The organism is Actinokineospora sp., from assembly GCF_052390155.1.
In the GTDB taxonomy this organism is placed as follows: Bacteria; Actinomycetota; Actinomycetes; order Mycobacteriales; family Pseudonocardiaceae; genus Actinokineospora.
Window position 1 is genome coordinate 112975 of record NZ_JBQTHF010000060.1, and the last position, 55543, is coordinate 168517.

At 70.9% G+C, this 55543-nt stretch carries 59 protein-coding genes (2 of these 59 running past the window's edge); 20 read left to right on the forward strand and 39 right to left on the reverse strand.

Translation table 11 applies throughout. The features are described 5' to 3' along the window. The 6 genes from ACT4N7_RS21365 to ACT4N7_RS21390 form a co-directional block, all read left to right on the forward strand. Positions 1-737: the 3' portion of a MerR family transcriptional regulator gene (locus ACT4N7_RS21365; RefSeq protein WP_444830574.1), read on the forward strand. 106 nt of this gene lie to the left of the window's left edge; only the last 737 of its 843 coding nucleotides appear in the window; the start codon falls outside the window, past its left edge; the stop codon is at positions 735-737. Beyond that, entirely contained in the window at positions 734-1546 is an 813-nt protein-coding gene (locus ACT4N7_RS21370) for a hypothetical protein (protein WP_444830575.1), read from the forward strand. The genes ACT4N7_RS21365 and ACT4N7_RS21370 overlap by 4 nt, the downstream gene beginning before the upstream one ends. Next, entirely contained in the window at positions 1543-2076 is a 534-nt protein-coding gene (locus ACT4N7_RS21375; RefSeq protein WP_444830576.1) for a hypothetical protein, read from the forward strand. The genes ACT4N7_RS21370 and ACT4N7_RS21375 overlap by 4 nt, the downstream gene beginning before the upstream one ends. Beyond that, positions 2073-3269, forward strand: a complete 1197-nt coding sequence (locus tag ACT4N7_RS21380) for a YcaO-like family protein (RefSeq protein ID WP_444830577.1) — start codon at positions 2073-2075, stop codon at positions 3267-3269. The genes ACT4N7_RS21375 and ACT4N7_RS21380 overlap by 4 nt, the downstream gene beginning before the upstream one ends. 4 nt (positions 3270-3273) lie before the next feature. Further along, on the forward strand, positions 3274-4011 hold the full coding sequence (locus tag ACT4N7_RS21385; protein WP_444830578.1) for a nitroreductase family protein: 738 nt from the start codon (positions 3274-3276) through the stop codon (positions 4009-4011). Positions 4012-4138: 127 nt separating this feature from the next. After that, entirely contained in the window at positions 4139-4594 is a 456-nt protein-coding gene (locus tag ACT4N7_RS21390; protein ID WP_444830579.1) for a phospholipase, read from the forward strand. An 86-nt stretch (positions 4595-4680) separates the two neighbouring features. Here the strand turns inward: ACT4N7_RS21390 and ACT4N7_RS21395 are convergent, their stop codons facing one another. Continuing rightward, complete coding sequence (locus ACT4N7_RS21395; protein WP_444830580.1) at positions 4681-7080, reverse strand: DNA translocase FtsK; 2400 nt, start codon at positions 7078-7080, stop codon at positions 4681-4683. Positions 7081-7181: 101 nt separating this feature from the next. On the opposite strand from ACT4N7_RS21395, the gene ACT4N7_RS21400 reads away from it, so the two are divergent. The 4 genes from ACT4N7_RS21400 (at position 7182) to ACT4N7_RS21415 (ending at position 11714) form a co-directional block, all read left to right on the forward strand. Continuing rightward, the gene (locus ACT4N7_RS21400) at positions 7182-8012 is read left to right on the forward strand and encodes a lysophospholipid acyltransferase family protein (RefSeq protein ID WP_444830581.1); all 831 of its coding nucleotides are present in this window, start codon (positions 7182-7184) and stop codon (positions 8010-8012) included. Continuing rightward, positions 7936-8250, forward strand: a complete 315-nt coding sequence (locus ACT4N7_RS21405) for an alpha-amylase family glycosyl hydrolase (protein ID WP_444830582.1) — start codon at positions 7936-7938, stop codon at positions 8248-8250. Before ACT4N7_RS21400 ends, ACT4N7_RS21405 begins: the two co-directional genes overlap by 77 nt. A gap of 112 nt (positions 8251-8362) precedes the next feature. Next, the gene (locus ACT4N7_RS21410) at positions 8363-9343 is read left to right on the forward strand and encodes an EamA family transporter (RefSeq protein WP_444830583.1); all 981 of its coding nucleotides are present in this window, start codon (positions 8363-8365) and stop codon (positions 9341-9343) included. Between the two features lie 151 nt (positions 9344-9494). Beyond that, on the forward strand, positions 9495-11714 hold the full coding sequence (locus ACT4N7_RS21415) for a SulP family inorganic anion transporter (RefSeq protein WP_444830584.1): 2220 nt from the start codon (positions 9495-9497) through the stop codon (positions 11712-11714). On the opposite strand, the gene ACT4N7_RS21420 is transcribed toward ACT4N7_RS21415, so the two are convergent. Continuing rightward, positions 11669-13360: a ribonuclease J gene (locus ACT4N7_RS21420; RefSeq protein WP_444830642.1), complete on the reverse strand. Its 1692-nt coding sequence runs from the start codon at positions 13358-13360 to the stop codon at positions 11669-11671. The two genes, ACT4N7_RS21415 and ACT4N7_RS21420, sit on opposite strands and share 46 nt — an antisense overlap. A gap of 5 nt (positions 13361-13365) precedes the next feature. Beyond that, positions 13366-14388, reverse strand: coding sequence for a 4-hydroxy-tetrahydrodipicolinate synthase (gene dapA / locus ACT4N7_RS21425; protein ID WP_444830585.1), 1023 nt, complete (start codon positions 14386-14388; stop codon positions 13366-13368). A gap of 98 nt (positions 14389-14486) precedes the next feature. Between dapA and ACT4N7_RS21430 the strand changes: the two genes are divergently transcribed. Beyond that, positions 14487-15002 (forward strand): hypothetical protein, encoded by a 516-nt coding sequence (locus ACT4N7_RS21430; RefSeq protein WP_444830586.1) that lies wholly within the window; start codon positions 14487-14489, stop codon positions 15000-15002. Here the strand turns inward: ACT4N7_RS21430 and ACT4N7_RS21435 are convergent. The 5 genes from ACT4N7_RS21435 to ACT4N7_RS21455 form a co-directional block, all read right to left on the reverse strand. After that, positions 14986-15612, reverse strand: a complete 627-nt coding sequence (locus ACT4N7_RS21435) for a TIGR03085 family metal-binding protein (RefSeq protein WP_444830587.1) — start codon at positions 15610-15612, stop codon at positions 14986-14988. The two genes, ACT4N7_RS21430 and ACT4N7_RS21435, sit on opposite strands and share 17 nt — an antisense overlap. Positions 15613-15637: 25 nt before the next feature. Further along, complete coding sequence (locus ACT4N7_RS21440) at positions 15638-17104, reverse strand: serine/threonine-protein kinase (RefSeq protein WP_444830588.1); 1467 nt, start codon at positions 17102-17104, stop codon at positions 15638-15640. 66 nt (positions 17105-17170) lie between these two features. After that, complete coding sequence (locus ACT4N7_RS21445) at positions 17171-17566, reverse strand: ACT domain-containing protein (protein ID WP_444830589.1); 396 nt, start codon at positions 17564-17566, stop codon at positions 17171-17173. A 5-nt stretch (positions 17567-17571) separates the two neighbouring features. After that, on the reverse strand, positions 17572-18324 hold the full coding sequence (gene thyX / locus ACT4N7_RS21450; RefSeq protein ID WP_444830590.1) for an FAD-dependent thymidylate synthase: 753 nt from the start codon (positions 18322-18324) through the stop codon (positions 17572-17574). 36 nt (positions 18325-18360) lie between these two features. After that, complete coding sequence (locus ACT4N7_RS21455; RefSeq protein ID WP_444830591.1) at positions 18361-19317, reverse strand: DUF5937 family protein; 957 nt, start codon at positions 19315-19317, stop codon at positions 18361-18363. 70 nt (positions 19318-19387) lie between these two features. Between ACT4N7_RS21455 and ACT4N7_RS21460 the strand changes: the two genes are divergently transcribed. Then, positions 19388-20434, forward strand: a complete 1047-nt coding sequence (locus ACT4N7_RS21460) for a saccharopine dehydrogenase family protein (protein WP_444830592.1) — start codon at positions 19388-19390, stop codon at positions 20432-20434. Positions 20435-20442: 8 nt separating this feature from the next. Here the strand turns inward: ACT4N7_RS21460 and ACT4N7_RS21465 are convergent, their stop codons facing one another. From ACT4N7_RS21465 to ACT4N7_RS21480, 4 genes are all read right to left on the reverse strand, one after another. Continuing rightward, on the reverse strand, positions 20443-21330 hold the full coding sequence (locus tag ACT4N7_RS21465) for a DUF4097 family beta strand repeat-containing protein (protein ID WP_444830593.1): 888 nt from the start codon (positions 21328-21330) through the stop codon (positions 20443-20445). Further along, positions 21327-21869: a toxin-antitoxin system HicB family antitoxin gene (locus ACT4N7_RS21470; RefSeq protein ID WP_444830594.1), complete on the reverse strand. Its 543-nt coding sequence runs from the start codon at positions 21867-21869 to the stop codon at positions 21327-21329. The genes ACT4N7_RS21465 and ACT4N7_RS21470 overlap by 4 nt, the downstream gene beginning before the upstream one ends. A 104-nt stretch (positions 21870-21973) precedes the next feature. Then, on the reverse strand, positions 21974-23197 hold the full coding sequence (locus ACT4N7_RS21475) for a winged helix-turn-helix domain-containing protein (RefSeq protein ID WP_444830595.1): 1224 nt from the start codon (positions 23195-23197) through the stop codon (positions 21974-21976). Beyond that, a complete protein-coding gene (locus ACT4N7_RS21480; RefSeq protein ID WP_444830596.1) occupies positions 23194-24144 on the reverse strand; it encodes an EamA family transporter in 951 nt (316 codons plus the stop codon). The genes ACT4N7_RS21475 and ACT4N7_RS21480 overlap by 4 nt, the downstream gene beginning before the upstream one ends. 73 nt (positions 24145-24217) lie before the next feature. On the opposite strand from ACT4N7_RS21480, the gene ACT4N7_RS21485 reads away from it, so the two are divergent. Then, the gene (locus ACT4N7_RS21485; protein WP_444830597.1) at positions 24218-25765 is read left to right on the forward strand and encodes a class I adenylate-forming enzyme family protein; all 1548 of its coding nucleotides are present in this window, start codon (positions 24218-24220) and stop codon (positions 25763-25765) included. 43 nt (positions 25766-25808) lie between these two features. Continuing rightward, positions 25809-26360, forward strand: a complete 552-nt coding sequence (locus ACT4N7_RS21490; RefSeq protein WP_444830598.1) for a GNAT family N-acetyltransferase — start codon at positions 25809-25811, stop codon at positions 26358-26360. 34 nt (positions 26361-26394) lie between these two features. Here the strand turns inward: ACT4N7_RS21490 and ACT4N7_RS21495 are convergent, their stop codons facing one another. The 3 genes from ACT4N7_RS21495 to ACT4N7_RS21505 all read right to left on the reverse strand — a co-directional run bounded on the left by ACT4N7_RS21495 (position 26395) and on the right by ACT4N7_RS21505 (position 27734). Next, positions 26395-26877 (reverse strand): Imm1 family immunity protein, encoded by a 483-nt coding sequence (locus tag ACT4N7_RS21495; RefSeq protein WP_444830599.1) that lies wholly within the window; start codon positions 26875-26877, stop codon positions 26395-26397. Continuing rightward, positions 26874-27233: a DddA-like double-stranded DNA deaminase toxin gene (locus tag ACT4N7_RS21500; protein WP_444830600.1), complete on the reverse strand. Its 360-nt coding sequence runs from the start codon at positions 27231-27233 to the stop codon at positions 26874-26876. The genes ACT4N7_RS21495 and ACT4N7_RS21500 overlap by 4 nt, the downstream gene beginning before the upstream one ends. A 171-nt stretch (positions 27234-27404) precedes the next feature. Then, positions 27405-27734, reverse strand: coding sequence for a hypothetical protein (locus ACT4N7_RS21505; protein ID WP_444830601.1), 330 nt, complete (start codon positions 27732-27734; stop codon positions 27405-27407). A 260-nt stretch (positions 27735-27994) separates the two neighbouring features. Between ACT4N7_RS21505 and ACT4N7_RS21510 the strand changes: the two genes are divergently transcribed. After that, the gene (locus ACT4N7_RS21510; protein WP_444830602.1) at positions 27995-28504 is read left to right on the forward strand and encodes a hypothetical protein; all 510 of its coding nucleotides are present in this window, start codon (positions 27995-27997) and stop codon (positions 28502-28504) included. On the opposite strand, the gene ACT4N7_RS21515 is transcribed toward ACT4N7_RS21510, so the two are convergent. From ACT4N7_RS21515 to ACT4N7_RS21530, 4 genes are all read right to left on the reverse strand, one after another. Next, positions 28472-28759, reverse strand: a complete 288-nt coding sequence (locus tag ACT4N7_RS21515) for a DUF397 domain-containing protein (protein ID WP_444830603.1) — start codon at positions 28757-28759, stop codon at positions 28472-28474. The two genes, ACT4N7_RS21510 and ACT4N7_RS21515, sit on opposite strands and share 33 nt — an antisense overlap. After that, a complete protein-coding gene (locus ACT4N7_RS21520) occupies positions 28734-29618 on the reverse strand; it encodes a helix-turn-helix domain-containing protein (RefSeq protein ID WP_444830604.1) in 885 nt (294 codons plus the stop codon). Before ACT4N7_RS21520 ends, ACT4N7_RS21515 begins: the two co-directional genes overlap by 26 nt. Before the next feature lie 101 nt (positions 29619-29719). Further along, positions 29720-29929 (reverse strand): DUF2277 domain-containing protein, encoded by a 210-nt coding sequence (locus ACT4N7_RS21525; protein WP_444830605.1) that lies wholly within the window; start codon positions 29927-29929, stop codon positions 29720-29722. A 72-nt stretch (positions 29930-30001) separates the two neighbouring features. Then, on the reverse strand, positions 30002-31363 hold the full coding sequence (locus ACT4N7_RS21530) for a helix-turn-helix domain-containing protein (RefSeq protein ID WP_444830606.1): 1362 nt from the start codon (positions 31361-31363) through the stop codon (positions 30002-30004). A gap of 193 nt (positions 31364-31556) precedes the next feature. Here ACT4N7_RS21530 and ACT4N7_RS21535 point away from each other — a divergent pair, with 193 nt between their 5' ends. Together ACT4N7_RS21535 and ACT4N7_RS21540 are read left to right on the forward strand one after the other, a co-directional pair. Next, complete coding sequence (locus ACT4N7_RS21535) at positions 31557-32324, forward strand: hypothetical protein (RefSeq protein ID WP_444830607.1); 768 nt, start codon at positions 31557-31559, stop codon at positions 32322-32324. Then, positions 32321-33523 (forward strand): acyl-CoA dehydrogenase family protein, encoded by a 1203-nt coding sequence (locus ACT4N7_RS21540; RefSeq protein WP_444830608.1) that lies wholly within the window; start codon positions 32321-32323, stop codon positions 33521-33523. The genes ACT4N7_RS21535 and ACT4N7_RS21540 overlap by 4 nt, the downstream gene beginning before the upstream one ends. Before the next feature lie 3 nt (positions 33524-33526). On the opposite strand, the gene ACT4N7_RS21545 is transcribed toward ACT4N7_RS21540, so the two are convergent. The 15 genes from ACT4N7_RS21545 to ACT4N7_RS21615 form a co-directional block, all read right to left on the reverse strand. Next, positions 33527-34039 carry an NUDIX domain-containing protein gene (locus tag ACT4N7_RS21545; RefSeq protein ID WP_444830609.1) on the reverse strand — a complete coding sequence of 171 codons (513 nt, stop codon included), beginning with the start codon at positions 34037-34039 and terminating at the stop codon, positions 33527-33529. Positions 34040-34165: 126 nt separating this feature from the next. Then, positions 34166-34963: a MauE/DoxX family redox-associated membrane protein gene (locus tag ACT4N7_RS21550; protein ID WP_444830610.1), complete on the reverse strand. Its 798-nt coding sequence runs from the start codon at positions 34961-34963 to the stop codon at positions 34166-34168. A 12-nt stretch (positions 34964-34975) separates the two neighbouring features. Next, a complete protein-coding gene (locus ACT4N7_RS21555) occupies positions 34976-35581 on the reverse strand; it encodes a cell wall protein (RefSeq protein ID WP_444830611.1) in 606 nt (201 codons plus the stop codon). Between the two features lie 2 nt (positions 35582-35583). After that, the gene (locus tag ACT4N7_RS21560; RefSeq protein WP_444830612.1) at positions 35584-36003 is read right to left on the reverse strand and encodes a hypothetical protein; all 420 of its coding nucleotides are present in this window, start codon (positions 36001-36003) and stop codon (positions 35584-35586) included. Between the two features lie 149 nt (positions 36004-36152). Then, positions 36153-36593 carry a hypothetical protein gene (locus ACT4N7_RS21565; RefSeq protein WP_444830613.1) on the reverse strand — a complete coding sequence of 147 codons (441 nt, stop codon included), beginning with the start codon at positions 36591-36593 and terminating at the stop codon, positions 36153-36155. A 7-nt stretch (positions 36594-36600) separates the two neighbouring features. Next, a complete protein-coding gene (gene dapB, locus ACT4N7_RS21570; protein WP_444830614.1) occupies positions 36601-37392 on the reverse strand; it encodes a 4-hydroxy-tetrahydrodipicolinate reductase in 792 nt (263 codons plus the stop codon). Beyond that, positions 37389-38714, reverse strand: a complete 1326-nt coding sequence (locus tag ACT4N7_RS21575) for a M16 family metallopeptidase (RefSeq protein ID WP_444830643.1) — start codon at positions 38712-38714, stop codon at positions 37389-37391. The genes dapB and ACT4N7_RS21575 overlap by 4 nt, the downstream gene beginning before the upstream one ends. Positions 38715-38785: 71 nt before the next feature. Continuing rightward, positions 38786-41014: a polyribonucleotide nucleotidyltransferase gene (locus ACT4N7_RS21580; RefSeq protein ID WP_444830615.1), complete on the reverse strand. Its 2229-nt coding sequence runs from the start codon at positions 41012-41014 to the stop codon at positions 38786-38788. A 252-nt stretch (positions 41015-41266) separates the two neighbouring features. Further along, on the reverse strand, positions 41267-41536 hold the full coding sequence (gene rpsO / locus ACT4N7_RS21585; RefSeq protein ID WP_444830616.1) for a 30S ribosomal protein S15: 270 nt from the start codon (positions 41534-41536) through the stop codon (positions 41267-41269). A 124-nt stretch (positions 41537-41660) separates the two neighbouring features. Further along, positions 41661-42185: an RNA 2',3'-cyclic phosphodiesterase gene (thpR, locus tag ACT4N7_RS21590; protein WP_444830617.1), complete on the reverse strand. Its 525-nt coding sequence runs from the start codon at positions 42183-42185 to the stop codon at positions 41661-41663. Beyond that, a complete protein-coding gene (locus ACT4N7_RS21595; protein WP_444830618.1) occupies positions 42182-42652 on the reverse strand; it encodes an XRE family transcriptional regulator in 471 nt (156 codons plus the stop codon). The genes thpR and ACT4N7_RS21595 overlap by 4 nt, the downstream gene beginning before the upstream one ends. A 97-nt stretch (positions 42653-42749) precedes the next feature. Further along, positions 42750-43694, reverse strand: coding sequence for a bifunctional riboflavin kinase/FAD synthetase (locus tag ACT4N7_RS21600; RefSeq protein WP_444830619.1), 945 nt, complete (start codon positions 43692-43694; stop codon positions 42750-42752). A 42-nt stretch (positions 43695-43736) separates the two neighbouring features. Then, positions 43737-44648, reverse strand: coding sequence for a tRNA pseudouridine(55) synthase TruB (truB, locus tag ACT4N7_RS21605; protein WP_444830620.1), 912 nt, complete (start codon positions 44646-44648; stop codon positions 43737-43739). A gap of 11 nt (positions 44649-44659) precedes the next feature. Beyond that, positions 44660-46006: an MFS transporter gene (locus ACT4N7_RS21610; RefSeq protein ID WP_444830621.1), complete on the reverse strand. Its 1347-nt coding sequence runs from the start codon at positions 46004-46006 to the stop codon at positions 44660-44662. Positions 46007-46059: 53 nt separating this feature from the next. After that, positions 46060-47370 (reverse strand): MATE family efflux transporter, encoded by a 1311-nt coding sequence (locus ACT4N7_RS21615; protein WP_444830622.1) that lies wholly within the window; start codon positions 47368-47370, stop codon positions 46060-46062. A 64-nt stretch (positions 47371-47434) separates the two neighbouring features. On the opposite strand from ACT4N7_RS21615, the gene ACT4N7_RS21620 reads away from it, so the two are divergent. Next, positions 47435-47947: a CGNR zinc finger domain-containing protein gene (locus tag ACT4N7_RS21620; RefSeq protein WP_444830623.1), complete on the forward strand. Its 513-nt coding sequence runs from the start codon at positions 47435-47437 to the stop codon at positions 47945-47947. A gap of 232 nt (positions 47948-48179) precedes the next feature. Here ACT4N7_RS21620 and ACT4N7_RS21625 read toward each other — a convergent pair whose 3' ends face one another. Next, a complete protein-coding gene (locus tag ACT4N7_RS21625) occupies positions 48180-48923 on the reverse strand; it encodes an AraC family transcriptional regulator (RefSeq protein WP_444830624.1) in 744 nt (247 codons plus the stop codon). 190 nt (positions 48924-49113) lie between these two features. Between ACT4N7_RS21625 and ACT4N7_RS21630 the strand changes: the two genes are divergently transcribed. Then, complete coding sequence (locus ACT4N7_RS21630; RefSeq protein ID WP_444830625.1) at positions 49114-49539, forward strand: Imm1 family immunity protein; 426 nt, start codon at positions 49114-49116, stop codon at positions 49537-49539. 95 nt (positions 49540-49634) lie between these two features. Here ACT4N7_RS21630 and ACT4N7_RS21635 read toward each other — a convergent pair whose 3' ends face one another. The 4 genes from ACT4N7_RS21635 to ACT4N7_RS21650 are packed head-to-tail and all read right to left on the reverse strand — an operon-like array spanning position 49635 to position 54065. Beyond that, positions 49635-50744 (reverse strand): ABC transporter ATP-binding protein, encoded by a 1110-nt coding sequence (locus ACT4N7_RS21635; RefSeq protein WP_444830626.1) that lies wholly within the window; start codon positions 50742-50744, stop codon positions 49635-49637. A 20-nt stretch (positions 50745-50764) separates the two neighbouring features. Beyond that, complete coding sequence (locus tag ACT4N7_RS21640) at positions 50765-51700, reverse strand: carbohydrate ABC transporter permease (RefSeq protein WP_444830627.1); 936 nt, start codon at positions 51698-51700, stop codon at positions 50765-50767. A gap of 8 nt (positions 51701-51708) precedes the next feature. Continuing rightward, a complete protein-coding gene (locus ACT4N7_RS21645) occupies positions 51709-52653 on the reverse strand; it encodes a carbohydrate ABC transporter permease (protein ID WP_444830628.1) in 945 nt (314 codons plus the stop codon). Continuing rightward, on the reverse strand, positions 52653-54065 hold the full coding sequence (locus ACT4N7_RS21650; protein WP_444830629.1) for an ABC transporter substrate-binding protein: 1413 nt from the start codon (positions 54063-54065) through the stop codon (positions 52653-52655). Before ACT4N7_RS21650 ends, ACT4N7_RS21645 begins: the two co-directional genes overlap by 1 nt. A gap of 383 nt (positions 54066-54448) precedes the next feature. Here ACT4N7_RS21650 and ACT4N7_RS21655 point away from each other — a divergent pair, with 383 nt between their 5' ends. Then, positions 54449-55543 carry the 5' portion of a BtrH N-terminal domain-containing protein gene (locus ACT4N7_RS21655; protein WP_444830630.1) on the forward strand. 222 nt of this gene lie beyond the right edge of the window, so the window shows 1095 of its 1317 coding nt (coding positions 1-1095); the start codon lies at positions 54449-54451; its stop codon lies beyond the right edge, outside the window.

Genomic DNA, 55543 nt, shown 5'->3' on the forward strand with positions numbered 1-55543 from the left:
GCCGGGAGGGCCGCACGGCCCGCTACGACGCGTCCCATGTGGAGCGTCTCGGCCTGGTGCACCGGTTGCAGCAGCGCGGTTTCTCGCTGCCCGCGATCACCGAGCTGATCGCCGCGCGAGACCTGGGGGCCCGCGTCGGCGACGTGCTCGGACTGACCGGGTCCGGCGGGCCGGACGACTGGGTCCCGGTCGGGTCGCGGGAGCTGCGGGCGCTGGTCTCCGCGCGAGACCTGCGCCCGCGGCTGCTGCGCCGGGCGAGCCGGATGGGGCTGGTGCGCTGGGAGCGCGGCCGCCCGTACACCCGCAGGTGGGCACTCGACAGCGGCACCCGACTCGCCGGGCTGACCGTCCCGCCCGCCGAGGTGCTCGACGCGTTCGACCGGCTGCGCGCCGCGACCGACCGGATCGCGGCCGACTTCGTCGCCGTCTTCGAGCGGCGCCTGTGGCCCACCCTGTCCACCCACGCCACCAGCGGCGAGCAGCTCGACCGGGTGCGCGCGCTGCTGGTCGAGCTGACCGAGACCGCGCAGGGGGTGGTCGCGGGCGCCCTCCGCGAGTCCATTCGGGACGCCGCGGAGTCCTTTGCCCGCAAGCACGATCTGCTCCCCACCGATGGCGCCGAACCGGCGTGGGCGAGCCGCGCGGTCCCGGTCCTGGCCGAGCGGTTCGACACCGCGCCCGCCACCGAGGCCACCGACGACATCATCGACCACTACCTGGCGGAAGACTCGCCATGACCGCGCCAGGACACGCCTTGGTCGCCGACCCCGCGTGGCGAGCCCAGGCGCGTGCCGAGGGGCTGGTGGTGTTCGCGGGCGCCGACCTGGTCTTCCTGGTGCCGGACGTGTCCCGCGCCGACGCGGAGGAAGTGGCCGCGCTGTTCGACGGCCGGGAGGTGGACCCGGGGACGCTGGAACCGTCGGCGCGGGCCCTGCTGCCCCAACTCCAGTCGCTCGGCGCGCTGCGGCCTGCCGCGCTCCCCCGGCCGGGGGTACCGCGCGCGCTGCGGATCGGCACGCTGGTGGTGGGTGAGACCTCGGTCGCGCTGGCGGCCGAACTGGCCGCCGCGTTCGCGCCGACGTCAGCCCAAGTCGGGGTGCCGGAGGTGTTGTTGGTGGTGCGTACCACGGGCAGGCTGTCCGAGTTGATCGCGCTGAGCGCGGCGTTGGTCCACAGTGGACGCATCCACCTGCTGCTCGACCTCGCCTACCACCACACCGCGACCCTCGGGCCGCTCGTGGTGCCCGGTGCGACCGCGTGCCTGGAATGCCTGGCCCGCCGGGCGGGTCAGCGCTGGGGCGACCCGGAGCCGCCCGGCGCGCCGGGGGCGGCGGTGGATCCGCGGTTGCCGATCGCGCTGGCGGCGCACGCGGTGCGCGAGTTGGGCACCGGGTCGCTGGCCCTGCTCCAGCGCACCGTCGCGCACGACCTGCGCTCGCTCACCGCCACCGCCGAGGACGTCCTGCCGTCGGCGGACTGCGCGACCTGCGCCCGACCGGCACCGGGCCGGATCACCCTGCCATGGGAAACCGAGGCCATGCCGTGAAAACGACCGCCTACCGACTGCCCGATCCGTTCAGCCCGGGCGCGGCCGACGCCACCGCCGCCACACCGACGTGCTGCTGTTGCTGTTGCTGCTGCCTGGCCACCGCGGTCACCACCCCGATCGTCCTGCACGGCGGCCTCCGGCGGGACCTGGCCGCGGCCGGACCCGGTACCCCACAACAGGAACGCAACCGCGTCAGCGCGCCCGCGCTGACGGTGGTCGTGTGGTTCCTGCTCATGTCCGCGATCGTGGTGACGGTCTTCGCGGGCGGCTTCGCCGCCGATCTGTGGCCGGTCGCGATCGGTGGGTTCGCGCTCGCGGCGCTGGGCGGGGTCTATGCGATCGGCCGCTGGGCGGGCGCGGCGAACCCGGCCGCGAACGCGGGCAGGCTCGCGCTGGGCATTGTCGCGTTCGGACTGGAGTTCTTCGCGGGCATCTACCTGGTCCTGCTCTACGGCAGCTACGTGGTGATCGGCCCGGTGGCGGCCCTCATCGGCGCTGTCATCGCGGTCCGGGCGTACCGCCGATGAGGCCGCCGCCGTCCGCGGTGCTGCTCGACCGGGCGGTCGGGTGGCGCCAGGGCGTGGTGTCCCGGTTGCAGCGGACGCCGCACACACTGTCCGATGTGGACATTCCGGGCTGGGCGGCGATCACCGATCCGGCAGACACCGGCAGCACCTCCGGCGGCGCCGGGTTCGACGCGGAGCAGGCGCGGCTGGCCGCGCTCGCGGAGGCCCTGGAGCGGCACGCGGCCACGCGGTGCCCGATGGAGGCCGCCACCGAGGGACCCCGCTGGTCCGTCGACGAGTTCACCCTGCACTCGGCACAGCAGCGGGCGCGGCCGGGATTCCCGTTCACCGGCTACCCGAAACCCTTGTACACCAACGCTTGGACCCTCCCGCACAACCAACCGGTCCAGGTGCCCGCCGGGCTGGTGTCGCTCGACGGCCGGTTCGGGCTGCCCGCCACCTCGTCGGGTCTGGCCGCGGGGCCCTCGCCCGTGTCGGCGCTGCTGCGGGCCGTGCAGGAGATCGTGGAGCGGGACGCGTTCGCGACGGTGTGGCTGCACGGCCTCGCCCCCGCGCGGGTGCCGCTGCCCGACCGGCTCCTCGACCCCGTGCGCGCGCTCGGCGGCGACATCACCGCGTTCGACCTCACCCCGGCCTACAGCCCGCACCCGGTCGCGGCGGTCGCGGGAACCCTTCCCGTGCAAGGGGAATTGCGGCCCACCCTGGGCCTCGCCTGCCGCGCGACGTGGCGGGAGGCGGTGGCCAAGGCGTGGGTCGAGTGGTGCCAGGGCACGGTGTTCGTCGGCGTGTGGCTGACGAGCGGGGACACCACGCGGTTCCGCCCGGACCAGGTGACCGACTTCGACCGCCACGCCGTGCACTACGCCCGCGCGCTGGACTCGTGGGCCGACCTTCCACTGTGGACCGGAAGCACCGCGCGCCCACCCGCCGACGCGGGCGACCCCGGGCTCGGCGCGTTCGCCACCGCCCTCGACGGAGCCGGAATCCGCTTGGCGTACAAGGATCTGACCACCCCCGAGTTGAGCGCGGTCGGCCTGCACGCGGTGCGCGCCCTGTCCCCCGACCTCACTCCGCTGCACGCCGACCACCGCTGGCCGCACCTCGGCGGGCGCGCGGCCGAACTGTCGTGGCGCTACCCGGACCTGCCCGCCCGCACACCGTTCCCCTCCCCTTTCCCGCATCCCCTCGGCTGAGCCGATGGCCGATTCGTTCGAGCGGTTCTGGACCGCGAGCACGCTCACCTCGTTGACACAGCGCGCCTTCGCCGACCGGCTCGGCGAGCACCGCGCCCCGCCGCGCACCGCCGACCCGTTCGTGCTGCCCGGCGCCCCACACGCCCTGCACCGGCCGGACGACCGGTTGCAGCGGCTGTTCGCCCGCAGACGCAGCGACCGCGACTTCGCCGCCGGGCCGCTGTCCGCTCGCGACCTCGGCGCCGTCCTCGGCGCGCTCGCGGGCACGCGGTCCGGCGGGCGCGCGTATCCTTCCGCGGGCGGGCTGAACGCGGTGCGCGGCTACCCGCTGCTGCTCGACGTCGACCACGCGCTGAGCGGGCGGATCACCCGCTACGACGCGGACCGCCATGCCCTGCAGGACATCGCCGAGTGTCCGAAGTGGACCGACCTCGCCCCGCTGGTCGGCGCGACACCGGACAGCGCGGCACCGCACCTGCTGGTGGTACTGGCGCTGGCCGACGCCGAGCAGTTCGCCAAGTACGGCGAGCGGGCGGGCCGGTTCGGTCTGATCGAGGCCGGTGCGGCGGCGCAGACGCTGGCGCTGCGGGTCGCCGAGCGCGGGCTCGCGGGATTCCTGCTCGGCGGCGCGGCGGACCGGGAATTACTGGGGCTGCTGGGGTTGACAACCGACCGGGTAAGGGTCGCGGCAGTACTCGCGGGTGGCCGCAAACCCAAGCGCCGCCGCGTTTTCGCGCGGTGATCACCGATCGTTCGTCCGAAGTAGTCCGAACGGTGGTGTCCAACCGGGGCCCTGGGGTGCGTAAATGACGGACCGATCTCATGCTTGGTGGGGTCGCCCGAGTCCCAACGTCCCAAGGGAGTGATTCGTGGCCACGTCAACCCTGCGTCGTGCCGCGCGCGGTGCCGTCGCGACGTTCGCCGTCGCCGGTGCCCTGATCGCGGGAGCGGGCTCCGCCTCGGCGGACCTGAGTCCCAGCCAGCTTCGGTCGACCACCGACAGCTACCTGTTCAGCCAGAGCCTGAACACCTTCCAGTCGACCCGCGCGCAGCGCCCGTACGCGAACCAGCTCGACTGGTCCTCCGACGGCTGCTCCAACTCCCCGGACAACCCGTTCGGCTTCAACCTGGTGAAAGCCTGCTACCGGCACGACTTCGGCTACCGCAACTACAAGCGGCAGGGCAGGTTCAACGAGACGACCCGGCTGTCGATCGACAACCGGTTCAAGTCCGACATGTACACCATCTGCTCCGGCAACTGGGTGTGCAACCGCTTCGCGGACGTCTACTACGCGGCCGTCCGCACCTTCGGCGGCGGCTCCTGAACCGGTCCTGAGCCGCTGACGCCGAGGGGCGTACCCGATCTTCGGGTACGCCTCTCGCGGCTGTCCGATGTGGACAATGCGGACAGTCAGTCCTCGTCCTCGCCGTCGTCGGCGCCGACACCGCCGCGCATGGTCCAGATGACGTTCTCCAGCTCGTCGGGCTTGATCAGCACCTCGCGGGCCTTGGAGCCCTCGGACGGCCCGACGACGCCGCGGGTCTCCAGCAGGTCCATGAGCCGCCCCGCCTTGGCGAAACCGACCCGCAGCTTGCGCTGCAGCATCGAGGTCGAGCCGAACTGCGAGGTCACGATCAGCTCGGTGGCCTGCACCAACAGCTCCAGGTCGTCGCCGATGTCGGCGTCGACCTCCTTCTTCTCGGTCGCCTTGGCCGCGGTGACCCCGTCGGTGTAGTCGGGCTGCGCCTGCTCCTTGGTGAACGCGACGACCGCGGCGATCTCCTCGTCGCTGACGTAGGCGCCCTGCACCCGCACCGGCTTCGACGCGCCCATCGGCAGGTAGAGCCCGTCGCCCATGCCGATGAGCTTCTCGGCGCCCGGCTGGTCCAGGATGACCCGCGAGTCGACCAGCGACGACGTGGCGAACGCCAGCCGGGACGGCACGTTGGTCTTGATCAGCCCGGTGACCACGTCCACCGACGGGCGCTGGGTCGCCAGCACCAGGTGGATGCCCGCGGCGCGCGCCTTCTGCGTGATCCGCACGATCGCGTCCTCGACGTCGCGCGGCGCGGTCATCATCAGGTCGGCCAGTTCGTCCACGATCGCCAGGATGTAGGGGTACGGGCGGTATTCGCGCTCGCTGCCCGGCGGCGCGGTGATCTCGCCCGAGCGCACCTTCTTGTTGAAGTCGTCGATGTGCCGGACCCGGTTGGCCTGCATGTCCTGGTAGCGCTGCTCCATCTCCTCGACCAGCCAGGTCAGCGCCGCCGCGGCCTTCTTCGGCTGGGTGATGATCGGCGTGATCAGGTGCGGGATGCCCTCGTACGGCGTCAGCTCCACCATCTTCGGGTCGATCAGGATCATCCGCACCTCGTCCGGCGTCGCGCGGGCGAGCAGCGACACCAGCATCGAGTTGACGAAGCTGGACTTGCCGGACCCGGTGGAGCCCGCGCAGAGCAGGTGCGGCATCTTCGCCAGGTTCGCGGTGATCATGTGGCCCTCGATGTCCTTGCCGAGGCCGACCACCATGGGATGGGTGTCGCGCAGCGCGGTCGAGGACCGCAGCACGTCGCCGAGGCGAACCATCTCGCGGTCGCTGTTGGGCACCTCGATGCCGACCGCGGACTTGCCGGGAATCGGCGCGAGCAGGCGCACGTTGTCGGTGGCCACCGCGTAGGAGATGTTCTTGGTCAGCGCGGTGATCTTCTCGACCTTGACGCCGGGGCCGAGTTCGACCTCGTAGCGGGTCACGGTCGGGCCGCGGGTGAAGCCGGTGACCTGCGCGTCGATCGCGAACTGGTCGAGCACCCCGGTGATCGCCTCGATCATGAGGTCGTTGGCCTTGCTGCGCGCCTTCGGCACGTCGCCGTCGACCAGGATCGACGGGTCGGGCAGCTTGTAGTCGCCGTCGACCACCCGGGTGACCGAGATGGCGTCCTTGGGCTTCTTGGCCTCGGCGGGCGGGTGTTCCTTGACGTTCTCGGGCCGGGTGCGCGGCGGCTTGGCGGGCGCGGGCTCGTCCAGTGGCAGCTCGGGCTGTTCGGCGTCGGCGAGCGTGCCCTGCCTGCGCCGGGGCGACCTGCGCGGCTTCACCGGCTCCTCGGCGGGGACCTCGTCCGCGGGGACCTCGGCGTCGTCGGAGTCCATGCCCAGCTCACGCAGCCGGGTCGGGATCTCGCGGATGCGGGTGCCGGTGAACACGAGGACACCGAAGCCCAGCACCAGGACCAGCACCGGCAGCGCCACCCAGGCCGTGACACCCTTGGCGAGCAGGCCGCCGGAGACGTAGCCGAGCGCGCCGCCCGCGTACATCCGGCCGTCGTTGTCGGTGGGCAGGTCGCTGAACACGTGCAGGATGCCGAGCAGCGCGAGCAGCATCAGCAGCGCGCCGACCACCAGCCGCGGCCGCTTCTCCGGCTGCGAGTCCGACCGCATCAGCGCGACCCCGACGACCAGCAGCAGCAGCGGCAGCGCGACGGTGAGCGCGCCCATGACGGTGCGGACGCCGTACTCCAGCCACCCGCCGACCGGTCCGGCCGCGCGCCACCAGACCGCGGCGCCGAGCACCACCCCCAACGCGACCAGCGCGAAGCCGAGCCCGTCGCGGCGGTGGGCCGGGTCGAGTTCCTTGGTGCGCCCGATCGTGCGGGCCACCGACCCGGCGCCCTTGGCGATCAGTCCCCAGCCCGAGGCCAGCACGCCCTTGCCCTTGGCGGCGGGCTTGCCCTTGGCGGGCGGCCGCTTCACCGGGGTGCGCGCGGCGGGTTTGCGGCCCTTGCCTGAGCTGTTGGAGGTTGTCCGGCTCGCCATAGTCCACACGGTAGTCGGCCCTGCCCTCCCGCCCGTCGGGCCACGCGGGGGTCGCCGACCTGGTCGGCCCCGCGGGCCTGGGGCATGCCATGCTCTCGCCCATGGTTGCGCTGCGCGGCGACGCTGACGAGCCGACACGCCGAAAGGGGACCGCCGCGGACACCCCACTGGTGTGGCGAGTGATGTGTGCCATCGATCGCGCCCTGGTCGGCGGGGTCGGCCGGATCGAGGTCACCGGGTCGTTCCCGGCGGACCTGCGCGGGCGCCCGGTGCTGGTCGCGGCCAACCACGTCGGCATGTTCGACCCGTTCGTGCTGATGTCGGCCTGCCACCGGGTCGGCTTCCTGCCCCGGTTCATGCTCACCGCGGGCCTGCTCGACGCGCCGGTCATCGGCTACTTCCTGCGCAGGAGCGGCCACCTGCGCGTCGACCGCGGCAAGGCGAACGTCGTCGAGGCGTTCGACCGGGCCATCGCCGCCTTGGGGACCGCGCGCGTACCGCTGCTGGTGTACCCGGAGGGCCGGGTCAGCCGGGAGCCCGGACTGTGGCCCGAACGCGGCAAGACCGGCGTGGCCCGGATGGCGCTCGGCGGGTCGGTGCCGGTGGTGACGATCAGCCAGTGGGGGGCGCACGAGGCGGTGTACTGGGGCACGGAGACGGTGTCGGGCTGGCGGGATGTCCTGCCGCTGGTGACGTCGTTCTTCCGCGCGGTGCGGAACCGGCCGGTGTTCCGGGTGCACTTCGGCCCGCGGGTGGACCTGTCGGACCTGTCACCGTCGACACCGGGCGACGCGATGCGGGCGCACTCGCGGATCATGCAGGCCATCACCGACAACCTGGTCGCCTTGCGCGTCGATGAACCCGACACCCCCAAGTTCCACGACCCGACCCGGCCGTGCGACACCAAGAGCCCCTGGCGCCCCCGCCCCTGACTGGGAACGCCGGCTCTTGACCGCTTCAGAACGTCGTGGTGACTACCAGGGTGCGGAGTTGGGCGTGACCAACGCTCCCTTCGAGACGATCGCCGACTTCCGCGACATCGAATCGCCCAACCACTACGCGGTGGCGGGCGACGCCGCGCCGGCGGGGCTGCGGGCGATGGGCCGGGACAACGCGCGCACGCCCATGCAGTGGGACGCCTCGCCAACTACCCGCTGGAGCGCTCACTGACCCTGCGCCCTGGGAGACCCCGCGCCTGCCGCCGCTAACCATCGGTCCGGCAAACGTCCTACCATCCAACCGATTCCTGAACTTGTCGGACCGATGGGACATACTGAGCACCGTGACTACCGAACTCGTCAAGCCGGTTACGCCGCCGCGGTCCCACCGCGGTCGCGGCACCGCGTACATCGTGCTGGCCTCCGCGGCCTTCGGAAGTTCGGGACCCCTCGCCAAACCGGCCATGCAGGCCGGGCTCACCCCGGAACAGGTCGCGACCGGCCGCGTCGGGCTCGCGGCGGCCGTCCTGCTCGTCGGGGTTGTCCTGATCAAGCCCGCCGTGCTGCGCGTGCGGCGCGACCAGTGGCGGCTGCTCGTCGCCTACGGCCTGGTCGGCGTCGCGGCGGTGCAGGTGTTGTTCTTCGTCGCGGTGTCTCGGCTGCCGGTGGGCATCGCGATGCTGCTGGAGTACACCTCGCCTATCCTGGTGGCGCTGTGGGTGCGCTTCGTCCGGCACGTGCGGCTGCCCGCGCTGTCCTGGGCGGGCACGGTGCTCGCGCTCGCGGGCCTGGCGATGGTCGCGCAGGTCTGGGAGGGCCTGCGGCTCGACGCTATCGGCCTGCTCGCGGGCATCGGCGCCGCGTTGTGCTCGGCGACCTACTACCTGCTCGGCGAGCGCGGCGCGAGCGAGCACCACCCGATCGGGATGGTCACCTGGGGCATGGTGATCGGCGCGCTCGGCGTGTTCGTCGTCGCACCGCCGTGGACGCTGCCCGCGGCGGTGCTCACCGCGCCCGCGGAGTTCGGGCCGTGGCAGCCGCCGGTGTGGGTGCTGCTGATCGTGGTCGCGCTCGTCAGCACGGCGCTGGCCTACTCGCTGAGCATCACCTCGCTGCGCTACCTGCCGTCCACAGTGGCCAGTGTGCTGGCCTTGACCGAGCCCATCGTGGCCACCGTGCTGGCGTGGCTCGCGCTCGGCGAAACCCTGTCCCCGGTGCAGATCGCGGGCATGGCGATCCTGTTGTCCGGCGCGGCCCTGGTGCAGCTCGCCACGCGCGGGCCGGTCACCCCGGCGGAGCCGATGCCGGGTGACCCGGTGGGGTGAACCTCGCCCGCCCCCGGAACCCGATTCCGTAAAGGACCGTTTACCTAACGCGACACATCGTGGTCGATCAGTCACCATGTGTGCATCGCGCTGGTTCAGGTGACGGTGCGACGGCGCGCCAGAACCCCAGTCCCGATCCCCGGAGGTTCCGATGAGCGCACCCGCCCACGCACCACCCCGGCCGCGGCGGTGGCTCGCCGAGGACGCCCGACACGACGTTCCCGCCTCGCTCGTCGTCTTCCTCGTCGCGGTCCCGCTGTCGCTCGGCATCGCCGCCGCGTCCGGCGCGCCGGTCCTCGCCGGGCTGATCGCGGCTGTCGTCGGCGGCGTGGTCGCCGGCGTGCTCGGCGGCTCTCCGTTGCAGGTCAGCGGCCCGGCGGCCGGGCTGACGGTGGTCGTCGCGGAGCTGATCACCCAGTTCGGCTGGACCGTGACCTGCGCGATCACCGTGTGCGCGGGCGTGCTCCAAATCGCGCTCGGCGCCTGCCGGATCGGCCGCGCGGCGCTCGCCGTCTCCCCCACCGTCGTGCACGCCATGCTCGCGGGCATCGGCGTCACCATCGTCCTGGGCCAGGTGCACGTGCTGCTCGGCGGCGCGGCCGGGGCCACCGCCTGGGCGAACGTGCGCGACCTGCCAGGGCAGGTGCTCGGCCTGCACGGACCCGCCGTGCTGGTCGGCCTGCTGGTGATCGTGCTGCTGCTGGTGTGGCGCAGGCTGCCCGCCCGGCTGCGCGCGGTGCCCGGGCCGCTGGTCGCGATCGTGCTGGCCACGGTCGCCACCGTGGTGATCCCGCTCGACGTGGCCCGAGTGCGGCTGCCCGAGTCGCCGCTGTCGGCCATCCACCTGCCGGACCTGCCGACCGGCGACTGGTTCGCGTTCGCGGTCGGCGTACTGACGGTGACACTTGTCGCGAGCGTGGAGAGCCTGCTGTCGGCCGTCTCCGTCGACAGGCTGCGCCCGGGCCACCGCACCGACTTCAACCGGGAGCTGGTCGGCCAGGGCAGCGCCAACATCGCGTCCGGCCTGCTCGGCGGCCTGCCGATCACCGGGGTAATCGTGCGCGGCTCGACCAACGTGCGCGCGGGCGCGCGGACCCGCGCGTCGACCGTGCTGCACGGGCTGTGGGTGCTGCTGTTCACGGTGTTGTTGGTCGGGCTGGTGGAGAGCGTCCCACTGGCGGCGCTGGCCGGTCTGCTGATCGTCATCGGGCTCAAGCTGGTCAACCCCGCCGACATCGGCGCGGCTCGGCGGCACGGCGAGCTGCCGGTCTACCTGGTCACGGTGGTCGGCGTGGTCGCGCTGAACCTGCTGGAAGGCGTGCTGATCGGGCTGGCGGCGGCCCTGCTCGGCACGCTGCGCCGGGTCGTGTGGGCGCGGGTGCGCGTCGAGCCCGGCGCCGACGGTACGTGCGCGGTGGTCGTCGAGGGCAAGCTGAGCTTCCTGTCGGTGCCGCGGCTGTCCCGGGTGCTCGCGCAGGTGCCTGACGGCAGCGAGGTGCGCCTGGAACTGGTGGTCGACTACCTCGACCACGCCGCCTTCGAGCACCTGTCCGGTTGGCGGCGCCAACACGAGCACACCGGCGGCACGGTCGTGGTGGACGAGATCGGCGCGGGCCCCGGGCGGCTCTGGTTCTCGCCGTGGTCGCACTGGCAGGACGAGCCCGTCATCCCGCGGCAGTCCCGCGGCGAGGACCACGGGCGACCGCCGGTCGCGGGTGCCGGCGAGGATCACCGGCGCGGCGCGCCCATGCCGCGCCCGCGACTGCGCGGGCTCGCCACCGCGCAGCACCCGCACGCCCTGTTCCTGACCTGCGCCGACGCCCGGATCATGCCGAACGTGATCACCACCTCGGGCCCCGGCGATCTGTTCACCGTGCGCAACGTCGGCAACCTCGTCCCCGACCCGCGCGAGTCGGGCGACCTGTCGGTGCACGCGGGCGTGCAGTACGCCGTCGACCACCTGCGGGTGCCGACCCTGATGGTCTGCGGCCACTCCAACTGCGGCGCGATGACCGCCCTGCTGGCAGACCGCGGCACCGACGACCCGGTGGGCCGCTGGCTGCGCTGGGCCACCCCCACCCTCGACGCCTGGCGGTCAGGTCACCCGCTGGGCACGCGGGCCGCCGCCGAGGGCTGGGCGGAGGTCGACCAACTCGCCATGGTCAACGTCGCCGTCCAACTCGACGCCCTGCGAAAGATCCCGTCGGTCGACGTGAGCGTGCGGCTGGTCGGCCTGTTCTTCGACATCGCGACCGGCACCCTGCAGATGCTCGACGAGACCGCCGAACACTTCGCACCGATGCCCGGCAAGGACGCGGCCGAAGGTCAGACCGGGATCACCGTGGGCACGATCATCGGCCGCCTGCGGTAGGTGTCGGCCACCCAGCGGCCCACCACGCGGCGGACGGACTGGGCTATGCGGTGCGGGTCGACGATGCCTTCGGACTCGGTGTGCGACAGCTCCATCTCCACCAGCGACACCACCCCGTCGAGGGCCTTCGGGTCGTCGGAGAAGCCGCGGCCGGACACTGTGGGCGCGGACACCGCACGGCCGGTGGTGGAGTCGACCACGACGGTGATGGAGATGAAACCGCCCTCTCCCAACACAAGCCGATCGGACAAAGTGGACTCGCCGACGTCGCCGACGGACAGACCGTCCACATAGACGTGTCCGACCTCGACGCGGCCGGAGATCTCGGCGCGGCCGTCGATCATGTCGACCACGACGCCGTCCTCGGCGATCACCACGCGGTCGGCGGGCACGCCGGTCTGCACGGCCAGCGCGGCGTTCGCCCGCAGGTGGCGCCATTCGCCGTGCACGGGCATGACGTTGCTGGGGCGCACGGCGTTGTAGAGGAACAGGAGTTCGCCCGCGGGCGCGTGGCCGGAGACGTGCACCTTCGCGTTGCCCTGGTGCACCACGTGCGCGCCGAGCCGCACCAGGCCGTTGACGACGCCGAACACCGCGTTCTCGTTGCCCGGGATGAGCGAGCTGGCCAGGATCACTGTGTCGCCCGCGCGGATGGATATCTGCCGGTGCTCGCCGCGCGCCATGCGGGAGAGCGCCGAGAGGGGCTCGCCTTGCGAACCGGTGGAGACGAACAGCACCTCGTCGCCGCGCATGGCCATGGCCTCGTCGAGGTTGACGAGCAGCTTCGGCGGCACGTTGAGCAGGCCCAAGTCGGCCGCGATGCCCATGTTGCGCACCATGGACCGGCCCACCAGCGCGACCCGCCTGCCGTGTTCGACGGCGACGTCGAGCACCTGTTGCACGCGGTGCACGTGGCTGGCGAAGCAGGCCACGATGACCCGCTGCTCGGCGCGCGCGATGACGCCGTCGATCACCGGGCCGATCTCGCGCTCGGAGATGACGAACCCGGGCACCTCGGCGTTGGTGGAGTCGACCAGGAACAGGTCCACGCCCTCGTCGCCCAGGCGGGAGAAGCCCGCGAGGTCGGTCAGCCTGCCGTCGAGCGGGAGCTGGTCGAGCTTGATGTCGCCGGTGTGCAGCACGACGCCCGCCGGCGTGCGAATGGCGACGGCGAGCGCGTCGGGGATGGAGTGGTTGACCGCGAAGAACTCGCAGTCGAACTCCCCGTACGCGCAGGTCTCGCCTTCCTTGACCTCGCGCAGCACCGGGTTGAGCCGGTGCTCCTTGCACTTGGCGGCGACCAGCGCGAGGGTGAACCGCGACCCCACCACGGGCAGGTCGGGCCGCAGCCGCAGCAGGAACGGCACGGCGCCGATGTGGTCCTCGTGGCCGTGGGTGAGCACGAGCGCGTCGATCTGGTGCAGCCGGTCCTCGATGGCCCGGAAGTCGGGCAGGATCAGGTCGACGCCGGGCTGCTGGTCCTCGGGGAAGAGCACGCCGCAGTCGACGATGAGCAGCCGCCCGCCGAACTCGAAGACCGTCATGTTGCGGCCGATCTCCCCGATCCCGCCGAGCGCGACGACGCGCAGGCCGCCGTCGGGCAACGGGGGCGGCTGGGTGGTTGTCCGCTTACCCGACGAGGGCATTTCGCTCACTGGTGAACCGTCCCGGTGCTGGTTTGGGTTGTCATGGTGATGTAGGCGGCGTTCGCGTCGACATGGGCCACGCGCGCGGTCGCCGGGTCGGACGAGTGCGCGTCGACGGCCTGCGCGAGCGGCACGCCCGCCTCCAGAAGGTCGCCCGCGATGACCCGGATCTGCTCGGCGGTGGCGGGCGGCAGCGGCAGCCGCGGGTCGCCCGCGTCGTGGCCGCACAACCGAAGTGCGGCCTTGCCGAAGATCACGCCGCCGACCCGGCTGAACGCGCGCAGGACCGGCAGCAGTCCATTGTGGATCTCGCGGGCGCGGGCGACTTCGCCGTTCTCGTAACTGTCCATCATGGACCGAAGGTGATCGGCGACGACGTGCCCGATGACGCTGACGAAGCCGACGCCGCCGACGGAGAGCCACGGCAGGTTCAGCGCGTCGTCGCCGGAGTAGTAGGCCAGGTCGGTGCTGGCGAGGACCTGGCTGCCGGCGAGCAGGTCGCCCTTGGCGTCCTTGACGGCCACGATGCGGGGGTGTTCGGCGAGCCTGCGCAGCGTGTCGACCTCGATGGGCACGACCGAGCGCGACGGGATGTCGTAGAGCATCACCGGCAGGCCGGTGGCGTCGGCGACGGCCCGGAAGTGTGCGAGCAGCCCGGCCTGCGGGGGCCGCGAGTAGTACGGGGTGACCACGAGCAGGCCGTGCGCGCCCGCCCGCTCGGCGTCGCGGGCCAGGCGCACCGAGTGCGCGGTGTCGTACGTGCCGACCGCCGCGACCACCGTGGCCCGGTCGCCCACCGCGGCCACCACCGCCCGGACGAGGTCAGCCTTCTCCTGGTCGGAGGTGGTCGGCGATTCGCCGGTCGTGCCGCTGACGACCAGGCCGTCGTTGCCCTGCTCGACGAGGTACTGGGCGAGGGCCTGCGCGCGGTCGAGATCGACCGCCCCGGCGGCGTCGAACGGGCTGACCATGGCGGTGAGCACCCGGCCGAACGGTCTGCCCGGGGCGGCGGTGGGACATGCGGTCATGGTGCTGACGCTACCCGTTGGCCGCCTCCGTGACGCTCGCCACCTGCGGTTCGGCGCGTTCGGACCTGCCGGGAACACCCGGACGCTACCGTTTCGGCATGGCCGAACCGATCTTCGAAACCGAGCCGCCCGGCGACGAGGACCCCTGGCGGATCCGCGTGCTGCGCGGCGCCCCGGCGGGCGAGAGCGACGTGCGCATCGTGTTCCGCAACCCCGGCGGCCTGCGCGGGATGCTCCCGGTGCGCCGCTCGCGGGCCGAGGTGGCCGTCAAGACGTGGATGGCCGACGCGGTGAAGCACGAGCGGGAGCTGACCCTGGCCGAGGCCGCCCATTACCTCGACCAGACGGCCAAACAAGCCACCGCCAACGACACGGAGTCCGTACGCCGAGCGCACGCGATCGACCTCGACTGCCCGAACTGCCTGCGCAAGCGGCGCTACCACGGTGAGATCGGCATCCTGCTCGGCGAGAAAGGGCTGATGGGCGGGGTGGTGGAGTCCTCGATGCGCCCCTGGGTCCAACACGCCTACGTGTGTCAGGGGTGCGGCTCGACCCTGTTCTTCGCCGACGGATATCTGAAGCACCCGCTGCCGGGTACTAAACGCCGCGGCTGAGCCCCCGCACGACACCGATCGACGCCTGACCACCCTCGAAGTCCACACGGGACTCGTTCCGGCCGTAACCGAACAGCAACAGCTCCCCTGGCTCAGCCACGATGGTGACCGTGTCCGGGCCGCGCTTCGCGGTGATCTCCTTGCCCGCCACCGTGCGCAACACCACACCGACCGGGCTCTTGCGGAACAGCAGCCGCGCCGCCCGGCCGATGGTCGTCCACAGTGCACTGTCGCGAGTGGCGTCCGCCGGGCGTGGCTCCCAGCCGGGGGCGGCGCGGCGGACGTCCTCGTGGTGGATGAAGAACTCCGGGGTGTTGATCAGGTCGTCGACGAAGCCGAGGGTGTAGGGGGAGATCAGCGGCGGGCCGCCGCGCACCAGGTCGACCAGCTCGGGCCACGGCTTGGCGGCGTAGCCGTCCTGCGCGCGCCGCAGGTAGCCCTCCATCGGCTTGAACGCGAGGCCGGGGACCGCGTCAAGCCTGCGCTCGCGGACGACGAGGTGCGCCGCGAGGTCGCGGGTCGTCCAGTCGCCGCACAGGGTGGGGGCGTCCGGTCCGACCTCGGTGAACAGGTCGCTGAGCCGCGCGCGTTCGTCCTTGGCCACACTCATGGCGGCAACCGTACCGGGCGGTAGCTCACTTGGATGCGGCGACCTGGGACTGGGTGAGCAGGGCGCCGTCCTTGCGGGTGAGCACGCAGAACACGGTGCGGTCGCCGCCGTCGCTGGACTCGGCCTCCCAGGTCTGCTGGGACGGCAGGAGGACCGCGTAGGTGAGCAGGTTCTTGTTCTCGCCGCTCTTGACCCGGTCCGTGCCGAACAGCCACGCGCAGTAGCTGTCGCCGAGGGTTTCCAGTTCAGGGCGCAGGTAGGCCCACTTGGTGGACGAGTTCATCGGCTCGATGTAGCCGTAGACCTGGAAGTCGAACGGCTTGCGGCAGTCGGTGCCGTTGTCGAAGGCGGCGTCGATCTGCAACCTGCCCTGGCCGCAGTAGCCGTCGGACACGCCGAATTCGCGGATGTCGCCGCCCGAACCGTAGGTGTACCTCTTGGCCGCGACCGTCTCGCTGCCCGCGCCGGTCGACGTGATGCCCTTGTGCAGGAAGAACCCGCCGACGCCCGCACCCACGGCGAGGACGGCGGCCAGGACGAGCGCGACAGTCCGGTTGACGCCCTTCGTCCCGGGTGCAGGCACCGCGTGGGTGGGGTTCTGGTGCGGGTAGTACGCGGTGGCCAGGTTGCCCATGGCGGTGGGGCCGGTCGGCGGGCCCGACTGCACGTGCGGCAGCAGGCCGCGGACCTGCGCCGCGGTGAGCCGGGCCTGCGGCGTAGTGATCATCAGGCCGGTGATCACCGAGGCCAGGGCGCCCTGCGCGCGGGTCAGGTAGGGCACCTCGCTGAGAATCGAGTGCATGGTGGCCGCCGTGGTGGTGCGCTCGAACGGCGAGTAGCCCTCGATGGCGAAGAACAGCACCGCACCCAGCGCCCACAGGTCCGAACCGGACCCGGCCTCCTCGCCGCGGATGCGTTCGGGCGCCATGTAGGTCGGCGAGCCGATGAGCATGCCGCTGCTGGTGAGCCGCGGGTCGTCGAGAGACTGGGCGATGCCGAAGTCGGTGAGCTTCGCGCGGCCGTTCGCGGCGAGCATGATGTTGCTCGGCTTGACGTCGCGGTGCACGATCCCGGCCTGGTGCGCCGACTCCAGCGCGGAGAGCAACTGCTCGGCGAGCTTGGCCACCTGGTCGGCGGGCAGCGGGCCGCGCTCACGGACCACATCGGACAGTGTCGGCGCCTGGATCAGCTCCATCACGATGTAGGTGGCGCCGGACTCCTGCACCACGTCGTACACCGTGACCACGGCCGGGTCGTTGAGCCTGCCCGCGGTGCGCGCCTCGCGCAGCACGCGCTCCTCGAAGACCTGCCGCTCGCTCGTGGGCACACCCTCGGGCAGGTGCAGCTCCTTGATCGCGACGTGCCGCCCGATCATCTTGTCCTCGGCCAGCCAGACCACGCCCATGCCGCCGCGGCCGAGCTCGTTGAGGATGGCGTAGCGTCCCGCGACCACTCGGGGTCCGTGCGCCACGGTGGGTCCGTGCTCCGACACCGTCTACCTCCTCCAGCCGCCGGAATCCTAGTGGTACCCCGTCGGATCGGCTGGCGTTCCGCTCATTCAGTCGCCGCTGGTGGGTACTTCGTGTCCGGCCTCGCGCAGCGCGGCGACCGCCCGGCCCAGATCGGCGTCGTGCACCAGGATGTGGTCGGTGTCGAAGGTGGACACCGCGAACAGCGGCACCCCCGCCGCGGCGAGCGATCCAGCCAGCGAGGCGATGACGCCGGTCAGGCTGAACGCCAGCGGTCCGCGCACGGTGAGCACGCGCCATCCTGCGTCGGTCTGCCCGCCCGCGGGGGCGTGCCCGGCGGGCGAGATCACCGACACCTCGTCGGGCGTGCTGGTGACCGAGACCAGCCCCGGCAGGGTGAACAGGTCGGGCGACACGGCCGTCCCGGCGGGGAGCCGGGACACGGCGTAGTCGCCGTCGATGACGTCGACGACGAGTCGTTTCACGCGCCTCAGCCCTCGGCCACGAGCGGGCTGGAGGCGACCTCGGTGCCGTCGGCCAGCGCGGAGATGGTGAAGTCGGCGAACACGTTCGCCGCCGCCTTCTGCAACTGGCGCAGGCATTCCACGGCCAGCCCGCGGATCTCCACGTCGGCGTGCTCGGTGGCGCGCATGGCGATGAAGTGGCGCCAGGCCCGGTAGTTGCCGGTGACCACGATGCGCGTCTCGGTGGCGTTGGGCAGGATCGCGCGGGCGGCCTGGCGGGCCTGCTTCTTGCGCAGCGTCGCGCTGGGCACGTCGGCGAACTTCTCCTCCAGCCCGGCCAGCAGCTCGTTGTAGGCGTCCTGGCTGGCCTGCGCGGCGGCGAGGAACTTGGCGTGCAGCACGGGATCGTCGGCGATGACGTCCGGCTCGACCATCGACGCCGACTTCTCGGGCACGTAGCGCTGGGAGAGCTGCGAGTAGGAGAAGTGCCGGTGGCGGATCAGCTCGTGGGTGAGCGAGCGGGAGACGCCGGTGAGGTAGAAGGTCACGCTGCCGTGCTCCAGCACGGACAGGTGGCCGACCTCGATGATGTGGTTGATGTAGCCGGCGTTGGTCGCGGTCGCCGGGTTCGGCTTCTTCCAGGACTGGTAGCACGCGCGGCCCGCGAACTCGGCCAGCGCCTCGCCGCCGTCCGCGTCGGTCGACCACGGCACGTCCGACGGCGCGAAGAACTCCGTTTTCGCGATGAGCAGCACCTTCGGCGACACCGTCTCGGTCACGTACCCGTCCTTTGCCTCGCTGACCCGATCCGGCGGTCAGCCTAACCCCCTGGACAGCAGGGCGTCCGCCAGCGTCGTGCGGGCGCTGAGCACCCGCTTTCCCTGTCGGTGACTGGTCACCAGACCGGCGGCGCGCAGCGCGGCGAGGTGCTGCGACGCGCCGCCCGCGGACATCCCGGTGCGGCGCGCGAGTTCGGTGGTGGACGTCGGGGTGTCCATCTCGGCGAGCAGCCGGGCGCGCGACCGGCCGAGGACCGCGCTCAGCGGGTCGGTCGGGTCCGGCGGGTCGGCCCACAGGGTCGCGATACCGCGCGCCGGGTAGGCGAGCTGCGGCGACTCGCCCGCCGACACGCTCAGGACGGACGGCCATACGAAGACCGAGGGCACGAGGACCAGTCCCGACCCGTCCGGCACCTGCGCGGCGGTGCAGTGGCGCTGGGCGATCGAGAGGGTGTCGCCGTCCCAGTGGACGGTGTCGTGCAGGTCGTTGAGCAGCTCGCCGGCGCCGTTCTCCGCGAGCAGCCGGGACCCGCGGAACACCTCGGCGTCGAGCAGGGCCACGATCCGCGGCCAGTCGTCGGCCAGGGCCGACTCCCAGTACGCCGCGATCTCGTCTGCCAGCAGGCGCAGACCGGCCTCGGGGTCCGCGTAGAGGTCGCCGACGAGCGGCGAGCCGTAGAGGTCGAGGTGAGCGCGGACGACGTCGGGCGCGGTGGCGGTCAGCACGGCCAACTCGGCGTCGAGGTCGGGGGTGAGGCCCAGCGGCGGCGGGGTGAGGAAGTCCGGCAGGTAGTCGGGCGCGGGCGGGATGAGGTTCCAGAGCAGAGAGTTTCCACCCGCGACTCGGGGACGCACACGGTTCACCCAGGAGGAGTGCATGACGTGGGTGCCCGCGCCGCGCAGCACCCGGACACTGGCGACAACCTCCCACAGGCACGAGACCGCGAAGCGGATGCGCGCGACACCGCCCGCCGAGAACCCGATCGCCACCACGAGAGCGTCCTTGCTTTAGCTGGACCTGAAACGATAGGTACCGGCGAACCGGTCGCGCATCATGGCGGTCATGACCACCACGCCCGCCGCGCCGAGTCGCGCGATCGCCGTCTTCGGCGCGTACGGCCACACCGCCGGTTTCGTCGTCGCCGAGCTGCTCGACCGCGGGTGGACGCCCATTCTCGCTGGTCGGGATGAGGCGAAGCTGCGTCGAGCGCACCCCGGCCGCGAGGTCCGCGTCGCGTCGGCCGACGATCCTGAGTCCCTCGACAACGCGCTTGCCGGGGCCGCCGCGGTCATCAACTGCGCTGGACCGTTCGCGGACACGACACCCGCGGTGGTCGAGGCCGCGTTCCGCGCGGGCATCCACTATCTGGATGTGACCGGCGAGTCCCTGGTCGCGATCGACACCTTCGAGCGGTACGCGGCCCGCGCGCGGGACGCGGGACTCGTTGTCGCGCCGTCGATGGGGTTCTTCGGCGCGCTGGGGGACCTCTTGGCCACGGCTGCCATGGGAACCTGGGCGTCGGCCGACGACATCACCGTCGCCGTCGCCCTCGACAGTTGGCTGCCGACACGGGGAACGCGGCTGGCGGGGCAGCGCCGGGCGGGCAGGCGGGTCGTCTTCGCGAACGGGCGGCTGGTGGTGCGCTCCGGCGAGTCCTCGCCGCCCCACACGACCTGGGAGTTCCCGGCGCCGGTCGGCGCGCAGGACGTCGTCGGCGAACTGTCCACTGTGGACGTGGTCACCATCGCGCGGCACCTCCGCGTGCGAGACATCCACGCCTACCTCAACGTCGCGCCGATCAGGGATCTGAGCGATCCCGCCACCCCGGGTCCCACAGCCGCCGACGACAGTGGCCGCTCGGCGCAGACGTTCCTGGTGGAGGTGGTCGCCCGCCGCGGCGACGAGCGGCGCGGCATGACCGCGCGGGGCCGCGACATCTACGCGATCACGGCCCCGATCGTGGTCGAGGCGGCCGAACGGCTGGTCGAAGGCCGGTTCACGGCCCCCGGTGTGGCCGCCGCGGGCGAACTGTTCGACGCCGACGACTTCCTGCGGACACTGTCCGAGAAGCACCTCACCGTCGACACTCGCACACCGGGTGCCGTCTAAACCGTCAGCTACGTCAAGGTGCCCGTGACCAGGGCCGAACCAGAACCCGTCCGGCCGCGCACGCGCAGGCTGGGCGGCGCGACTGGCCGCTCGTCCGACAGGGGCAGCTCGCTGCGGGCATCGCCGCAGCCCGAGGAGAGGTCGATCTCGGCGGGGGAACCCGCGCGGACGCCGACCTTCACCGTGCCGGAGCCCGTGGTGAGGTCGAGCTTGCCGAAGACCGCGTCGGCGATGGTGACGTCGCCGGTTCCGGTGCGGACCATGACGTCGCCCGACACCACGCCCAGCCAGACGTCGCCGCTGCCGGTGACGATCGACGCGGCGCCCTCGACCTCGGCGGCGGACACGTCGCCGCCGCCCGTGCGGACGCGCAGGCCGGCGGGTGCGGGGCCGACGCGAACCTGGCCGGTGCCGGTGGTCACCTGGACAGCGCCCTCGGCACCCTCGACGGTCACCTCGCCCGACCCCGTGAGCACGTCGACCCGGCCCGCGGTGCCGGTCGTGGCGACCGCGGCGGCACCGGTGCGGGCCGACACCTGCGACCCGTGCGGCGCGCGGACCGTCACCGCGATGGGCACGTTGCGAAGCTGCATCGCCTTGGGCGACCGCACGACGAGCCTGCCGTCGGCGAACTCGACGCGGGTCTGGCGCACGGCCTCGCTCGCCGGGTCGGCCGCGCCCTGCTCGCCGAGTTGGCCGCTGAACCAGGTCACCAGGTTGGAGATGCCGTCCATCCACGGGCTGGCGCTGTCGGGCGCGTGGCGCACCTCGACCGCCACCCCCGGCTCGTCTACCAGGTGCACGTCGATGCGGCCGGAGCCGGTCAGCACGCTGATCTCGATCGGGTGGTCGGCGTCGAAGCTCTGGTTGCGCACCACTGCGGACGGCTCGCTCATCCCTCGTACCACCCGCGCACTCGCGAACCCCGGTCGGAGTCCGACGACGAGGACGACGCCTCCGAGGACGCCGACCCGGACGACGAACCGCCCCAGCCCTTGCCGTGGCTGCCCAGCGCGCCCTGCACGGCCTGCTGCACGAACGTGTTGAGCGAGACCCCCTGCGACGACGCGGCGCGCTCGGCCTTCGCCTTGAGCTCCTCGAACAGCCGCAGCGTCATCCGACTCATGTCGCCCGCGTCGCCGTGGGGCGGCGGGGGTGGCGGAGGCGGCGTGGGCTCCTCGGCGGCCCTGCCTGCCGTACCGGTGACCACCACGCGGACGTCGCGGCCGTCGAGACGGACGTCGACCACGTGATCGGGCAGCGTCGCGGTGATCTCGGCGGCGAGGTCGGCCAGCGCGTTCATGATCGCCAGCCGGGCGGCGGGCTCCACGGCGACGGCCAGCACGGCCGCCGCGCGACGGGTGTTCTCGTCGCCCGCGGAGGCGGTTGTCGTCAGGTCTTCACGCAATGACGTGATGTACGGGCTCAGGTCCATGACACCACCATGACATCGATCGCGACATCATTCAAGGAATCCATGACACCAAGTGCTGTCACAAGTCGACACAAGCGCCGTCATTCGTGCTGTCACCTGTGCTGTCACACGGCTGCGCCCAAGGCTCCGGCCAGATCACCCCGCTCCCCCACGTGCACGCCGTCCAGCTCCAGCCAGGACGCCATCGTGCGCAGCTCGGCCCCCAGCTCGGCCACCACCCGAGCGGTGTCCACACCCGACTCGGCGAACGCCCCCCGCACCCGCAGCACCCCGGCCGCGCGGTCGGCCTTGAGGTCGACCCGGGCCACCAGGTCGCCGTCGAGCAGGAACGGGAAGACGTAGTAGCCGTAGGTCCGCTTGGGTTCGGGGACGTAGATCTCGATCCGGTAGCGGAAGTCGAAGATCCGCTCGGTGCGGTCGCGCTCCCAGATCAGCGGGTCGAACGGGCACAGCAGCGCCCGGCAGGCGACCTTGCGCGGGGTGCGCGCGTCGACATGGCGGTACGCGGGATGGCGCCAACCCGCCACCGTGACGGCGTCCAGCAGTCCCTCCTCGACCAGCTCGGCGACCGCCCGCTGGGAGCGGGCGGGCTCCAGCCGGTAGTAGTCGCGCAGGTCTTTCTCGGTGCCGACACCGTGCGCGACGGCGGCGCGCAGCGTCAACTGGCGGGCGGCCTCATCGTCGTCCACGGGCGGCGCGTTGTACACCTCGGGCGGCAGGACGCGCTCGGGGAGGTCGTAGAGGCGCTGGAAGCCGCGCCGGGTGCCCGTTGTCAGCTCGCCGACGGCGAACAGCCACTCGCAGGCGTGTTTGACGTCCGAGCGGTTCCACCAGCCGCCCGCGGCCTTGGGCGCGCGGGGGCCGCCGAGCGCGGTCTCCAGGGCGCCCGCGCCGACCGGGCCGAGGTCTTTCACAGTCGCCAACACGTCGTCCAGCAGGCCGGGCGAACGTTCGGCGAGGGCGCGGAGGTGGTGGACGTAGCGGTGTTCGTAGCGCCGCATGCGCCACCGCAGCAGCGGCCAGTCGGCCACCGGGATGAGGCTCGCCTCGTGCGCCCAGTATTCGACCAGCAGCCGGGGCCTGCGGGCGCTGGACGACCAGGCCGCGTCGTCCACCAGGGCCGGGTCGTACGGTCCGAGGCGGGAGAACACCGGCATGTAGTGCGCCCGCACGGCCACGTTCACCGAGTCGAGCTGGAGCAACTGGACGCGCGAGAGCACCCGCTGCAGGTGCCTGCGCGAGGGCGCGCCAGTGGGCCGCGCGTCGGCGAACCCCTGGGCGGCCAGGGCGGTCCGACGCGCGGCGGCGGCTGTGATGATCTCGGTCATCGGTGTACCTCGCACGGTTCCGGGATACTGCCAGGACCCACCGACAATTCCGGCGCGGGCCGCCGCTCCGCGCGCACGACCAGCACCACCGCGACCAACACGATGGCCCCGCCCGCGAACTGCGCCACGCCGAACCGCTCCCCCGCGAACGCGACGCCGAGCAGCACCGCGATGACCGGGTTGACGTAGGCGTACGTCGCGACCGTGGACACCGGCAGCCTGCCCAGCACGTACACGTACGAGCTGAACGCGAGCAGCGACCCGGCGATCACCAGGTAGCCCCACGCCCACCACGAGGTCGTGGTGATCGCGCCGACGTCGAGCCGCTCGCCCGCGACCAACCCGGCGACCGTGAGCGCGAGACCGCCCGCCAGCATCTCGACGGCGGCCAGCGCGAACGGGTTGGCGGGCACCGGCAGCCGCGTGCTCAACACGGTGCCGACAGACCAGCCCAGCGCCGCCAGCAGCACCAGCCACGGCCCGAACCACGCCGCCCCCTGCGCGCCCGCCACCGGCCCGCCCAGCACCAGCACCGCCAGCCCGACCAGCCCGACCGCGACGCCGGCGAAGGTGACCTTCGAGGGCCGTTCGCCCAGCATCCGACGCAGTACGGCGACGTAGAACGGGACCGACGCCACCAGCAGCGCCGCCAGCCCCGACGCGACGTGCTGCTCGGCCACGACCACCAGCCCGTTGCCGAACGCGGGCAGCAGCAGCCCGAGGGCGACGGCCGAGCCGAACTGGGCACGGGTCATCCGCAGCGCCTTGGTCCCCGCGACGAGCGCGACGATCGGCGCGAGGATGGCGCCCGCGAGCAGGAAGCGGAGACCGCCGGACAGCAGCGGCGGGATGGACTCGACGGTGAAGCGAATGGCGAGGTACGTGGAGCCCCACACCACGTACACGACGCCCAGGGCGGCCCAGGCGAGCCAGGTTCGGGACAACATGGCGACAGCCTCGCACGAACCACCGACAATCCGATGCTGGTTATCCAATGCCCGGCGGGCACGCACCGTCGCCGTGGCTAACCTGAAGGTCACCGAGCGAAGGGAGTCCGCTGTGGACCCGGCGATCGAGGGCAGCGCGTCCCCGCACTTCCCCACCCACGACATCGAGCGCGGCCGAGACGGCGTGGCCCGCTACCGGGGACTGCGCGACTCGATCGTCGCCGAACTCGACGCGGCGGTGGCGGGCGCGCGGACCGAGACGGCGCTGATCGACCAGGACGACCGCGCCATCACCTACGGGCACCTGTGGGACCGCGCCACGGCAGCGGCGGCGGGTCTCCACGCGGCGGGCGTTCGGCGCGGGGACCGGGTCGCGTTGCGACTGCCGGACGGCATCGACTGGGTGGTGTTGTTCCTGGGCGTGCTCGCCTGCGGCGCGGTCGCGGTCCCGATCAACCCTCGCCTCACCGATCCTGAGGTCGCGCACATCGTGACCGACTCCGGGGCGGTGCGCGTGCTCACCGACGTGATCGACAGCGACGGACACCTCGCGCTGGAAGACATCCGACCCGACGAGCCCGCCGCGATCTTCTACACCAGCGGAACCACCGGCACCCCCAAGGGAACCGTCCTCACCCACGAGAACCTGCTGTCCAATGTGGAATCCTCGCACCGGGTGACCGGCATGACGCGCGACGACGGGGTGCGCACGATCGCGACAGCGCCGTTCTGCCATGTCATGGCGTGCAACAGCCAGTTGCTCTCGGTGCTCGCCGTGGGTGGGCTGCTGGTGTGCCGGTCGCCGCTGGACCGGCCCGCGATGCTGTCCGCCGTGCCCCGGCACGGCATCACCCACCTGGCCACCGCGCCCGCGATCTACCACTATCTGCTGGCCGACGGGACCTGGCGCGATCACGGCCGGGAGTCGGTGCGCTGGGTCGGCTACGGCGCGGCACCCGCCTCGCCGACGCTGATCGGGCGCATCCGGGACGCGTTTCCGCAAGCCGAACTGTGCAACGGCTACGGCCTGACCGAGGCCACCGCAGGCGTCAGCTCGCTGCCCGGCGAGTTCGCCACGAGCCACGCGGGGTCGGTCGGGATGGCGCTGCCCGTGGTGGATCTCGCGCTCGACAAGGTCGATCAGGGCGCGGGTGAGCTGCTGGTGCGCGGACCCAACATCGCGGCGGGGTACTGGAATCTGCCCGACGCCACGGCGGCGACCTTTCAGGACGGCTGGCTGCGCACCGGAGACATCGCGCGGATCGACGACGGCAAGCTGTACCTGTTGGACCGGCTCAAGGACGTGATCAACCGGGGCGGCGAGAACGTCTACTGCGTCGAGGTGGAGAACGCGCTCGCGGCCGTCCCCGGCGTGTTGGACGCCGCCGTCGTCGGGGTGCCCGACGAGATGATGGGCGAGAAGGTCGGCGCGGTCCTGGTGCTCGACCCCGCCGTGCCGGTCGACGCGGGCAAGGTCCGGTCGTTGCTCGGTGACCGCCTGGCCGATTTCAAGATTCCCGAGTACATGCGCAGGCACCCCGGGCCGCTGCCCCGCAGCGCTGCGGGCAAGGTGCTCAAGGCGACCCTGAAGGCCGACGCCGGCTGGGAGTCGTTCCGGTAGGCGGGGTGCGGCGCGGGGCGTCGGCCGGGATAGGTTGCGCGGCGTGGCTGATGCTGCGGTGCGCGCCGCTGGGGTGGCCGACGTCGACGAGATCGCGCGGATTCAGGTGATCACCTGGCAGTCCGGGTTCGCCGAGGTCCTGCCGCCGGATGTGCTGGTCGGGCTGGACGTGGCGACGGCGGCGGAGCAGTGGCGACAGGCGATCGACCTGGGGCGGGCGTCGGTGTTCGTGGCGACGGAGGGGCCGTGGGTGGTGGGGTTCTGCACCGCCGGGGCCGCCCCGGAATCCGAGTCGGCGGCGGCGAACGACGTGCCCGCGAAGGACGCGGCGACGGTCGCGCTGGTCGGCACCGTGCTTGTCGAGCCGCGCTGGGGCAGGCGTGGGCACGGTGGCCGGTTGCTGGCGACCGCCGCGAAGGCGCTGCAAGCGGGTGGTGCGACGCGCGGGATCAGTTGGGTGCCGGAGGAGAACCGCGCGTCAGTGGGGTTCTTCCGGCGCGCGGGTTGGGTGCCGGACGGCGTCGTGCGCACCCTGGACGCCGGCGGGCGTCCGCTCCGCGAGATCCGGGTGACCGGGTCCCTGGACTTGACCTGACCGACACCGCGCTCACTCGCTACCATCACGCGTGTCAGGAGTCCTCATGGGCGATTGGGTGTTGTCGTGCCCCCGTGGGGTGGATGGCGTCGGGTTGGGCCAGCGCGGTGAAGGACTCGGCGTCAGTCCAGTCCACACAGGTAGGCCGGGCCCGGGTTTGCAGGAACTCGGCAAGTGCGGCAAAGACCGTGTCGGGGTGGACTTCCGCATGTGGTGGTACAGGTGCGTCATGCATTCCTGCGATGTAGTAGATCGCCCATTCAGGATTCGTGCCTGCGGCGGGTACGAATACGTTATCCCCTTCGCTCCATTGCAGTGCGCCGGTTGCATTGTTTATTCCGAAACTCAGCGCGGACTGTTCTTCTGAGGTGGGGTCATCTGGCCCGATGGCAAGGTTCCAGATCCACGGGATTTCGACACCTTCGGTATGTATCGCTTGAAGTTCCGCAACCAAGTCCACATCGCTCGGAATATCGTCGATGTGAAGAAAGCCTGCGTCCAATACCTTACGGCTCACTTGTCCGCCTTTCCTTCATATTCGCGCCGAAACGGTTGCCCGTTGGCGTCCGTTCCCAGAACGGTGAGGCTACTGCCTCTCGGGAGAAAGTATGGCAGATACCGGTGGCAGCCGCCTCGGGCGCCTGGTTCGGAGCCGCACGGCGCGTGATTGATAATCACTCGACCGTACGTCGCGCCTGATTGAATCATCATCACAACGGCCTTCATTTCGACGTGATTATAGAGCCACTTCGCCACCGATTCTTTCATCCCAAGCAGTTTGGCCCGCTCCGCTACCTCATGAGCCCAGGTGTCGGCGGTCGTTGCGGATATCTCGCCGTATGAGCGCCCGTCGATCTCAGCAATCCCGCTCATGGGAGGCGATCTCCTTTGTCCAGTTCGAACACGTGGCGGCAGACCATCGGCATAGGGCAGCGCATCGTCCGGGTAGTGATCGCCGTGCCGGTTGCCCACAACTGCCTGCGCACGACTCGATCCGCCTGGTTGTTCGGCTGGTGACCGTGTGCCGTCGCCAGGTGGTGACCTTCAAAGACCTCCGCCGCCAACCGCGATCTGTTGAGCGGCTGTGTGCATCTGCTGGCGTAGTGCGTCAAGGCGGCCCGCGATGCCTTGCAGTTCCGATTGGATGGCCAGGCATTCCTGGCCGAAACGCTCGCCCGCCTGACCACCCACCTGCTGCGTAGCCGAAACAACCGCCGACGGCGCATTGTCGGCCGCTAGAACGTGTTCCACGGGAATCTGTTGACTGGCGGCATTGAGCGCTCCTGCTGCTTGCTCCAAATATCCCGACATTCCGTACTCCCTGTGGTATTGGTTGACGAACCAGCCGATTTCCGGGACTGCTAGATCGGCCACTGTCCATACTGATCTACTAACCGCAGGTAGGTGGCTACCCAGGGCGGCGGGGTTGTACCTAACTGGGCGGGTGGCTGAACGGCTCGCGGCTGCCGGAGATGGTCGTTGCCGAGTTGACCGGGTCTGGGCTCGGACCGGGTCACCGGGCTCGGGAACCGATGGGTGGGTTGGCCGTCCCTTCTTAGGACTGGTTGTTGGTCTGGCGGCTACCGATCTCGGGTACCGTTGACGGCCGTACCCCGATCGAGGGAGTCCCCCGAGTGCTGGCTTGGCTGTTCCTGGCTTTCGGGGTCGCGTTCTCCTCCGCGCTCGTGCCGCTGGTCAGCGTGGAGTTGTTCGTGCTGGGGCTGATCGCCCAGGAGCCGCACATCCACTGGCTGGTCCTCGGCGCCGTGGTGGCGGTCGCGCAGGTGGCGGGGAAGCTGGTGTACTACTTCGCCGCGCGCGGCTCGATTCACCTGCCCGCGTTCCTGCACCGCGCGCCGCGCCCGCTCACGGCCCGCCGGGTGCGGTGGGAGTTGCGGACGAAGCGGTTCCGGGCGTGGGTGGAGACGGTGAAGGAGAAGTGCGAGCGGCACCCGCACTGGATGTTCGGCACCTACAGTGTCAGCTCGGTGCTCGGCCTGCCGCCCTACATGGCGACGGTGCTGCTGGCCGGGCTGGTGCGGATGCGATTGTCGACGTTCATCGGGGCCGGGCTGGTGGGCCGGTTCATCCGGTTCAGCCTGCTGGCGGCGTCACCCGCGCTGTTCGCCGGCTGGTTCCTGTAGGAACGCGGTCCACGCGGCCGGGGTGAAGTCGATCATGCCCGCGTCGGGCCGCTTGGAGTCCCGCACCGCCACCCGGTCGGCGAACATCACCTCGACACATGCGCCGTTGACACCGCTGAACGAACTCTTGCGCCACCCCACCTCGACACAGTTGCCGTTGTCGCCGCTGAAGGAACTCTTGCGCCACTGGACCTCGACGCACGCGCCGTTGGTGCCACTGAAGCTGCTCTTACGCCAGGTTGTCACCTGAACCATGACTGCTCGATTCCGCTCGGTCGTAGTCGCTCGCGAGCTGTGCGAGCAACGACCGTGATTCTTCCCTATTCAGCGCGACCTCGGCGAGTCTGCCCAGGATCAGCCAGTAGGTGGCGATGTCGACCTGGCTCTCCAGGAACAGGCTGCGATTGTGAGTCTCCAGGCTGATCACCGGATGCTCGTCGGGATACTGCATGACCCGAAACGGCCCACCGAGCCCAGCGTGGGGGCCCACCGCCGTGGGGATCACCCGGACCGCACAGTAGGAACGCGCGCTGAGCAGGACCAGCCGCAGCATCTGTTCGTGCATCACCTGGTTGGTGCCCACCGGCAGGCGCAGGGCCTGCTCGTGGATGTAGAAGGTGCAGTCCGGCGGATTGCGACGGCACAGGATTGCCTGCCGATCCATCCTGGCCCGCACACGAACCTCGACACCGGCCTCGGGCACGAGTCCGGTCCCCCTGATCAGCGCTCGGGCGTACTCCTCGGTTTGCAGCAGCCCATCGACTTGATTGAGTTCGAGGGCAAGGATGCCCGTCGCTTTGGTCTCGTGCAGCACGAGTGTGCGGAGTTGGTCCGGGAGGCCGCCGTGCTGTTGCAGCCACGACCCGTCGGGGGTGGCGCCGCAGAGCGACAGGACGTGGTGCAGGTACGGGCCAGTAACCCGCAGGTAGGACAGCAGGATCGCCGCGTCCACCTCACTGCACCCGAGCTTCCCGCTCTCGATCCGGCACAGCTTCGCCGACGACCAGCCGAGCTGGTGGGCCAGGTCAGACTGGGTGAAGTCCGCCGACTCGCGCACGCGCCGCAGCTCATCCCCCAGTTCACGGCGACGCGCCGTGCCCCTCATTTCACTCATATGGGCACGGTAGCGGCACTGACCTGCCACAACACGCCAGAACGCGACCAGTCCACCGGATCGGACCACTGACCGCGTCCCGTTGCACCGGGCGCAAAGGGCTACCGGCCGCGAACCACCAGTCGATCGAGCAGGTCCGCCGTGGCCGCCGCGACCGCGTCCACCGCCGCCTCGAACGCCTCGGCGTTGTGCGGCGCGGGAGCGCGGAACCCGGAGACCTTGCGCACGTACTGCAGGGCGGCGGCGCGCACGTCGTCGTCGCCCGGGTCCTCGGTGAACGGGGGGCGGAGGGTCTTGATGCTGCGACACATACCCCCATCCTGCCCGCAGACCACCGCCGAGTCCTCTTCGCCCGCGCGCGGTATCGCATCTTGTCGACACGCTCAGGCGGCGATGCCGACACGGCAGGCGAACGCGCGAAGGCCAGGCAGTCCGGCGGTACTCGGGTGGCTCAGCAAGGTGCCAGTGACCTGTTGGATGTGGCCGCGGTGACGAACCTCGTCGGGCGTGGCCTGCTCGGCGGCCAACAGCGCCCGGTAGCAGCGCTCGGGTTTGCCCCACTGGTGGTATGCGCGAGCGACGTCGGTCCAGTACTGGCCGCGGCGTTCGACAGTGGGGATCGCGGCCGGGTTGATCCGGGCGGCGATGGCGATGGCGATTCCGGGATCGCCCAGAGCGCGGGCGATGCTGACCCGGTAGAGATCGACGCCGGTAGGGCCGAACGCCGTTGCCCGGTGGTTGGCGTCCGCACCGACGCGGCGAGCGGCGTCGGCGGCCTCACCGATGATGGTGTGTGCGGCGTCGCGGTCGCCGCTGGTGGCGGCGGTATAGGCGGCGGTAGAGAGCAGCGACCCGTACACCGACAGGAACTCAGGACCACGGCCAAGGTCGTGTTGCAGGTCGGCGGCGGTGTCGATCACGAGCCGGTTGGCTGTCTCGGCGCGACCAGCGCGGCGCAGCACTCTACCCCAGGCGCGCCGCGCGATCGCGGCGGCGAGGATGTCGCCGCTGGCGTAGGCGGCCTGCAAGGCCCGGTCGGCGGTGGTCCAGGCGAGGTGGTCATGGCCGACTTTGACAAGTAGCTCAGTGCTGAGTGTGTAGAGCTCGGCCAGGTTCGCGGCATGCCGCCCGCCCGGGTGGTGAGTGTGGGCAGCGATCGCGATGGGCAGCAGCCGGGGGAGCGCCGCGGCGACCTCGGCGTAGCGGCCGTGCTGGAACACGGCGCGCGCGGCCGCGACCTCGCGGTCGAGGCCCGCCGCAGTCGCCGACGCGGGGATCTCCGCAGGCGGGGCGAGCAGCGTCGCCTCCAACGCGGCGAGCGGATCGGCAACCGCAGCGGCGGGCACGCCGAGGAGCGTGGACCCGGCCAGTCCGCCGAGTCCGGCCAGCAGTGTGCGTCGGCGCATCGGGTCGGTCTCCTCATCCGGCCGCGGGATGGACCCGACCCTAGCGGCGGGTGACCGGATCGGCACGATCCGCACGCTCGTGTCGGCCAAGCCGAGCAGGTGAGCTGGGATGCCGAGGGCATCGGCGAGGCTGCGCAGCACCTTCACATCGCGCAGCGGCTGCCGCCCGGTCTCCAGACGGGACACGGTGGAGGACGAGTAGCCGCAGCGGGCGCCCAACTCGGCCAAGGTGAGGTGGTGGGCCTCCCGGACACTGCGCACGACGGCACCCGGGTCACCGGAATCCAGCGCGGCACGAACAGGACCGCTACGCCAGATCGGATCCGTGACGTCGTCCATCGCCGTGTCCCTTGCTCAAGAGCGTGGGTCTACCAGCGTAACCGGGTGAACACGTTCGGTGCGAACCCGTTTGCGTACTCCGCAAACCTGCTGACGAAGGACGCAAACCCTGTGGTGGCAACACATCCCGGTCCGCGACCGTTAACGGCGGCGCAGCGGCAGCACGGCCCGGCTGCCCGTAGGAGGGGTTCAAATGTCTACAGAGTTCACGGTAGCCGAACTGTGGGCCGCCGGTTTGCTGCACACCGACGGGGACGCCAGGATCAGCCCGCGCGCGGTGTTCGTACCCGCCGACGAGCAGGGGGCGCTTCGCCCGATCACCATCCGCGCGGGCGCGGTGATCGAGGCTTTCGCCGTGGTCCACGGCGGTACGACCGTTGGCGGGCACGCGCGGGTCGAGGCCCATGTGGTTCTGGGCAAGCCTGAACTCGGCTACGCCGTCGGCCGCACCTACCCGGGCGCGGGTGCCGACACGGCGATCGGCGACGGCGCGGTGCTGCGCACCGGAGTTGTCGTCTATGCCGGGGTCATCCTCGGCGCCGGGGTACTGGTCGGGCACCACACAGTGCTGCGCAGCGCGGTCAGCATCGGCGCGAGCAGCCAGATAGGCCACCACCTGACCGTCGAGCGCGCTGTCCGCATCGGAAAGGAGGTGCGTTGCTCGCCCGGCTCACACATCACCAGCTCCACTGTCATCGCCGACCGGGTGTTCCTGGGCTCCGGGGTGCGCACCATCAACGACAAGACGCTGACCTGGCGCGACCCGGATCGCAACCCGGTGCTCGTCCCTCCGCGCTTCGAGGCAGGCGCCAAGGTCGGCACCGGATGCGTAGTGCTCGGCGGGATCACGGTCGGCGCAGCCGCCACGGTCGGCGCCGGGTCGCTGATCACCCGCGACATCCCGGCCGGGGCACTCGCCTACGGGCACCCTGCCCGCGTCCACGGCCAGGTGACCACGTGAGCAGTGCGGCTATCGGCCTGTGGCTGCACCCGCTACGCCAGGTTTTGGACCCCAACGCGACGGTGAACTGGCAGCGGCTGCGCCGCTTGGCCGCCGAGCTCGACGACGTCCTCACTACCTACCCGGTCGGCTCCGATCTGCCGCCGGGTCCCGAACGCAGCCACCGGCTACGACAGGTGCGGCGGGTCTTGGTCGCCGACGGCGGGTTCGGCGACGAGCCACCACTGTGGCAGTTGCTGGCGCAGTTCGTGTGCGGATACCGCGATGTCGACCTGCGCGACGCCACCGGCCTCGGCCATGGCAGGCTCGTTGCCCGCCACGCCACCCCGACAGCCCGAGGCCGCTGGCTGCCCCGGCTCCTGGCCGGGGAACTGGCCGGGATCGCGATCACCGAGCCGCACGGCGGCACCCGCGTCACCGAGACCCGCACCTACGCAGTGCCCGCCAGAGACGGTGGGCTGCTGCTCAGCGGCCGCAAGTGCTGGATCAGCAGACTCACCGAGGCCGCGGCGTTCGTCGTTTTCTTTCGCGATTGGCATGGACGCCTCGCGGCGGCCGTGGTGGATGCCGCCACCTCGGGTCTGCGCCGCACCCCGGTCGCGCCCTCGGGGCTGGCCGGATGGAGCTGGGGCGCGCTCGACCTCGACCAGGTGAGGGTGCGCCCCGACGAAATCCTGTGCGGCGACGGGATGGCGCTGCTGCGCGAGCACTTCGCCACCTACCGACCCTGGGTGACCGCTACCGCCCTTGGTGGCGCGGCCGCGGTGTTCGACATCGTCACCACTACTCTTGCCGCCCGCGACGTCGACCGGATCCGCGACAACGCCCTGATCACCATCGGCCGCGCCCACGCTCAACTCGCCACCGCGCTACTCGGGTGCGCCGTTGCCGAACACCTTGCCGAGCAGGGCGACCAGCACGCCAACATGTGGGCCGCGGCAACGAAAGCGCACGGCGTCGACGTCGCGGACCACACCGCCGCGGAACTCGCGTTGCTGGTCGGCGCCGCCGGGTTCCGCGCGGACTCACCGATCGCCAAGACCCGCCGCGACCTGGCCGGGCTGCTGTTCGCCGATGGCATCCACGACAGCCTCTACCGCAGCGCGGGGCGACATCACGCCGGCATGCCAGTCGCCGTACCGGCCCCACGCGACAACACACCGGCCATCCACAACGCCAAGGTCGACGCGGCGGACTGAAGGTCAGGCCACGCGAACACCGTGCTCGCACAGCACGGTCACGCCCTCGCGGGCCGCCTCGACCGCGACCGCGAGTCGATCGGCCAGCAGGGGCTTGGTCATCGTCCGCACCCGCTCGATCGGGTGGAAGGAGGCCGAGCGGATCTCGTCCTCGGCGAACGCCAAACCGACCAGGTCGGTCGCGTCCAGAACGCCGCCGTCGAACACGAACACAACGCCCTCCGGCCTGCTGTCCTGCGGCCGGACGTAGTCGACCACCAGCAGCCTGCCCAGCGGCCGGTCCAGGCCCAGTTCTTCGACCAACTCCCGGGTCGCGGTCCGCCACGGCGACTCGTCGGCCTCCACGGCCCCGCCGGGGATCTCCCAATTGGGCTTGTACGACGGCTCCACCAAGAGCACACGATCTGTCCGGTCGCGGAACAGGACCCCGGCGGCCATCCGCTTACGAGCCAAACCGGCGACGTACAGGTCGACCGGAAGGGTGTCGGCGGGCTGCGGCGATGTGAATGCGTTCACCCAGTGCACCCTAGCCGGCCCCAGGATCGGGCACGGCAGTGCGGCCGTACCTGTCGTCGCGCGCGACGGGAAGCGGGCAGTGCTCCGGCTCGGAGCACTGACCGGGTTCCGTAGGCCCTCTTGCGCTCAGACCAGCGCCGAGTCCTCTTCGACAACCTCCGATTCGTCCTCGACCAGCACAACGCGCACGTCGTCGGGGTCGTAGCGGAGCAGGGGGACGGCGAAGACGACCGTCACCGGGCCGGTGTCGCGCCGGGCCGCGTAGGTCAGGATGCGCCACTCGCCCTCGTCCCAACTGTCGAGCAGGTCCGAGCGGACCATGCCCTGCACCGAGCGGTAGGCGTCGCTGCGGGTGAGCTGGGTGACGGTCGAGTCGAGCGGGACCTCGAACGAACTGCGCCTCGCCAGCGGGTGGCTCAGCCGGACCCGGAACCGCCGCAGCGGCATGAGCCAGTAGTCGTCCAACTCCGGCGACAGCATCGCGACCACCGCCAACTCCACGACCACCACCAGCGCCGACACCAGCGTGAACGCTCCCGGCAGCACTGCCCCGAGGCTCGCCGCGAGCAGGACCCCGGCGCGGGCGAAATGCCTGCCGTTGACCGGGGTGACCTTGTCGCTCAGACAGCCGCAGGACGACTCCGGGGCCGCCTTGCGGGCGTACGCGAGGTAGCCGAGCATGCCCACGCTCAGCCCCACCGCGCCGACCGCGCCCGCGATCCTGGTGGCCGGGACGAGCAACGCCAGCGCGACCGCCGCCTCCGCCACCCCGACCGCCCGGTACGCCGACACGACCCGGCCCTCGCCCACCAACTGCCGCAGCGCCGAGCGGCGGGCAGTGGTCGGCGCGGATCGGGCGAGCAGCTTGAACCCGGACGCCCACAGCAGGACGAGGGCGACCGTGACCGCTTGGACCGCTCCCATGCGCGTCTCCCCTCAGGCCGCCGCGTAGACCGTGGCGATGTCGACCTCGTTGGTGTCCGGCCGCCACGCGCCGATCACCTGGACGTGCCGCCCGACCTGGAGCATCGACAAGTCGCTGACGGCCGGGGTGCCGTTGTAGACCGCCGCCGTGGTGCCCGCGACAACGTGGCCGACGATCTTGCTGCCGTTGTGGTCGAGGTGCAGCACGTCGCGGCCGATGGCCGAGATGTGGGTCTGCAGGTTGACGATGTTGAGCCACACCGCGTCGGCGGCCAGCGTCCCGTCGGGCAGCAGCACACCCCGAGCGTAGAGGCCGTCGCCGACCTTCGCCTGGTCCAGAGTGGTCGGACGCAGCTTCCACACACTGGTGCCGCTGGTGAGGTGGATGCGGTGCAGGGTCCGGTCGGAACCGGTGACGAGTAACAACGCGCCGTCGATTCCGGTGATCCGACCCTCGGCGAAGTTCGGGTCGGGTTCGCCCGCGCCGATCGGCTTGTCGTCGGCCATGGCGATCTCGGGCGTGAGCGCGCCCATCGCCGTCGCACCGAGCACGGTGCCCGCCGTGCCGAGCACGGCCGAGGTGAGGAAACGCCTGCGCCCCAACGAATCCGTGGCCATGGTCAACTCCGAACCGTGACGGGCATGATGCCGGTGGACAGGTTGCCGATCGCGCTGTACGCGGCCGGGGTGAAGTCGATGAGCCGGTTGGTGGCGCACTTTCCGCCGCAGCACGAGCGTTCGCCGCACCACAGGTCGGTCTGCGGGCCGCAGTCGGCGATGCGCACCGAGATTTCCGTGGTGCCACAGAGGTTCTTGACGTAGAACGTGTGTCCGCAGGTGCGCCGGATCAGGGTGTTGCCGCACTTGTCGGGTCGGGTGATGCTGAAGCAGGCGTCGGACGTGTTCGGCCACGCGCACTGCCTGCTGCCGGAGTTACAGGTGCCACAGGCGCCGCGACCGGTGGAGCCGCAGGGGCCCCAGGCGGTACCGCAGCAGAACCAGGACGCCTCACAGGACGTGGGCGCCAAGACCTCGCTCATGGATGCCACTCCCTCGCGTTGTGAAACATTTCCGCAATAAGCAGGGATCTTGTTGCGATCTGACGCGCGCCACGGTACTACCCGGTGACGGACGTCACCTAGGGTCGATTCGGGTGAGGCCATTACCAGAAACGTGATGGGAACGGCGACTATCCGGAGGCCAGATCGAGGGCCTTGCGCATGGCCGCGCGGGCGCGGGTGCGGTCGCCCGCGAGGTCGTAGGCGTGGGCGAGGCGGTACCAGCCGCGCCAGTCGTCGGGGGCGGCCTCGACCTCGGCGCGGCGGTCCTCGAACCAGGCGTCGGCGGCGGCGCGGTCGACGCGGCCGGAGGGCAGCCGGGGCAGGGCGCTGGTGTCGGGGAGGCCGCCCTCGGCGTCGAGGCGGCGGGCCAGCACCTCGGTGCGCAGCCCGAACCGCAGCGTCGCCCAGACCACCCACGCGCCCACCACCGGCAGCAGCAGCACGCCGACGCCGAACGCGACCGCCAGCGGGGAGCCGTCGCGGAACAGGGCGACGGCCCGGCCGCCGAGCAGCACGAAGTACACAATCAGGACGGCGGTCAGGATGATCGAGACGGTCCGGGCGGACATCGCGGTCCTACAGGTCGAGGAGGTTTTCCAGGCCGACGGTGAGCCCGGGGCGGCCCAGGATCGCCCGGATGCCGTGCAGGACGCCGGGCATGAACGACGCCCGGTCCAGCGAGTCGTGCCGGATGGTGAGCGTCTCGCCGTCGCCGCCGAAGATCACTTCCTGGTGGGCGACCAGGCCGGACAGCCGCACCGAGTGCACCCGGACGTCGTCCACCAGGGCGCCGCGCGCACCGTCCACTTCGGACGTGGTGGCGTCCGGGATCTCGCCGCGCCCGGCGGCCTTGCGGGCCTGGGCGACGAGGCGCGCGGTGTGCGCGGCGGTGCCGGAGGGGGCGTCGGCCTTGCGGTTGTGGTGCAGCTCGATGATCTCGACGGTGTCGTAGTACTTGGCCGCGAGCTGCGCGAACCGCATGGACAGCACCGCGCCGAGGGCGAAGTTGGGCGCGATGAGCACCCCCAGCTCCGGCTTCGGCTCCAGCCACTGGGTGACCGTGGCGATCTTGGTCTCGTCGAAGCCGCTGGTGCCGACGACGGCGTGGATGTCCTGGTCGACGCAGAAGCGCAGGTTCTCCATCACCACGTCGGGGTGGGTGAAGTCGACCACGACCTCGGCCCCGGCGTCGGCGATGTCGAACATCCAGTCGCCGGTGTCGACCATGGCGACGACCTCCATGTCGCCCGCCGCCTCCACCGCCTTGCAGACCTCGGCGCCCATCCGGCCCCGCGCGCCGAGGACGCCGACGCGGATCGGGTTGTCTTCCGTCCTCGCGGACTGAGCGGAAGGCACAGACCTGGTCACTCACTCACCTCGTGCAGTTGGACCGGAACGTCGTCGGCATGAGCGTAGGGGCCGACCACGGCCGCCGCGAGTGGCCGCGACAGCAGGTTGCGCGCGAGCGCGGCGACGTCTTCCGCCGTGACCGCCGCGATGCGCTCCAGCGTCTGCTCGACGGTGAGGTAGTCGCCGAAGGACAGCTCGCCCTTGCCGATGCGCGACATCCGCGAGCTGGTGTCCTCCAGGCCGAGCACGAGCCCGCCGCGCAACTGGCCCTTGCCGCGCGCCACTTCGGCGTCGGTGAAGCCGTCGCGGGCCACGTCGCGCAGCACGTCGCGGACCACGCCCGCCACCTCGCCGAGCCGGTCGGGCTGGCATCCGGTGTAGACGGACAGGTGGCCGGTGTCCGCATAGGACGCCACCGACGAATACACCTGGTACGCCAGCCCACGGCGCTCGCGGACCTCTTGGAACAGTCGCGAACTCATGCCGCCGCCGAGCGCGGCGTTGAGCACGCTCAGGGTGAAGCGGCGTTCGTCGTGCCGGTCGAGTGCGCGCACGCCGAGCATCATGTGCGCCTGCTCGGTGTCGTCGGTGTGCAGCACCAGGCGCGGCGCGGTGCCGATCCTGGCGCGGCCGGTGCGCGGCGCGACGGGAGCCCGGTCGCCGGTCAGCCTGCCGCGCAAAGCTTTGCGTGCCAGGGAAAGCACGTCGCGGTGGGTGACGTTGCCCGCGACCGCGAGCACCATCTTCGGCATCGTGTAGCGGCGCCGGTAGAACCCGTTGAGCGCGGTGCGGGTCATCGCGGTGATCGACTGCTCGGAGCCCAGCACGGGGCGGCCGAGCGGGTGGTCGGCCATCAGCGCGCCGCAGAACGCGTCGTGCAGCAGGTCTTCCGGGTCGTCGTCGCGCATGGCGATCTCTTCGAGCACCACGCCGCGCTCGGTCTCCACGTCGGCCTCGGTACACGACGCGTCGAAGACCACATCGGACACCAGGTCCATCGCCAGCGGCAGGTCCTCGTCGAGGACGTGCGCGTAGTAGCAGGTGTGCTCCTTGGCGGTGAACGCGTTCAGCTCGCCGCCGACGGCGTCGATCTCCTCGGCGATCTGCGCGGCGGTGCGCTTCGCGGTTCCCTTGAACAGCAGGTGTTCCAGGTAGTGCGCGGCGCCCGCCACCGAGTCCGGTTCGTCGCGCGAGCCGACCGCCACCCAGATGCCGACCGACGCGGACCGCACGCCGGGGATCCGCTCGGTGATCACCCGCAGGCCGCCGGGCAGCAGGGTGCGCCGAACCTCGGCGTCGTCGGAGCGCTCCAGCACCACGGTGGTGCCGGGCTTCTGCAAGTGGCCCTGGACGTGCGACGGGCCGCGGCCGCGGGTGGCAGAACCACCCGCGGCCGCCGTGGACCGTGCTGTCACAGGGCGGGAGCCACCTCGGCGTCGGCGGGCGCGGCCGCCTCGGCGTCCTCGCTGACCAGCACCAGGCTGATCTTGCCGCGCTGGTCGATGTCGGCGATCTCCACCCGGAGCTTGTCGCCGACCGAGACCACGTCCTCGACCTTGTTGATGCGCTTTCCGTTGCCCAGCTTGGAGATGTGCACCAGGCCGTCCTTGCCCGGCAGCAGCGAGACGAACGCGCCGAACGCGGCGGTCTTGACCACCGTGCCCAGGAAGCGCTCGCCCACCTTGGGCATCTGCGGGTTGGCGATGGCGTTGATCATGTCGATCGCGGCCTCGGCGGACGGGCCGTCCGCGGCACCGACGTAGATCGTGCCGTCGTCCTCGATGGAGATGTCGGCACCGGTCTGCTCGGTGATCGAGTTGATCATCTTGCCCTTCGGGCCGATGACCTCGCCGATCTTGTCGACCGGGATCTTCACGCTGGTGACCCGCGGCGAGTACTGGCTCATCTCGTCCGGGCCGTCGATGGCCTCGGCCATGACCTCCAGGATGGTGTACCGGGCGTCGCGCGCCTGGTCGAGCGCCTGGGCCAGCACGTCGGACGGGATGCCGTCGAGCTTGGTGTCGAGCTGCAGCGCGGTGACGAACTCGGAGGTGCCCGCGACCTTGAAGTCCATGTCGCCGAACGCGTCCTCGGCGCCGAGGATGTCGGTCAGCGCGACGTAGCGCGTCTCGCCGTCGACCACGTCGGACACCAGGCCCATCGCGATACCCGACACCGGCGCCTTGAGCGGCACACCGGCGTTGAGCAGCGACATCGTGGACGCGCAGACCGAGCCCATCGAGGTGGAGCCGTTGGAGCTGAGCGCCTCGGAGACCTGGCGGATCGCGTACGGGAACTCGTCGCGCTTGGGGAGCACCGGCATCAGGGCGCGCTCGGCGAGCGCGCCGTGGCCGATCTCGCGCCGCTTGGGCGAGCCCACGCGGCCGGTCTCGCCGGTGGAGAACGGCGGGAAGTTGTAGTGGTGCAGGTAGCGCTTGTGCGACTCCGGGGACAGCGAGTCGATCTGCTGCTCCATGCGCAGCATGTTCAGCGTGGTGACACCCAGGATCTGGGTCTCGCCGCGCTCGAACAGCGCCGAGCCGTGCGCCCGCGGGATGAGCGCGACCTCGGCGGACAGGCCGCGGATGTCGGTCAGGCCGCGGCCGTCGATGCGGACCTTGTCGCGCAGGATGCGCTGGCGGACCAGCTTCTTGTTCAGCGAGCGGAACGCCGCGCCGATCTCCTTCTCGCGGCCATCGAAGGCACCGCCCGCGCTCGCGCCGACCTTCTCCAGGCACTGCGCCTTGACCTCGTCCAGGCGCGACTCGCGGGCCTGCTTGTCGCCGATGGTCAGCGCCTTGGCCAGCTCGTCGGACACGGCCGCGGTGACGGCCGCCAGGGCGTCCGGCTGGTAGGCCGGGAAGGTCGGGAACTCGCGGGTCGCCTTGGCGGCGTTACCCGCCAACTCGGCCTGCGCGTCGCAAAGAGTCTTGATGAACGGCTTGGCCGCCTCCAGCCCGGACGCGACGACCTCCTCGGTCGGCGCCTGGGCACCGGCCGCGATCAGGTCGATCACGTTGTCGGTGGCCTCGGCCTCGACCATCATGATCGCGACGTCTGCACCGACGACACGGCCGGCGACGACCATGTCGAACACGGCGGTCTTGAGCTGCTCGTAGGTCGGGAAGGCGATCCACTGGCCCTCGACCAGCGCCACCCGCACCGCGCCGATGGGGCCCGAGAAGGGCAGCCCGGCGAGCTGGGTGGACGCGGAGGCGGCGTTGATGGCCACCACGTCGTAGAGGTCCTGCGGGTTGAGGCTCTGCACGGTGATGACGACCTGGATCTCGTTGCGCAGACCGTCCACAAAGGACGGGCGCAGCGGCCGGTCGATCAACCTGCAGGTCAGGATCGCGTCGGTGGAGGGCCTGCCCTCACGCCGGAAGAACGCGCCGGGGATGCGACCCACGGCGTACATGCGCTCCTCGACGTCCACCGTCAGCGGGAAGAAGTCGAAGTGCTCCTTGGGGTGCTTCGACGCCGTCGTCGCCGAGAGCAGCATGGTCTCCTCGTCGAGGTAGGCCACGACACTTCCGGCGGCCTGGCGGGCGAGCCTGCCGGTCTCGAAGCGGATGGTGCGCTTGCCGTACTTGCCGTTATCGATGACGGCTGTCGACTCGTGCACAGCGTTGTCTGTCATGTATTCCGTACTCCTCGTCTTAGGGCAAGCGCGCAACCCGAGCACGGGTCGCGGTTCAGACGAGGCCGGTCTTCGATCGAAGTCCCCGGGGCCACGCGGCACCCTCTGTGCCGGTCGGCTGAACCCGAAAACCACTACCGAGGACCGGCGAACTGGTCCCGTGTCTGCGCGGCGCGCTTGCCCTGTCGTCTTTCCTCTTTGGATATATGAATCTGGGGGGAGCGACCGACGGCCACTCCCCCCAGGGTCGAGCTATCGGCGCAGGCCGAGTCGCTGGATCAGCGACCGGTAGCGCTCGATGTCCACCTTGGTCAGGTAGTTGAGCAACCGCCTGCGGCGGCCGACCAGCAACAGCAGGCCGCGCCGCGAGTGGTGGTCGTGCTTGTGCATCTTGAGGTGTTCGGTGAGATCCTTGATGCGCTTGGTGAGCAGCGCGATCTGGGCCTCGGGCGATCCGGTGTCCGAGTCGTGCACGCCGTACTCGGTCAGGATCGTCTTCTTCTGGTCAGTGGTCAGCGCCACCTGTTCTCCTCGTGGGTCTGTGCCGTGCGGCCCGAACGGGTGATGTCCAGATCCGGGTGAGTCGGTACCGGCCGCCACGGACTGCAGCCGGACCCAAACGACAACGTTAGCAGGTCGGCGGTCGCTACCCGTTGCCGAGCGGTCCGAACCGGTCGATCGGGGTGTAGTGCGGACCGTGCGAGCCCAGGTCGCTGCGGAACAGCACGAGCGCGTCCGGCACCCACTCCGGGCCGAGATATCCGCCCAGGTCACGCCCGAGGCGGCCGGCCGCGTCGGCCCGCGTCGACCCGCGGGCCACGGTCACGTGCGGGGTGAAGTCGGCCGCGGCGCCCGCGGCGGCGGCGAGCACGCGCAGTGACTCCGCGTCGGCGTCGGCGACCGGGCGCACACCCATCCAGCAGACGCCGGGGAACGCACCCGCCCCCGCGAGCGCGAGTCGGGGCGCGGGGACGTTCGGCACCCGGTCGCGGAGCACGCGGGTGCGCTCGACCGGGTCGTCCTCGCCGTAGAAGCCGACGGTGATGTGCCACTGCTCGCGCGGTGTGGCGCGCAGACCGACTGACTGCGGGGACGGGCTCGCGGCCAGGTAATCGGCAAGATGGTCCGCGACGGGAGCGGGCAGCAGCAGCGCGGAGAACAGCCGCGTCACGTGCGTTTACCCGCCCGGCGGAGCAAGTCGGCGATCTCGGGGAAGCGGTCGTCGAGCGTCGCGGCGGCCTCGGTGAGATCGTCGGCGGAGGCGAGCCTGCGCAATGCCATGATCGCGCTGCGGCCAACGTCGACGGGCAGGTTGTCCCTGGTCACGGACGGTTTCGAGGTGCGCACGTCATCGAGGGCGCGTTGCAGTGCCTCGCGCCTGCCGGAGGCGACGTCGGGGGTGAGCACCTTGCGTTCGAGCATGATCAGCCGGGCAAGCACGGCCGGGTTGCCGATCTTGGCGCGGCGACCGCTCATCACCTGGCTCAGCATCGGCGCGCTGATCCCCAGGACGTCGGCGAGGTTGGCCTGCGACACGTCGAAGGCCACGACCAGCCTGCGCACCCGGTCGCCCAGGGGTTCGCCGTACCACTCGCGCTGCAGCGCGATGTTGCGCTGGACGATCTTGTGGTCCTCCACCTTCGCCTCTCCCCTGGTGCGCCCGTCTCGCGGGTGACTTCGGAGGGTATCTTGCCAGGCTCGCGGGGGTGACCGTGGCCGAACGCGGGAACCGGGGTCAGTCGAGCAGTTCGCGGGTGTCGGCCACGTCGAGGTGCATCTGCTCGACCAGCGCCGCGCTCGACGGATACTTCTCCATCGCGCGCAGCCGCTGCACGAAGTCGATGGCCACCCGCTGACCGTAGAAGTCCTCGTCGACGTCGAGCACGAACGCCTCCACGCGGCGCTCCCGCCCGGAGAACGTCGGGTTGGTGCCGACCGACACCGCGGCCGTCAGCGCGGGCCGGTCCCGGCTGTTGAGCAGCGTGAAGCGGCAGGCGTAGACACCGTCGGCGGGCACGGCCGCGAAGCGCGGCGTGGACAGATTCGCCGTGGGGAAGCCGAGTTCGTGGCCGCGGCCGTCGCCGCGCACGACGATCCCCTCCAGCCGGTGCGGCCGCCCGAGCGCGGCCTGCGCGGCCCGCACGTCGCCCGCGTCGATGCACGCGCGGATGTAGGTGGAGGAGAAGGTGACCTCGCCGAGGGAGTCGGCGGTGACCAGCTTGGCGTCCTCGGTGGTGAACCCGAACCGGTGGCCCAGCTTGGTGAGCAGCTCGACGGTGCCCAGGGCGCGCTTGCCGAAGGTGAAGTTCTCCCCCACCACCACCGCGGCCGCGTGCAGCCGCTCGACCAGCACCTCGTGCACGAACTCGTCGGCGGGCACCTTGGACAGCTCCTGGGTGAACGGCAGCACGCAGAACACGTCGACGCCGAGCCCCTCGACCAGTTCCGCCTTGCGCCGCAATGTGGTGAGCTGCGCCGGGTGGCTGCCGGGACGGACCACTTCGGACGGATGCGGGTCGAAGGTGAGCACCACACTGGGCAGCCCGCGCTCCGCCGCGATCCGCACGGCGCGGGTGATCAGCTCCTGGTGGCCGAGGTGCACGCCGTCGAACACACCGATGGTCGCGACACAGCGACCCCAGCCACCGGGAAGGTTCTCAAGCCCGCGCCAACGCTGCACGGCTGGAAGCCTAGTGGTTGCCAAGTGCCTGGACAGGGTGGGTCAGGACACGTTCAGCACGACCAGGGCCCGCGCCGTGTCGCCATCGTCGACGCCCAGCGCGACCGCTTTGCCCGCCGGGTCGAAGATCCCGTAGGTGCCGGAAATCCCGGCGGCGGGCAGCGGCCTGCCATGGGACAGCGCGATGGTCTCCACGCGGTCCAGGTCGCGGCGCGGGAACGCGGCGGCCACGGCGGCGTCCATGTCCAGCGACAGGCCGGGCTCCTCGGTCAACTGCTCCAGCGTCCGGGCTACGCGCAGGTCGAACGGGCCGACGCGGGTACGCCGCAGCGCGGCGAGGTGACCACCGACGCCGAGGGCGGACCCGAGGTCGCGGGCCAGCGCGCGCACGTACGTGCCGGACGAGCAGTCGACCATCACGTCGAGGTCGATCGCGGTGTCCGCGCGGTGGGCGCCGAGCAGGTCGAACCGGTACACGGTGACCGGGCGCGCGGGAATCCGCACGTCCTCCCCGGCCCGCACGCGCGCGTAGGCCCGCTTTCCGTCGATCTTGACCGCGCTGACCGAACTGGGCACCTGCGCGATCGGCCCGGTGAGCACGGCGATGCCGGCGGCGATCGCGGCGTCGGTGACCGCGGCCAGGGCCGCCGGGTCGGGCTCGCCGAGGAACTCGCCCTCGGCGTCGTCGGTCGCGGTGGCCGCGCCGAGGCGGATCGTGGCCAGGTAGACCTTGCGGTCGAGCGCGAGGTGGCCGAGCAGCTTGGTGGCGCGTTCGATGCCGAGCACGAGCACGCCGGTCGCCATCGGGTCGAGCGTGCCCGCGTGGCCGACCTTGCGGGTGCCCATGATGCGTCGCGCGCGGGCGACGACGTCGTGCGAGGTCATGCCGGGCGCCTTGTCGACGACCACGAGGCCGGGCGGGACCGGTGCTTTTTTCACGGTGGGGCTGGACACGAGCGGGAATCCTATGCCGAGGCGGGTTCCGGCCGCGCCTCCGCCGTGGGCAGCGCCGGGATGTCCCACACCCGGCGGCGAATCCGCACCGGCACGACCTCGCCGCGGCGGACGGCCTCGAACACCGCGGCGCGGGCGCGGCGCCACCAGACGGCCGTGCGCCAGGAGCCCAACAGCAGCATGGCCACGATGGCGAGGAAGGCGACCCGGAACGCGCCCGCGTCGGCGTCCGCGGCGTCGCCGCCGAGCAGCAGGCCGATGCCGAGCGCGGTGATCGTGATCGCGCTGAACCCGCCGACGTTGACCACCCCGGTGGCCGTGCCGACGCGGCGGATCGGGTTGTAGTCGCGGGCCAGCGCGAACGCGATAGCCGACAGTGGCCCGCCCACGGACAGCACGCTGAACGCCACCACGACCAGCGGCGCGGGCACCACCCCGCCCGGCCAGCCGAGCAGCACCGCCCACAGCGCCATCGCCGTACCGAGATACGCGGCGACCATCGGCACCCGCAGCGCGGGCCTGCGGCCGGTCAGCTCGCCGATGATCGGACCCGTGACCAGGCCGACCACCACGAGCAGGCTGAGTACCGAGCCCGCGGCGGCCTCGGACATCCCCTGTGCCTGCACCAGATACGGGAAACCCCACAGCAGACCGAGCACGGCCGGGGCGAACATGGTGGAGAAGTGCACCCAGAACCCGAGCCGGGTGCCCGCGATCCGCCACGCCTGGCGCACCTGGTCGAAGACCTCGCGCGCGCCGACGGCCTCGGACCGGTGCGCGGGCTCGCCGTCGGGGGTGTCGCGCACGCGCAGCGCCACGACCAGCGCGTATCCGGCGGTGGCCGCGCCCGCGACGGCGAAGGTGGCCGTCCAGCCCGCGTTGTCGAGCAGCAGGGTCAGCGGCAGGGTGGCGGCAAGGTTGCCGACCGCGCCGAGCGCGGCGGTGACCCCGGCGAGGGTGGCGTAGCGGCGCTGCGGGTAGTACGCGGCGACGAGGCGCAGCACGCTGACGAAGGTCAGCGCGTCGCCGAAACCGAGCACGCCGCGGGCGACGAGCGCGAGCGGGTAGGTGGTGGCCACGGCGAACAGGAGCTGGCCCAGTCCCATCAGGACGGCGGCGGCGGAGAGCACCCGACGCGGGCCGAAGCGGTCGACGAGCAGGCCGGTGGGGATCTGCATCGCGGCGTAGACGCCTATTTGCAGCACGGTGAACGTGCCGAGCGCGGCGGCGCCGATGGCGAAGCGCTCGGCGGCCTGCAGGCCCGCGACGCCGAGGGAGGTGCGGTGGAAGACCGCGATCAGGTAGACGGCCGCGGCGGTTGCCCAGATCACCAGCGCGCGGCGCTTGGCGGCAGGCACGTGGACCCCTCCCGTTCTCGCGGTGTCTCCACCAGTAGACCGTACTCGTTAGCCTAGCTAAGCGTGCGTTCGGTCACAGTCGCATGTGGACGGACCGCGCCGACCACGGCCCAGCGATCGGAGCGGACACGGACGAGCAGCGTGGCCAGGCGTACCACCAAGAACAGGCTGAGGCCCGCCCAGATTCCCGCCAGCCCCCAGCCGAACACCAGCGAGAGCCAGACAAGCGGGAGGAACCCGACAATCGCCGACAGCACCATCGCCGTCCGCAGGAACTTCGCGTCCCCGGCGCCGAGCAGCACGCCGTCGAGCGCGAACACCACGCCGCCGATCGGTTGCAGGGCAACGAAGAACCACCACGCGTGCGGGATCTCCGCGAGCACGGCGGCGTCGGCAGTGAACACGGCGGGCAGCACCCCGGCGAGCGCGGCGAACACGACGCCGAGCCCCAGCCCGAGGACGAGGCCGTAGCGGCGCAGCGTGCGGGCCAGGGCGCGGGCGCGCCGGTCGTCGCCCGCCCCGAGCGCCGCCCCCACCATCGACTGCGCCGCGATGGCCAGCGAGTCGAGCATCAGGGTGAGGAAGGTCCAGAGCTGGAGCACGACCTGGTGGGCGCCCGCCGCGGCCACCGACGTGCGCGCCGCCACGGCCGCCGCGGAGACGAAGCACACCTGGAAGACCAGGCTGCGCAGCACGAGATCGCGGCCGAGGACGAGCTGTTCGCGCATCACGCCGAGTCTCGGCCGCAGCGCGACCCCGGCGAGCGCGCGCAGGAAAAGCGCGCCCGCGACGAACTGTCCGACGACATTGGCGACGGCGGAGCCCGGCAGTCCCCACCCCGCGCCGTAGACCAGAACAGGGCACAGGCCGGCGGAGACGGCGTTGCCCGCGAGCACGTAGCGCAGGGGTCGGCCGGTGTCCTGCACGCCGCGCAGCCAGCCGTTGCCCGCGAGGGTCACCAGGATCATCGGCACCCCGAGCAGCGCGATCCGCAGCCACCCTTCGGCCGCGTCGGCCAGGGCACCCGGCCCGGCCAGCGCGCTCGTGATCGGGCCCGCCAGCGCCTGTCCCACCCCGACCAGCACGAGACCGACGGCCAGCGCCAGCCACGTCGCCTGCACCCCTTCGGCCACCGCGTCGTCGCGTCGCCCGGCCCCGTACAGCCGCGCGGCGCGGGCGGTGGTGCCGTAGGAGAGGAAGGTGAGCTGGGTCGAGAGCTGCGCGAGCACGATGGCGCCGACGCCGAGCGCGCCGAGTTCGGTGCCGCCCAGGTGGCCGACGATGGCGGTGTCGACCAGCAGGTACAGCGGTTCGGCCGCGAGAACCGGCAGCGCGGGCAGCGCGAGCCTCGATATCTCTCGCATCCGACCCTCCTCAAGTAAGGTGCACTTGGCGGCTATGCCCATGACACTAGGGTAAGGATCGAACTTGGACAACGCCGATTACCTGGACGTCGCCCTGCGCCTGGCCAACGCCGACCTGGCCGACGTCGCGGCGTTGCGGGCCGCCCTGCACGACGAACCCTGGTGGTCCTCGCGCGCGACATCCGAAGACGTCTCCGCTTTGCGGCAAGTGGCCACGGACTTGCGGTCCGCTCTTGCCGCCGCCGTGGCGGGCGACGGTGACGGGGTGCTGGCGGGAGTGAACGCGCTGCTGGCCGCGCATCCGCCGCGACCACGGCTGTCCGGCCACAGCGGAACGTGGCACGTGCACGTGGCGGAGGCGTCGGCCCCGCCCGCGACGGAAGTGGCGGCGGCGGCGGCCTGGGGGTTGGCACAAGGGGTGGTGCGGTACGGATTGGAGCGGTGGGGGCGGTGCGCGGCGGAGGGCTGCGGAAACTACTTCCTGGACGGGTCCACCAACCGGGCGAAACGGTTCTGCTCGGTGAAGTGCGCGAACCGGATGCACGTTGCCGCGTTCCGCTCCCGCACCCGCCCATAGCCCCTGTCAGTCCTGGGTCTCCTGATCGCGGCGGGTGCCCATCGCGTCGGCGGCACGTCGGGCGCTCAGGGCACCGAACTGTCCAATTCGGACTACCACGTCTCGGCCAACCGGACCGGAGTGTGCGCACTCGACGTTCCGGGCCAGCCGACGCAATGGCTTGTGGTTGGGCGGACAACGCTCGTTTCGGGAACCGGTGCCCGTCCGCCTGGTCCGCATCCGACAGGCACGATCAGTAGCGCCCGGCGTAGCGGGTGGGTGATTCGCCGAACATGGCGGTGAAGTCGCGGATGAAGTGCGGCTGGTCCGCGTACCCGAGTTCGGCCGCCAGCCCGGCCCAGTCGATCACCGCGCCCTGCACCATCCGCTGGGTGGCCTCGTGCAGCCGATAGCGGCGGATCACCCACTTCGGCCCGATCCCGACATACTCGGCGAACTGCCGCTGCAACGTCCGCACGCTCGTGTCGAGCAGGTCGGCCAGGCCGTCGACCCTGGCGATGGCCGGTTCGGCGCCGATCCGCGCCACGACGCCCGCGACCCACTCCGCCATCGGGTCGGGATCAGGTAGGTGCGCCCGCAGGAACCGCTCTATGTCGGCCACCTCCGCAGGCCAGGGCACCTCCCGAGCGAACGCTTCGTGCGCGGGGACCGACCGGTCGGTGATCGTGGACACGGCCGACCGCAGAAACGGTCGGAAGCATCCCGGCCGGAACGCGACCCCGAGCACGCGACCGGTGCCCGCCAACAGTTTGAACGACGGCCCACTGGACACGCCGTGCACCTCGGCGGCGCCATCCCGAAACGTGAGGTGCACACTCGGGTTGGGCGCTACCAACTGCTTGTAGGGCTCCGGGTAGTCCCAGGAGACGATCCAGTACCGGTCGACGAACGGCGCGAGGTCGGGAGACGGGGCCGGAAACGAATGGTTCTGGAACCTCGTCCACGCGCCCCCGACCTCCCGGGCGTCCCTGCTCATACCGCCGAGTGTATGGCGTGCTCGGCAAGCTGATCGGAGCAGGTGGCAATACGATCCTGCCTGACTTCATCCCACACGGTCGGTCGCTGACCGTTATGGGGACCGATGCCAATGGAAGTCCATTTCACCGAACATACGAAGGGCGGGCGCCGCGCTGATGTCGGAACTACTTGACAGTGCGTTTCTGCACGTGGATGAGATCCCGGCAGACATGGACCTGGTCGCCGCGATTCGACATGTCAACGCACAGGGAGTGCGCAAGCCATGGGTCTGGGTAATCTCTGCCGGCCCCGACGACCCGTTCTATCCGGCCGGGGTCTCGCTTTCTGTCGGAGTTCACAATCAAGTCGGTTCGCTGAATTGGGTGACGAACTCGGCGAGCCTGGTACCAGTTCGGGGAACGAACACGGAATGGGTGGTCTACCATCTTGCGGGCATGCACGACACCCCGATTCCGCCGCATGCCGAAGTGCCAGTGGACACGGTATTCGAGGTGCTCGCGGAATTTCTTGACACTCGCGTGCGGCCGACGAAGATCGAGTGGCAGGAGGCCGCGCCGCTCAGTTCAATCCCCCACGACCACACCGGCGAGCCTCCCGCCACCGTCATCACCTGATCGGAACCACCACTGTGTCGGGCAGCACTGCGCGCCCGAGAGGCGTCTGGAAGAGGCGACCCTGCCATCATTTCCTATCCACCGGGCTGACCGGGTCAGTCCGGGAGGCGGTCACCGGTCACCGGGTCGAAGAGGTGGACCGCGCCCGGTTGTGGCACCAGACCGAGTTTGTCGCCGCGTTGCCAGGGCGACATTCCCGGGGCGCGCACAGTCATCGGCTTGGTCTCCGCGTCGTCGGCGGGGTCGACTGAGACCTGGGGAACGTCGGCCGAGCAGTACAGGTATTGGTCGCTGCCCAACTCTTCGACCACCTCGATCGTAGCGCCGATGCCCTCGGTCGCGCCCACCACCGTCCAGCCCTCAGGCCGGATACCGACGACAACCTTCGCCGTCGTCAAACAGGCACGCTGGGCGGGAGTGAGCGAAATCGGTTGCCCACCAACGGTTGCGGCCTCACCGGACACTGTGGACGGAATGAGATTCATCGCGGGCGAGCCGATGAAACCAGCCACGAACAGGTTGGCGGGCCTGCCGAACAACCCGATCGGGGTGTCGCACTGCTGCAGGATGCCGTCCTTGAGCACCGCGACCCGGTCGCCCATGGTCATCGCCTCGACCTGGTCGTGGGTCACGTAGATCGTGGTGACACCGAGCCTGCGCTGCAGGGAGGCGATCTGCGTGCGGGTCTGCACGCGCAGCTTCGCGTCCAAATTGGACAGTGGCTCGTCCATACAGAACACCTGCGGCCGCCGCACGATCGCGCGGCCCATGGCGACGCGCTGGCGTTGGCCGCCGGACAGTTTGGCGGGCTTGCGGTCCAGATACGGCGCCAGGTCGAGCAGGTCGGCCGCCTCCCGCACCCGCGAGGCCCGTTCCGCCTTGGGCATCCGCGCGATCTTGAGGTGGAACCCGATGTTGTCGGCAACCGTCATGTGCGGGTAGAGCGCGTAGTTCTGGAACACCATCGCGATGTCCCGCTCCTTGGGCGGCAGGTTGGTGACGTCACGGTCGCCGATGCGGATGACGCCGTCGTCCACACCCTCCAGGCCGGCGAGCATGCGCAGCGTGGTGGACTTGCCGCAGCCGGACGGGCCCACCAGCACCAGGAACTCGCCGTCGGCGACAGCCAAGTCGAGGCCGTCGACGGCGGGCACCGGGTTGCCCGCGTAGTAGCGGGTGGTGCCCTCGAACGTGACCGTTGCCATTGTCTATCCCTTTCGGACAGTCATTTGCCCGCACCGAGGGTGAGGCCGGTGATGATCCGGCGCGCGAGCAGCAGGTAGAGGACCAGCATCGGCAGCACGACGATCGCCACGCCCGCGATCAGGCCGCCGTACTCCGACTGGTAGCTCGCCGCGCCGTAGAAGGAGAACAGCGCGCGGGCCAGGGTGAAGTTCGCGTTCTCGTTGAGGAACACGATCGCCAGCAGGGTCTCGTTCCACAGCCCGATGGAGTTGAGGATCAGCGCGGTGATCAGGCCGCCGCGGGCCAGCGGCAGCATGATCGCGAAGAACGTGCGGAACGGCGACGCGCCGTCGATCGCCGCGGCTTCCTCCAGTTCGTCGGGCAGCGACTTGAAGAACCCGGTCAGCAGGAACACCGTGAACGGGATCGACAGCGCCACATAGATGAGGAACATGCCGAACAGGTTGTTGGTGAGGTCGAGCTTGGCCATCCCGATGAACAGCGGGATCACCACGGTCTGGAACGGAATGCCCATGCCGATGGCGACGAAGTTCGTCATCGGGTTCGACCCGCGCACCCCGAGCCGGGTGAGCGCGTACGCGGCGGGCGCCGACACCGCGACGATGGCCACCGCGGACACCGCGACCAGCACGACCGTCACCACGAACGCCCGGCCGAAACCCGCGTTGTTCCAGGCGTAGACGAAGTTGCGGAACGGATCGCCGCGCGCGAACCACTGGTACGGCAAGGCGAACGGCTTGTTGAAGATCTCGATGGGCGTCTTGAACGCGGCCGCGACCAGCCAGTACAGCACCAGCACGTTGAGCGCGGTGAACAGCCACACGAACGCCATGCCGAGCAGGCGCAGGGGACTCAGGCCCCGCGAACCCGGGGCGGGCTTGGGCTTTCGGGGCGGCTTGCGCACCGCGCGGCGCGCGGCGGGTGCCGGGGCGTCCACTGTAGACGTTTCGGACACGGCGCCTCCTAGAACTGGATGGTGTCGCGGCGCATCAGTCTGCGCAGCAGCACGACGAGCACGGACACGAGGGCGATCATCACGACAGCGGCGGCGCAGGCCATGCCGTACTCCGGCGAGCCCTGGGTGCCGAAGGAGCGGTCGAAGACGTAGACACCGAGGGTCCACGCGCGGATCGGCGGGGAGTAGGTACCGGGACCGGCGAGCACGAACACCAGCTCGAAAATCTTGATCGCGCCGATCGTCCACAGCACACCGGCGACCCCGATGACGTCCCAGGTCAGCGGCAGCGTCACGTGCCGGAACTTCTGCCAAGGGGTCGCCCCGGCGATGTCGGCGTCCTCGTAGAGATACGGCGGGATGCGGTCGACCGCGGCCATCAGAATCGTGATGTAGAAGCCGGAACTGGCCCAGATCAGGCACCCGGTGACCACCCAGGTCACGTTCTCCGGCGCCAGGAACTTGACCGCGTCCAGGCCGACCGACTCCAGCAGGTAGTTGACCAGGCCCTGCCGGTTAGGCCGGAAGATCAGGATGATGCCGAAGAACATGCCCAGCGCGACCGGGGCGACGATGTTGGGGAAGAACAGGATCGCCCGGACGATCTTCCCGCCGCGCATCTCCCGCAGCACCATGGTGAACAGGAACGCCAGCAGGAACGTGCCGACGCCGCCCACGACGATGTAGAGCAACGTGTTGAGGAACGAGTAGCGAAACGAGTCCGAGGACAGCAGTTCGACATAGTTGTCGACCCCGTTGAACCGCGGCGTGTCGCCCGCCCCGGCCCACGAGGTGAACCCGAGCACCACGGTCGCGATCGTCGGCACCACAAGGAAAAGCACGTACAGCGTGACCGCGGGCAGGAAGAACGGGAAGAACAAACGCTTCTTGCGGACCAGGTGCGCACCCGCGGCGGGCGAACCCGCCGCGGGTGCGGAAACCGTCGCGGTCATCAGCCGGTCGTCTTCCAGAACTCGGCCTGCTTGGCCGCGAGACCGTCGACGAACTCCTGCGCGCTGATCTTGCCCTTGAGCAGGTCGTTGTTCAGCGGGTAGAAGACGTTGTCGACCCACTTGCCCGCGGCGAGACCGTCGAGGCCGTCCATGAAGATCGCGTGCTCGGCGTCGGACTCCAGCGCCGCCTTGACGTCCTTGAGCGAGTCCGGCACCGCCAGGTCGGCGCGCGGGGTCAGGTTGTCGGCCACCGCGGGGATGCCGGAGAGGATGTCCTTGTTCAGCATGTAGGCGATGAACGCCTTCGCGGCCTCGGGGTGCTTGGCCTTGGCGGTCACCGCGAACCCGATCGGGAGCTGCTCGACAACCTTGTGCGTGGCGCCATCGGGCTGCGGGAACTGGAAGGAGCCGTAGGTGATGCCCTTGTCGCCGCCCTGCTTGGCGAGGTACTCGCGGGTCTCACTGGGACCCCAGCTCCCGACGAACAGGTACGCGGCCTCGCCGTCGGCCCAGCGCTGCTGGATCTGCGGGAACTTCGCCGCGTCCCAGCCGTCGATGAAGTAGCCGCCCTTGGCCAGCCGCGCCACCTGCTCGGCGGCCTTGAGCAGGCCGGGGTCGGACTTCCACGCCGCGCCGGTCTTGTCCAGCGCGGTCTTCTCCAGCCCGCCCGCGCCGACGTAGCGCGCGGCGATCTGGGTGTAGAAGTAGGCGTTGTAGAAGTTGATGTCGCCGTCCTGGCTGACCGCGGCGAGGCCGTCGGCCTTGGCCTTGTCGAACAGGCCGAACAGCTCGTCCATCGTCTTGGGCGGGGTCAGATCCTTGACCAGATCCTTGTTGTACCACCACGCGTTGCCCAGCAGCTCGTACGGGATCTCGAAAATCTTGCCGTCGGCGCCCTTGTTCTGCGGGATGTCGTAGGACGACGCGGGAATGACGTCGCGAACCTTCTTCTCGCCCTCACCGATCTTGTAGTCGAGCACGTCATCAACCGGCTGCGTGCCGCCCGGGGCGACGATCGCGGCCTTGACCTGGCTGATGTCCTGGTCGAACAGGTCGGGCACGGTGTCGGTGTTCAGCGCGGGGGCGACGTTCTGGGTGAGCAGCTTGCGACCGAGCCACTGCACGTCGACCTTGACACCGGTCTTCTCGGTGAAGCACCTGATGGCCTTGCTGAGCACCTTGCCCTGCGGCTCGTCCGCGGTCCACATGGACCAGTAGGTGAACTCCTTGTCCGTGGCGGGCTTGGTGCCGACCTCGGGGCAGGGCGCGTTGAGGTACTCCTCGACGCCCGGGAGGGTGAGCGCCGCCGCACCTCCGCCACCGCCGGAGCCCGCGTCGCCGCTCCCGCATGCCGCGAGAACGAGCGAGGACGTCGCAGCCAGCGTTATGGCCGCAAACCTGGTCGATCGCATGGTCACCACCTGATCGGATCGCCGATGATGCGTCGGCTGCGTATTTGTGCGCAGTTTTCGCTCGGTTCAAACATCTGTCAACAGCTCGACGCACGATGTCGCACGGCGAACCAGTGACGATTGGTTTATACCACCTGAGCGGCCGGACTTGGGCCGCCGATCGGTCCCGGAGACGGCCCTGGTGCGGTCGCGGCGGGGTGCGGCATACTGCCCGCGGGCGAGGTCTCGCGCCCGACCTCCTGACCGGGAGTCCACGCCTCCCGGCACCCGCGGAGGCGAAGGGGATGGATGTCCTCGGACCGGTCCGACCTTCGCCGTGGCCCCCGCACGGGGCGACCGGACGCGACGCGTGGAGTCCGCCGGTGCGCCCGGGAGCCGACGCCATGACCCGTCAGAAGAGTCTCAAGAGCCTGGTGCGCAAGCGGATGACGCACACCGGCGAGTCCTACACGACCGCGCGCAGGCACCTGCTCGCCCAGCAGGGCCGGGCCGCCGCGCCCGCGTTCCCGCCGGGGGTGCTCGCCGGCTACACCGCCACCGGCGGCGGCACGCACCACCCGTCCGCGCTGCTGCGCAACGTGCTCGCCCAGCGCGGTGTCCGCGCGCCGCACACCGGGACGCCCTACAGCGAGGCGATGCTCGCCGGACTCGGCGGCGGAATCGGCTTCCTGTACGCGGTGTTCGAGTACCGGGACTTCCCGTACCCGACGATGACCGTGGTCGCCCAGCACCACCCGGAGCCGTTCCTGCCCGCCGCGCTCACCCGACTCGGCGCCACCCACCAGGCCACCACGACCACGAGCGCGAAGGTCGCCGCCCGGCGACTCGCCGAGGCGCTGGACGCGGGACTGCCCGCGGTGTGCACTGTGGACCGTGCGGGTTTGCCTTGGCACGCGGTGGAAAACGGGTTCTCCGGCGACCCGTACGAGGTGGCCGTGATCGGCCGCGACGGCGACGCCGTGTACCTGGACGACGTGTGTGTCCGGCCGAACCCGTTGGCACACCAGGACTTCCTGGCCGCGTGGGGCGCCACGGCCAAGCACCGACTGCTCACCGTGACCGACGCGCCGGAGGTCGACCTCGCCGCCGCCGTCCGCGACGCCGTGGCCACCACGGTCGCCCACCTGACCGGCCCGGTGCTCGGCCACGCCTACGACGTCAACTTCGGCCTGTCCGGCATGGGCCGCCTGGTGGCCGCGCTCGGCGACCGCACCGGCCGCAAGGGCTGGTCGACGCTGTTCGGCGGCCCGGCCGCGCTGTTCTGGGGCCTGCGCAGGCTGCACGACTGCCTCGAACTGGAGTACACCGCGCCCGGCGCCACCCGCCCGCTCTATGCCGAGTTCCTCACCGAGGCCGCTCCCCTGGTCGGCGACGACCGGTACCTGGCCGCGGCCGCCCTGTTCCGCACCTCGGGCGAACACTGGTCCGCGCTCGCCGCGCACGCCCTGTCGGCCGCCCCCGCCCTGACCCGCTACGAC

Coding starts and splice junctions, on each gene's coding strand:
- ACT4N7_RS21370 (WP_444830575.1), top strand. CDS start 734: ATGACCGCGCCAGGACACGCCTTGGTCGCCGACCCCGCGTGGCGAGCC.
- ACT4N7_RS21380 (WP_444830577.1), top strand. CDS start 2,073: ATGAGGCCGCCGCCGTCCGCGGTGCTGCTCGACCGGGCGGTCGGGTGG.
- ACT4N7_RS21385 (WP_444830578.1), top strand. CDS start 3,274: ATGGCCGATTCGTTCGAGCGGTTCTGGACCGCGAGCACGCTCACCTCG.
- ACT4N7_RS21395 (WP_444830580.1), bottom strand. CDS start 7,080: ATGGCGAGCCGGACAACCTCCAACAGCTCAGGCAAGGGCCGCAAACCC.
- ACT4N7_RS21400 (WP_444830581.1), top strand. CDS start 7,182: ATGGTTGCGCTGCGCGGCGACGCTGACGAGCCGACACGCCGAAAGGGG.
- ACT4N7_RS21405 (WP_444830582.1), top strand. CDS start 7,936: ATGAACCCGACACCCCCAAGTTCCACGACCCGACCCGGCCGTGCGACA.
- ACT4N7_RS21415 (WP_444830584.1), top strand. CDS start 9,495: ATGAGCGCACCCGCCCACGCACCACCCCGGCCGCGGCGGTGGCTCGCC.
- ACT4N7_RS21420 (WP_444830642.1), bottom strand. CDS start 13,360: ATGCCCTCGTCGGGTAAGCGGACAACCACCCAGCCGCCCCCGTTGCCC.
- dapA (WP_444830585.1), bottom strand. CDS start 14,388: ATGACCGCATGTCCCACCGCCGCCCCGGGCAGACCGTTCGGCCGGGTG.
- ACT4N7_RS21430 (WP_444830586.1), top strand. CDS start 14,487: ATGGCCGAACCGATCTTCGAAACCGAGCCGCCCGGCGACGAGGACCCC.
- ACT4N7_RS21435 (WP_444830587.1), bottom strand. CDS start 15,612: ATGAGTGTGGCCAAGGACGAACGCGCGCGGCTCAGCGACCTGTTCACC.
- ACT4N7_RS21460 (WP_444830592.1), top strand. CDS start 19,388: ATGACCACCACGCCCGCCGCGCCGAGTCGCGCGATCGCCGTCTTCGGC.
- ACT4N7_RS21465 (WP_444830593.1), bottom strand. CDS start 21,330: ATGAGCGAGCCGTCCGCAGTGGTGCGCAACCAGAGCTTCGACGCCGAC.
- ACT4N7_RS21470 (WP_444830594.1), bottom strand. CDS start 21,869: ATGGACCTGAGCCCGTACATCACGTCATTGCGTGAAGACCTGACGACA.
- ACT4N7_RS21475 (WP_444830595.1), bottom strand. CDS start 23,197: ATGACCGAGATCATCACAGCCGCCGCCGCGCGTCGGACCGCCCTGGCC.
- ACT4N7_RS21480 (WP_444830596.1), bottom strand. CDS start 24,144: ATGTTGTCCCGAACCTGGCTCGCCTGGGCCGCCCTGGGCGTCGTGTAC.
- ACT4N7_RS21500 (WP_444830600.1), bottom strand. CDS start 27,233: ATGAGCGGGATTGCTGAGATCGACGGGCGCTCATACGGCGAGATATCC.
- ACT4N7_RS21515 (WP_444830603.1), bottom strand. CDS start 28,759: ATGGTTCAGGTGACAACCTGGCGTAAGAGCAGCTTCAGTGGCACCAAC.
- ACT4N7_RS21520 (WP_444830604.1), bottom strand. CDS start 29,618: ATGAGTGAAATGAGGGGCACGGCGCGTCGCCGTGAACTGGGGGATGAG.
- ACT4N7_RS21525 (WP_444830605.1), bottom strand. CDS start 29,929: ATGTGTCGCAGCATCAAGACCCTCCGCCCCCCGTTCACCGAGGACCCG.
- ACT4N7_RS21530 (WP_444830606.1), bottom strand. CDS start 31,363: ATGGACGACGTCACGGATCCGATCTGGCGTAGCGGTCCTGTTCGTGCC.
- ACT4N7_RS21535 (WP_444830607.1), top strand. CDS start 31,557: ATGTCTACAGAGTTCACGGTAGCCGAACTGTGGGCCGCCGGTTTGCTG.
- ACT4N7_RS21550 (WP_444830610.1), bottom strand. CDS start 34,963: ATGGGAGCGGTCCAAGCGGTCACGGTCGCCCTCGTCCTGCTGTGGGCG.
- ACT4N7_RS21555 (WP_444830611.1), bottom strand. CDS start 35,581: ATGGCCACGGATTCGTTGGGGCGCAGGCGTTTCCTCACCTCGGCCGTG.
- ACT4N7_RS21560 (WP_444830612.1), bottom strand. CDS start 36,003: ATGAGCGAGGTCTTGGCGCCCACGTCCTGTGAGGCGTCCTGGTTCTGC.
- ACT4N7_RS21565 (WP_444830613.1), bottom strand. CDS start 36,593: ATGTCCGCCCGGACCGTCTCGATCATCCTGACCGCCGTCCTGATTGTG.
- ACT4N7_RS21580 (WP_444830615.1), bottom strand. CDS start 41,014: ATGACAGACAACGCTGTGCACGAGTCGACAGCCGTCATCGATAACGGC.
- ACT4N7_RS21615 (WP_444830622.1), bottom strand. CDS start 47,370: ATGCGAGAGATATCGAGGCTCGCGCTGCCCGCGCTGCCGGTTCTCGCG.
- ACT4N7_RS21625 (WP_444830624.1), bottom strand. CDS start 48,923: ATGAGCAGGGACGCCCGGGAGGTCGGGGGCGCGTGGACGAGGTTCCAG.
- ACT4N7_RS21635 (WP_444830626.1), bottom strand. CDS start 50,744: ATGGCAACGGTCACGTTCGAGGGCACCACCCGCTACTACGCGGGCAAC.
- ACT4N7_RS21645 (WP_444830628.1), bottom strand. CDS start 52,653: ATGACCGCGACGGTTTCCGCACCCGCGGCGGGTTCGCCCGCCGCGGGT.
- ACT4N7_RS21650 (WP_444830629.1), bottom strand. CDS start 54,065: ATGCGATCGACCAGGTTTGCGGCCATAACGCTGGCTGCGACGTCCTCG.